Here is a 57,671-nt window from a genome sequence, read left to right on the forward strand (position 1 = left end):
GGCGGCGTGTTCTCCGCCGTAATACTCACACCGTCCTTGGCATTGTCCTTCGTCAGCTCCAACGGACCGAAGACCGCCGGGTCCAACAACGGGTAACCGTTGGGAGCCTTCGTCTCCTGCCAGTAGTAGACACCCATGTCCAGAGAGCCAACCTTCAAACGGCCCTCACCATCGGTGACACCAGCCTCGCCGACCTTCGTGTCAGGCTTCTCGCCATCCAACTGAAGACCATCAGTGCCGTTCGACTCACGCCACAGCTGGAAAGCAGCACCCTCCAGCGGCTTACCCGTCTCCGAGTCAACCTTGACGACCTCAACAGCACCGCCCTCGGGCTCGCCGTTCCACGGGTCGTCGTCCTTGACGCTCTTGTGGCTGAACTCGCCCTCACCGTTGACGGTGGACTGGTCAGTGTGGAGCTCACCGACCTTCAGGTCGTACAGCGTCGCGGTGCACTTGTAGCTACCGCCGACCTCGAAGTACTGCTCCGGCTTCGACTTCGGGTCCTCCGGGTTCTCCGGCCACGAGGCCTCCCAGATCACCCGCTTACCCTCCGGGTCCGTGCTCTTGGTCCCGTCAGGCCACTCACAGGTCAAGTCCTTGACCTTGGCATCACCCTTAGTCACGAGGTCACCGACCTCGATCTTGTACAACCGCTCAGAGCCGTTGTTGGTGACATCCATGTTGAGGATCTTCTCCCGGGTGTCCGGAAGAACGACCTTCTCCTCTTCGGTGTCCGCGTCGGAGTTGGTCTCCTCGTCCTTCTTCTCGATGTCGATGTCCGGCCGCCGGTTCGGCGCCGTAACCGTCGCACCGGCCTCAGAGTTCTCCTCCGTCAGCTCCAACGGACCGAAGACCGCCGGATCCGGCAGAGCGTACTCCTTACCGTCCTTGTCGACCGGAGCCTTCGTCTCCTGCCAGTAGTAGACACCCAACTCCAGGTCACCAGTACGGCAAACACCCTTACCGTCCGTGACACACGGCCCGCCGACCTTCGTGTCAGGCTTCTCGCCATCCAACTGAAGACCATCAGTGCCGTTCGACTCACGCCACAGCTGGAACTCCGCACCCTGCAGAGGCTCCTGCGTCTTGGCATCAACCTTGACGACCTCAACAGCACCAAGAGCGGGCTGGTGGTAGCCGAAGTCGTAGGTGTGGTTGTCCTGACCGGCGTCACCCGTGGTGATGGTGTGCTCGGGGAACTTCCCACCCGCGGGGACCTTGCCGTCGCTGTCGATGAAGTCGTTGTCGCCAGCGTCGTTCTGGGTGACGACCCACTGGTAGAGCGGGCCGCCCTGCTCGTAGTCCGCCGGGTTGTCGATCTTGATGGTGTACTCGGTCCTGAACTTCAGACCACCGGGCACGTTCGAGTTGTCGAAGTAGTACTCGCCACGAGCGGTCGTCTTGGTGGTGGCCACCCGCTTGCCCGCCGCGTCGTACAGATTGACCGTCGCACCGTTGACGGGCTTCTCACCCGGGTCCTGGATGCCGTCCTTGTCGACGTCGTACCAGACGCGGTTGCCGATCTGGATCGGCGCCTCGTCACACATCACTTCGAGGTCGGCCATGGAGCCGCCCTTACCGAAGGTGTCCGTCAGCGTCTTACCGCCGTCCGCGGCACCGGTGAAGCGGTTGATGAAGCCGGTACCGCTCTTGTAGGTCTCACCGGACGGGTCGACGATCGAGGTCGCGATGTTCTCCTCGACCTTCGATAGCGCGATGCCCGCGAAGGCGGCCTCCGGGTGCCAGACGGTCCGCGCGTCGCCGGCGTAGTACTCCTTGATGCCAGCGACGGAGGAGTTGTTCTTGCAACCGCCGTTGGCATCCATCAGGAAGCCACCGGTACTGCCCTTGCAGGCCCGGTTGATGTCGCCACCCGGCATGGCGCGTACCAGGCGGGTTTCCCCAGGCACTGCCGTGACCTGGTGGCCCGACTGGTCGGTCCAACGGTCACGGAAGCCGAGAACCAGGTCCCCGTTGGTCTCCACGACGATGTCGGCGAGCACTGGCTGCGGGTAGCCGTAGCGGATGCCACTGGCCTTCGAGCACGTCTTGCCGTCCTGGGTGTCGCGCCAACCGTCCGCCCACGGGTACCAGCCCGCGCCCTTGTTACAGGTGGCGAGGGTGTCGGTGACCTCGCGGGCGAAGTCCAGCCTCTCGTCCATGACGATGGCGGTGAACTCTCCCGCCTCCGGGTCAAACGTCTGCACGACGGCCCGCAGGTCTTCCTTCTTCTGCGTCGACTCCGCCGAACAGACACCGCCCACGTAGACCACGCCGTCCTGGACGCCGAGGCCGAAGGGCCGCCAGTCGTCGGATGACGAGCAGTCGGGGTCGGGGATGGTGTAGGACGCCTTCGGTTCACTCGCGGTCTTCTGCGTGGCGTCGTAGCGGTAGAGCTTCTTGTCGTTCAGGTTGACGACATAGAGGTCCTTGCCGTCCTCGGACACGTCCACATCGCCCAGCGCCTCCTTGGTGACCGTCGGGCTGAAACCGACGTCCATCTCGGAGGTCATGTTGTGTGCGGTCGTGCCAGCGTTGGGGACCGTGGTGAAGAGAGTGGTCTCCCCGGTCGCCTTGTCGGTCAGGTAGATCCCGCCCTGACCGGCCGGGCCATAGGCGGAACCACGCCGGGCCATCGCACCCGAGAAGATCCACTTTTGCTGCTTGCTGTAGGCGATGCCGTACAGAGCACCCGTGGTCGCCTTGTCCGACAGGTCGGTTACGCCGTTGCTCCGCTGAGTCCAGTTGCCGCGGGCGTTGTAGGGGAAGCTGACCAGAGTCCGGGTGTCGTTGTCCGCAGGACCACCTGCGTGGTCCTTACGGATGCAGGCGGTCACCAGATCGGCGTTCTTCTGGCAGTAGTCGACCGGGTTCCAGAAGGCCGTGGTCAGCTCGACGTCATTCCCGCCGGACACGACGACGAACTCTTCGGTGCTGGTGAGCGTGTCGGGCGAGCCGCTCAGCATGCCCTCATGCGAGGCGAAGGCCGAGTACAGCACGTTCGGCTTCGGGTTGATGACCTGCACGCGGTACTTGCCGCCCACTAGCGGGGTGCCCGACGGGTCGAAGGTAACGGTCCCGTCAGCTCCCGTCCGGCCGGTGATGGTGCGTCCGCCGTCGTCGGTCAGCGTGACCTCGACATCCTGCATTCCGGGTTCGAGGACCCGGTCCCACGTGCCGTTGGCATTGACCTCGCGCACCACACGGACTTTGACGGTGCCGTCGCCGGCTTCTGCTCGGGCCGCGGCGGGAGCCGCGGCCATCGCGATGCCGGACGTCAGCATCGGCAGGACGACGCCGAGGGCGGAAAGCCTTCGCATCAGGGGTCTGCCTCGGCTTGGGGAACTGAGAGGAGAAGGTCGGGGAAGCAACAGGAATCCTCCTGAATCTCACGTGTGTGGGATGAACCCCGCCTGCCACGTTCGGGCGGGCTAGTTCCGTTCGTAGTGCCACAAACACATTCCCGCCACGTGGTGATTGACCTGGTTAGGCCATGATCATGAACCCAACCACCTGAACGGGTGCTTCACTGACTTCTCGCCCGTCTCTTCTGTCCGTGCTTTTCGTTTGATGACGGAACAGCAAGTTGGCCAATGGGAGGAGCTTCGCTTCTCAGCGAATGTCCATTGCCGCCACACCGCACGCTTTCCCCTTGGGGCACTTCCTGTTCACCTTTCGAGAACTCCGCCGTGACCTGCCGGCCACGGCCTTCCACAACGTCAAGCGACGGCGAGCGGGCCTCCGCCTGGCCGTGCTGGTGACACGGATCCCATGGAGGAGGCGTCCCGTCATGCACACTGCGCGCCCGGCAGAAATCGGCTGCCATCGCGGGTGTCCAAACATTTGAAAGAGGCCCCAGTCGCATCCGTGCTCAAATCGTTACCATCTGAGCCCACCTTGAGCGTGCATAGTCAAACCCAAATGCCGGGTGCACGACAAAGGCCCACCGGAACGCCACCCTCGAAACAATCGCGTTGAATCAAACTTCAACGAAACCCCGCACCGACGATGGATCATCGTTACTCAATTGAAATGTCTATGGGCCTCGCCAGCGGAATGTTTCACGTAGTCAGTCCGCTGGCATATGCACTGCCGCCAATAGGGCGAGGTCGTCCGAAGCTTCTCCTCCTGTGTACCGCGTGACCTCGGTAACCAGGGTGTCCAGCAAGAAGCCGGGCTCTGATTTCAGTTGAGTCCACTTACTCAAGGACCGGGCGACGGGGAAGAAGCACCCGCTCGCATCCCGTGCCTCGGTGAGGCCGTCAGTGAAGAGCAACAAGGTCGCTCCCACTGGAAAGTGGTGCTCCTGGACCATGGCGCAACCAGTACGGTCGGGGCGGAGTTGCAGATCTTCCATGCCCAGCGGCAGTGCCGGCGCCACTGGCTCCAACTCCTCCAGCCTGTCCCCCGGCCCCACCAGGAAAGGTCCCGGATGGCCGCGGCTCACCATCCGCAACAGACCGGGACCTGGAATCTCGACGAACACCGCGGTGGCGAAAACCTCGTCCGCCTCTGCGGCCGGCCGCCGCGCCGTCTCGCGGCGGAGCGCCTGATCCAGCCGATCGGCCACCGCCGGCAGGCTGTCCTCGTGTTCTGCCGCCTCGCGAAAGGCACCCAGCAACACGGTCACCGCGGCCACGGCCTCCATTCCCTTTCCCCGCACGTCACCGAGGAGCAGTCGAACCCCGTGGGGCGTCTCCTGGATCGCGTAGAAGTCCCCACCGATCCGGGTGTCGGCCTGTGCCGCTTGGTACCGTGCCGCCACCGCCAGTGGGCCGAGTCGGGCAGGGGGCACAGGCAGAACGGCCAACTGCACTGCTTCGGCGACGGACCGGATCGATGCCAGACGCTCGTCACTGCGCCGCACGACCCTGTTGAAGAAGACCGCCAGCACGGCCACGGTTGCCACGGTGATCGCCTGAGTGACGGCCTCCATGGGGTGCAGGCCACCCGACAGCCGCATGAGCAGTACCAGCAAGCCGGTCGCCGCCGCACCGACGGCCACCGTGGCCCTGGCCGACAGGACCGGCGCCGCCACCATGGGCGCCGCAGCGAAGAAGGCGGAGATGATGTAGTCCGGCGGCGTGAGCCATTCGGTGACGGCGCCCAGCACGAGAACCGCCAAGGGTAACCATCGCACCAGAGCCCGGACCCCACTTGCCGTTACGCGTCCCTGTTCGTCTCCGTGCACGCCCTCACTCTCGACCAGCAGCACCGCCCGACCTGCCCACGGCGCTCCCGAAGGGGAGAGTACTTCCCCTCATTGGCCCAAATGAACGGCCTGATGGTACGTCAAAGAACCTCTGTTCAGGCCCACTCCCGTGAGTAGTCAGCAGTGACGTAGTGTCACTTTCCGGGCGGACTGGCTGCGGGAGAACTCGACGATGCCTGGACCGTCACCTGCCCGTCCCGCCTGGGCCCGCACCCGTTGGCCCTGCGACAAGAGTGCCGCGCGGCTAAGGGCTGTCCCGTTATCCCCGGTGGATCAGCGCACGGCGTCAGATGCGGTGCATCGCAAGGCGGAGGGTTGTCTTAAGGGTGCTCCCGCGATCCAGCCGACGGGAGGGTGCCGGGAGGGGCGATCACGGTAGGTTCCCGGCGGATGACGCGGGGACGGTGGCCCGCGCCACGGGCCACCGTCCCTGTGTCATGGCCCCGGCCGTGTGGAGTTGGGCTCGGCTGGAGCCGCCCTGCGATCAGGTGCTGGCCCTCCTCCTCCCCGTGGGCTTCGACCTGCGCAGCGAGCGCAGGACGAGGACACCGCCGCCCAGGGCCACCGCAACGGCTCCCCCGAGGACCACCAACGCCGTGGTGCGGTCGGACTCCGACGGCGTGCCGACCCGCTGTGCACCGGGGGCCGGCAAGCTGAGGGCCCGGCAGACGGGCGGTGTGACGGCAGGCTTGGCGCCGTCAACGACCTGGAACTGGTAGGAGTTGGTCTGGGTGTCCCCGTCCGCGGCGGTGACGGTGTACGTGACCGTGGTGATGCCCGGGACCAACGGAGGGACGGCGACGCAGGCGAGGGAGTCATCGGCCATCACCGGCTGACCGACGGCCATCGCGGCGCCGCCGGGTCCGGTCAGACCGATCTCCGCCGTGGTGCCGGCCTTGAGTTGGTCGAAGGTCAGCGCGATGACGTCGAGGCCGGGCCCGACTTTCGCGCCAGGACCCGGTGAGGCGTCCTCCAACGCGGTGTGGGCGTACGCGGGAGTGCTGCCGAGGAGGAGCAATACGCACAGGCACCCCGGCAGAGCCGCCGGCGCCCTCAGAAGTCGAAGTCCGCGCATGCTATCCGGTTGTCCATTGCCTCGCGCGGGTGCACGACAAGGGCGACGGCGTCCGCGCCCGTCTTACGCGTGTTGTTCACCGTCGTCATGCCTTTGCCATCCGGGTCGGCGGTGAACATCAGGTGCACCTCGTTGGGTGGCATGGTCGCGCCGCCCTTCTCGAATTGGAAGTGCGGGCCGCCGTTGCCGTCCGCACAGTGCTTGGCGTGCAGGTGCGCCATGTAAGTGGCGCCCGGCTTCAAGCCGGTCAGGGACACCGTGACGGTGCTGCCCTTCGGGCCCTGGGCGAGCCAGGCCGTGCCCTTGACATCGTCCATGCCCGGCGGCCTGGTTTCCAGCAACTCCAACTGGCCCTTGACCACTTCGGCACCGGGAACCTTGTCGGCGGGGACAGCTGAGGGGTCACCCATCGCCATGCCGCCCATCTTGTCCGTAGCCATGGAGTGCGACGGGGACGCGGACTTGTCCGCCGCGGCGTCTTCGGAGGGGTTGTCCCCGCAGGCTGACAGAAGGGCGGCCGAGGCCACCAGGGTCATGCAGACAACCGCCAGCCTGCCGCGTGAACTGCGCGCGGCAGGGGGGCGGCCACACCTATCGGATGTCACCGGCTGCACCGCCGGAGGGGTGTCATATGCCATGCGCTCGGACTTGCGGTGGTTCATAGAGGGAACTCCTGATTGCTGACGCGGGCCAACGCCCGACGTGGTGCATGCGCGCACCAAACTCGGCTGCATCACCGACGGTGGGCGGAACGGACCTGGAAAGACGTGACCGACGCCCTACGGGTACGCAGGTCGTCCACCTGCACCCCGGCCAAGGCGGCTACCAGGAGGACCTGTCTCAGGTCCCAGTGGCAGCACCCGGTGACGCGGGGGAGGGAAAAGTGACTTTCGCTCCCTCCTGCGGCGGTCCCCTTCGTACGACGGCGTGCCGCAGCGAGGCGGAGATGGGCTGCGGGAACACGCGCCCGGCAACGAGGGTGCGGCACGTGCGTGGCTCTTGCCCGGGGCTCGTGCGGAGCACTACCCGCCACACCCGACACAGCGGCGCGAACAGTAGGGCGGCCAGCGCTCGGACGGTTCGGTGCACCGCTACCTCACCACGCCACAACCACAGCCCGCACACGACCGCCGCCAGTAGGTGTGCCAGAAGCATCCCGGTGGAGTTGCCGTGCGCCAGGGCGAACAGGGGTGAGGAGTCGTGCAGTGCGCCGGCCGGGTCGAGATGCCCGGCGACGTGGTGAACATGCGCGCCCGCGCCGGATCCCGCCGGGGCTTCAACCCCTGGCGCGGCTCCCCCTGACGGTCGGATCGGCGGGTGCGCGAGGCTGAACAGCAGGTGAAGCAGACCCTGCGCGGCGACCGTGGCACCCACGACGGTGACGGGGCCGCGTTCTCGGCCGGTGAGCCACCATGAGCCTGCGGCGGTCGCGGTGAGAGCGAAGCCCACTGCCCACCACGGCACCGGATCATCGGAAGTCAGGGCGTGGCCCAACGCAGTCGTCATCACGCAGACGGCTGAGACAACCACCGCACGGGCAGGGCGCAGGACGTCGGCGGTGTTCTCCACGACGCCCTCCATGCGGAGGTTCACGGACATCAGGGCTTCCTCAGGGCTGACCGGCTTCCTTCTCTCACGGCTCGGCGGGGCCGGACGTTCACCGATCGTCCGGCGCGGTGGAATCGCAACCGATCGTATCCGGGCGCGTCTTGCGCTCTCCAGGGCTGTTGTTGGCTTCGGGCGTCCGTTGCTCGGCTCGCCGCACGAAGGAGCCCCAAGTGGACAGCTGTGGCATCGGGTTGCCTCCCTCCGGCGGTCCACCCGTGTGGCGTCGGCGAACGACGGGCGGGGCACGAGCCCGGCAGGCTTTCGTAGTGCACTGTGTGACCGTACCCGGGCGGGGTGGGGCGTGGGGATGATTGCTCACGGCTTCCCCGGTTCGGATGCCGTGACGGAAAGGGGGTGACTCGGCCGCCTGGTCACTCCCGACCTGCTGGTCACACCAAGAGCCGGGAGCCTTCGGCCTCGTGTCCCACTGGGCATCGGGTGTCGCCAGCGCCGTTGATGCCTGATCGCCCGGGCCGCCCTGATCCGCTTGACCACGGCGGGCCGCCCCGATCATCCGGACGCACTGCGGAACAGCCGGTGATCAGCGGGGCAACCCCTGTGATTCATCCAACCGCCACCGGGCCAACCTCGGCACAACACCGGAGCGCATCGCTGGCGGCCTACCTTCCGTGACGCCCTCGTTCCGCAAGCGAAAGGTTTCGCATGCCCAGTCGGAAGGTCACCACGGTGGCCCTCGTCGGCGTTCTCGCCTCAGCCACCGTGGCCACCATGGCGCTGACCGCCCTCGCCCCCACCGCCTCCGCGGCCGGCACCACGTTCACCGCAGCGGCGGACACCTATGTCGACTCAAACCACAGCACCACGAACTACGGCACCTCGCAGCAACTCGGAGTCGACCACAGCCCGGTCAAGGAGATGCTGCTGAGGTTCGACGTGACGGGTCTCACCCAGCCGGTGACCCGCGCGACCCTGCGGGTCCACGTCGACGACGTGTCCGGTGCGCAGAGCAGCAGCGGCGGCACCTTCAAGGCCATGTCCAACACCACGTGGTCCGAGACCGCCGTCACGTACGGCAACAGGCCCGCCATCGACGGCGCCACCCTGGGCTCCCTCGGCTCGGTCTCCCGCAACACCTGGTACGAAGTCGATGTGACCTCGTTTGTCACCGGCAATGGAACCTTCGGTATCGGCGTCACCTCCTCCAGCAGCAACGGAGCCGACTACGACTCGCGGGAAACCGGTTCCACCGCTCCGCAGTTGGTGCTGGAGACCGGCGGTGGCCCCACCCCCACCCCCTCGGGTTCCACCAACCCGCCGTCGGGCGATCCGGTGCTGGTCGGCGCAGGTGACATAGCCAATTCAGGCTCCGGCGACAGCGCGACCGCCAGTCTGCTCGACAACATCCCGGGTACGGTGTTCACCACCGGTGACAACGCCTACCCGGACGGCACCGCCTCCGACTTCGCCACCTACTACGAGCCGACCTGGGGCCGCCACAAGGCCCGCACCAGGCCGGCGCCGGGGAACCACGACTACCACACCTCGGGTGCCTCCGCGTACTACAGCTACTTCGGGGCGAACGCCGGGCCGGCAGGCAGGGGGTACTACTCCTATGACCTAGGCAACTGGCACGTCGTCTCGCTGAACTCGGAGATCAGCATGTCCGCTGGCTCCGCCCAGGAACAGTGGCTGCGCGCTGACCTCGCGGGGAGCAACAAGCCCTGCACCGTGGCCTACTGGCACAAGCCCCGCTGGACCTCGAGTTCGGGCCACGGCCCGAGCACCTCGACCGGCCCCCTGGTCCAGGCACTGTACGACTACGACGCCGAGCTCATCCTCACCGGTCACAACCACCAGTACGAGCGCTTCGCCCCGCAGAACCCGAGTGGCCAGCTCGACAACGCGCGCGGCATACGGCAGTTCGTCGCTGGAATGGGGGGCGCCAGCTTCTACGGCTTCGGCACCATCCAGCCCAACAGTGAGGCGCGCAACAGCAACACCTTCGGTGTGCTGAAGCTGACTCTGCACGAGGCCAGCTACGACTGGGAGTTCGTGCCACAGGCGGGCAAGACGTACAACGACAGCGGCACCGGCACCTGTCACTGACCCTCCTGACCACACCAGGCGCCGCTCCCGTCACCCGTTCTACGGCGGGGCGGCGTCCTCCCTCTGCATCGCCCGGAGGTCGTACTCCCGTGTATCTCTCCACGATCGGCCGCAAGGCGCTGCCGACCGACCCTCCAGGGACCCCACTGCGGGGCCGGTGGTCCATGGTCGGTGGCAACGTCTTCGCGCTCGGCTCCGTCAGTCTGATCACCGACGTCTCGGCGGAGATGGTCACCGCCGTGCTGCCGCTGTATCTCGTCCTCGGGCTGCATCTCAGCCCGGCCGCGTACGGCGTCCTGGACGGGCTCAACACCGGCGCCACGGCCCTGCTCAGGCTCGTCGGAGGCTACGTCAGCGATCGGGTCAGCCGGCGCAAGGCGGTGGCCGGAGCCGGTTACGGCCTCTCGGCCCTGGCGAAGATCGCTCTCGTGGCCGCAGGGAGTTCAACTGGGTCCATCGGTTTGGTACTTGCCGCCGACCGGGCGGGCAAGGGGCTGCGTACCGCTCCCCGCGACGCCCTCATCACTCTCTCCGTCCCCGCGCACGCGCTCGGCAGGGCCTTCGGGGTGCACCGCGCCATGGACGCCGTCGGCGCCTTCGTCGGTCCTCTGGTGGCTCTCGCGGTACTCGCGGCGGCCGGGCAGTCCTTCGACGCCGTGTTCGTCACCAGCTTCTGCGTGGCGACCCTGGGCGTCCTCGTCCTCTTCCTCTTCGTTCGCGACCGGAGGCAGACCCCAGCGCCGTCCGGCAGCGTCTCGCCACGTGCGGTCGGACGCCTGTTGCGGACCCGAGCGGTACGGCGGCTGGTGTACGCAGCCTGTCTCCTTGGGCTGGCCACCATCGGCGACGGCTTCGTGTACCTACTGCTCCAGCGGCGGCAGTCGCTGTCCATCGGTTGGTTCCCCCTGTTGGCCGTCGGAACCAGCCTCTCCTATCTGCTCCTCGCGGCCCCGCTGGGGGCGCTGGCCGACCGGATCGGTCGGCTGCCGGTGATGTTGGGCGGCTACGGCGTACTCGCCTTGGTCTACCTGCTGTTGCACGGCCCGCTGGGCGGGCCTGCCCTCCTCGTCACGGTCCTCGCGCTGCACGGTCTCTTCTACGCAGCCACGGACGGCGTGCTGATGGCCTTCGCGGGACCTGTACTGCCCGAACGCCTGCGAACCACCGGCATCGCGCTGATCCAGAGCGGCCAGGCCCTGGCCTACTTCGGCTCCTCCGTGCTGTTCGGGCTGGCCTGGCAGCTGTGGGGGGACGCAGCAGCCAGTCGGGGCGCGGCAGTCGGGGTGGTACTCGCCGGCACGGCCACGGCCGTACTGCTCGCCCCCAGGTGGCTCGCACCGCCCGAACAGGGCACGGCGAACGGCCTGGTCGAGGACCCGCCCGAACACCCGCCCCGCGGTCCGTGCACAGCGCGGACCCCGGACGAAAGGACCGGTACTCTCTCTTGAACGGCCCGACCCGACGTGTCAAGATCCTCATCACCGTGATCGCCACCGTCCTGCTCACGGCTCTGGCGACCACCGCCGTCGTTCGCGCCCGGCAGAGCCCTACGGCCGCCTCCCCCGGCGGCAGCCCCGCTGCGGCCACCACCGAACCGGGTGCCCCTGGCCGTCCTGGGGCCCGACTACAGGTGCTCAGCAACGGGTTGCTGTCCATGGTGTCCCTGGCTGACCCCAGCGGCCCGCGCACCGTCACGACGCAGCACTGCGAGCGTGCCTACACCGCCGGTGGGACCACCGCCTGCCTGACCCCGGTGGGCGCACTCAGCGGACCGAGACTGCTGGTGCTCGACGAGGACCAACGCACTCGGCGCAGCGTCGCCCTGACCGGGCTACCCAACCGGACCAGGGTATCCGCGGACGGGCGCCTGGTCGCCTGGACCGTGTTCGTGGGCGGAGACTCGTACGCGGGCGGGGGGTTTTCGACCCGGAGCGGGATCCTCGACACACGGAGTGGTGAACTCATCAGTTCTCTGGAAGAGTTCAAGGTCCTGCGGCAGGGGCGTCACTATCGGGCCGCTGACATCAACATCTGGGGCATCACATTCGGCTCCGACGACAACCGCTTCTACGCCACGGTCTCCAGTAGGGGCGTCCGCTCCCTGGTGGAGGGCGACCTCGCCGCACGGACCCTGCGCACCCTGGCCGACAACGTGGAGTGCCCCTCACTGTCGCCGGACGGATCCAAGATCGCCTTCAAGCAGGCCGTCGAAGCCGACCCCGCCAAGGGCTGGCGCCTGACCGTACTCGACCTCGCCACCCTGCGTCGAACGGAGTCCGCCGAAACACGGACGGTGGACGACCAGGCCGCCTGGTTGGACGACAGCACCCTCATGTACGCCCTACAGCGCGCAGACGGAACGAACGACGTGTGGAGCGTGCCTGCGAACGGCACCGGCAAGCCCAAGATCCTCGTTCCCGGTGCCAACTCACCCGCCCTGCTGCCACGGTGACCAGCGCGCCAGCGGCTGTCCCCGCGCACGGTTAGCCCGGCGCGAAGGGCAAAGCGTGCGGGGCCTCAGCGCGCCGGCCCGGCCTCATGGCGGCCGGCCGGTCGGGTGTGCACGTAGAGCTCGCGGCGGTCCCCGATTTGATGGTGCTGCGGTAGCGGGAGTTCGTAGCGCACCGGTTTTTGATGGTCCGCCAGTTGGCGGCTCGGGTTGTAGACCCGGTTGAACTTCCACAGCATGCGGGCGAAGTTGGTCTGCCCGTGGGCGAGGTTGGTGCCCAACACGCGAAGGGCGCCCATCGCGGTCCCCAGTCCCAGATGCTTGCGGTTGATGACCTCCTGGGTCCGTACCAGTTCGCGGTAGAAGACATCCAAGGGCAAGTGGGTCGGCACGACGGCATGTTGGATGTCGAACAGCCGGTAGTCGCGGGTGGTGAGCCGGCGGGACTCGGTGTGCCAGATCTCCGTTCCCGGATATGGCGTCATCACGGTCAGGTGCACGATCTCCGGAACGGCGAGGGCGAAGTCCCTTACCACGCGGAAGCGTTCCTCGTCCCAGGCCGGGTCCACGATGAGATTGATCGCCACGTTGATGCCGAGCCGGCGCGCCGCCTCCAGGGCACGGAAGTTCTCGTCCGGACTCACCCGCTTGCGGTACAGGTCGAGCCCTTCGGCGTCGATGGCCTCCATTCCGAGGAACATGTAGCGCAGGCCGAGGCGGGCCCAACGTTGGAACACCTCCTCGTTGCGCAACAGGACGTCGCTGCGCGTCTCCAGGTAGTAGCGCTTGCGGATCTTGCGGCGTTCCAACTCGGCTGCGATGGAGTGCCCGTGCTCGGGGCGGATGAAGGCGACGTCGTCGACGATGAAGACGTTCGGCTCCCGGATGGAAGCCATCTCCGCGCCCGCCGCTTCCGGGGACGCCTTGCGATAGCTGCGTCCGTAGAAGGTCCATGCGGAGCAGAAGGAGCAGTCCCACGGGCAGCCCCGGGTGAACTCGATCGAGGCACACGGATCGAGTTCACCGATGAAGTACTTGCGGCGGTGGCGCATCAGGTCGCGGGCCGGCACGGGGCCGTCGATGCTGTGCAGCATGCCCGGTTGGGGTCCACGACCGGTCGCCGTGACGATGCCCGGTACGCAGTCCACCCCGCCGTCGCGCACTGCCTCCAGCAGGGCAACGACGGCCGGCTCGCCCTCGCCCCGTACCACGGCGTCCACCGCCCCTTCGGACTGTTCGATCACGTCTTCCGCCACGAAGGACACGCTGTGCCCTCCGAAGAAGACGAAACAGTCCGGGCGGATGTGCTTGGCCGCACGGGCGAGCCCGAGGGCTTCCGGGATGTTGGCGAGGTAGTTCAGGGACACCCCGAGGGCGTCGGGCCGGAAGGAGGCGAACTCGCGGGCCAGCTCTCTCGTCCCCGTCACCTGGAGGTCCACGATCCGCACGTCGTGGCCCGCGTCGCGCGCTGCTCCGGCCACCCGCTCCAGGCCGAGCGGCTCCAGCCGCAGGAAGATCTCCGAGTACATCAGGGCGCTGGGGTGGACGAGTAGCAAACGCATGATCACCTCGGGGGCTGGAACCGGAACGGGGCGTGGGAGGTCGGGCCTCGGGGCCCGCTGCCGCCGGGCGGGGCGGGCGCGCACGTCAGGGGACGGCTGAGCTCGCAAGGCCTACTCGGTTCCCGGTCATCACAGCCCCCGCCTCCTCAGTCGCCCGCGGGCGCATCCGAGGAGTGCGGGCCGACGACCTGGTCGGAACACGGGTTCTCGTCCCCGCCGCCAGTGGATCCGTCCAACACAGGGGCGCTGCCCGCAGGGCGCAGTGGGACGCCGTTGGCGCGCAGCACCTCACGGACGTCCAGGATCAGTGGGAAGACCTCCCGGTTGCGGTCCTCACCCTGTTCCTCCCAGGCGCGTTGCTCGGCTTCGACTGCCCTGCGGTCCTCCGCGAACACCCGCTCGGTGAATCGCCGGACGAAGGGCCAGGCCAAGGACATGACGCCCGGGACCGAAGGTTTCTCGATCATGAGCAGGCCATACGCGTGGCAGGTCCGCTGTTCGTAGTCCTCGGGCACGTAGGTGGCCCAGAGGCTGAAGGCGGGCCGGTCGGCGTGCTCCGGAACCAGGTCGAGCGTCTGATACGGGTACTCGGTGCGGATGGTCATCACATCGCGGGAGTCGCCGCCGCGGATGCCCTCGGCAGCCAGTAGACCAGCGCCGTGGTTCCGCTTGCCTCCGGCGTGGCTGAACAGGTACTTCGCCTCCACCCACCGCGCACCACTTCGGTACTGCAGCAACTCGGGATGAAGCCTGCCGACCACACCGCGGTGGAGGAACTGATGGTTCATGTCGAGCAGGTTCTCGTGCATGAACGAGTAGTGGCAGCGCACCGTCCGGGAGTAGGTCATGGTCCGGTGCCTGGGTGAGCCGTAGGCCGGCAGGTCCGGCAGCGCGGTGCCCGCCGCCCTCTGCGGATCGCCGGGGAAGACGAACACGAGGCCGTACTGCTCGCGGACGGGGTAGGAGCGCACGCCGCGCGGCGGCCGACCGTCGCCTTTGGACAGGTACGGGATCTGTGAGATGCGACCGTCACCCCGGTAGGCCCAGGCGTGGTAGCAACAGCGGAGCGTATCGCCCTCCACCACACCCATGCTCAGCGGTACCTGCCGGTGGGCGCAGCGGTCCTCCAGGGCGTGAACGGTGCCGCTCGTCCCGCGGTACAGCGCGATACGCTCCCCGGCGAACGCGGTTGGCACCACCCGCCCGGCACGCAGTCGTCTGGACAGGGCGACCGGGTACCAGAAGTCCGGGTTCGCTCCGACGCGCCGAAGATCGGTGGGGCCGCGACCTGTCACCTCTGGCCCTGGTGGCCGGCTGCTCCCGGCCCGGGCAGCGAGGAACGCGGCTCCTTCGGAGTCGGTCTCGGCCATGTCTCTCCCTTCGCAGATGGCGAAAGCCAGCGCGATCGGTCGGGACGTCACGCCTGGCGGCGTCGAGAGCGCCGATGCGGCGGACGTCGCCCTCGTTCATCCTGGCGCCCGGGGGTCGACCGCGCCCCGCCCAACGAGTCCGGATGGGTTATATCTCCTGTGACGATGCAGGTCAGCCTGGGTGTCCCCGCTCGTCAGGAATGCGCCCTCGGCTCACCGCGCGAAGAGGTCTGGGGCAGGAGGGCGGCTTCTTAGACGGACCCAGCCGATGGGGCCAGTGGTTCAGGCGCCGTGCCACGACCGACGACGGCTGGTGCCCTCAGCCTCGACGCGGGCGCCGCTGTCGATCCCCCACAGCTCCCGCACCGCCGGAGGCTGCGGGAGCTGGCTCACTCGCCCGAGGCGTCGGAGGTGGCGCCCATCGGGCGTCCGGCCCAGGCCAGCGCCTCGTCGAGCCCGTCGTAGTCGAAGGGCCGCACTTCGGCGCGCACGAAATGGTTGGCCAACCGAGGAGCCAGCGAGGCGAGCCTACTGTCCGCCGCCAGGGCGATCCTCTTGACCTTGCGATGGTGGTCACGCACGAACCTCAGGTGGCGCAGCAGCCCGTCGACGTTCTCCCAACCGGGAAACTCCTTCGCGTGGACCACGATGCCGACGAGTTCCTCATGGGTCGCCAGCCAGTTGTCCACGGTCAGTGTCAGAGCCTCGAAGTCCTGCGCGCGCAGGGGTTGATCGAGTTCGACCACGAGCACCCCGGTCTCGGCCACCAAGCGGTGGGACACCCCGGGCCCCTCCGGCAGCGAGACCAGCCAGCGCAGTGCCTCCTCGCGCTCACCGCCCCCGAAGACACGGACCGGGCAGGACATCAGGAAGCCCATGAGCCGGCTTGACTCCCGGATCCAGCCGATGTCGCTGACGATCGCACAGCCTTCGAGCAGACGCACGGAGCCGATCCCGACCTTGAAGTCCTCCCAGCCCGCGCTCGGAGTGAACGACTTGAAGTCGGAGCCGAACTCGTACAGGAACCGGATGCGGCTGCCCTCTTCCCGGGCCTTGTCCAGGAGGGGTTCGATCACCGTCTCGTAGTCCCTCTTCGTCACGGTCCCCACCGCCCGCACCGCGTCCACCCCGGCCGGTGCCTCCTCGATCCTCTCCAACATGTCGCTCCCTCTCAGCGCGTGCCCGCGCGCGCAACGGACGGGGCTGGTGCAGCCCCCTCGAAGGATCTCTCTTCGTCCATTCTCCCCACCCGACCACGCCGGGTGCACGTGGATCACCGTCGGCTCGCGGCCGGGCCCTGCGACACCGGGTGGGCCCCTGATCCGTACCCGGTCGAGGAAGCGCGGTGTGGTGGCCCGTGCACAGGTGCCTTGGCCGTAGTCGTGGCCCGGTGCTGTGGCTGCGCCTGCCTCATGCGTCGGGCTGGGTGCCCCGGCGGACGATCACCACGGGACACGGTGCGTGCAGCGCGCACTGCTGGCTCACGGAGCCCAGTAGGAGTCGGGTGAACCCGCCACGGCCCCGGTTGCCCACCACCAGCAGTTCGGCGCCCCGAGCAGCCTCGACCAGTATCTCGGAGGCGTTTCCGCGCACCACCCGCTCGTCGAGCGACACGTCTGCGCGCAGCTGCCCAAGTACGGTCCGGGCCTCCTCGCCGAGGTGCTTCTTCGCCTGTGCGGCATCGAAATCGGCGTCGACGGCGGGCGCCGACCAGCCCACCGCTCCCGGCACGTCGTACGCGGCGACGGCATCGACCCTGCCACCGATCCGTAGGGCATGTCGCACGGCCCACCGCAGGGCCTCGTAGGACGCCTCCGATCCGTCGATGCCGACAACCACACGGGGACCTTGATCTGTGGTTTCCATGACTGACTCGCTCCCTTCCCCGGGCGGATTGGTCTTCTACCCGCGCAGGGAGGGACGCATCCCTCACCCGGCGGGCGACCGTCACGCTGCCCCGGGTCTCCACCGCGCTCGTCCCGTCATCCTCGCTCCCTCCGGCTGAACGGGTGAGCCTTCGGCGAGGCAACCCCCGGGGATGCGGACACTGCACCCGCACCCCATAGCGTGGCCGGCGTCCGGGGCTCCTGGCCGTCCTGTCCGGACCCGGCACCAGCAGCCACGAAGGGGGTGAAGCAATGGCGCGCCTCCCCGGCATCCCTGGCCTGACACCAGGCAGCGGCGCCCGGTCCCGTGGCGGGGCCGGACGGCTCATCCGGGCTCTTCTCGCCCTGCCCCTGATGGCCACGCTGCTCTCCGGCTGCGGCTCGGACGGCTCCGGAGCGACGATGTTGAACTGGTACAACTTTCCTGACGATTCAGGGGCGTTGGCCACCGCGGCCAGTAGCTGTTCCCAGCAATCCGGTGGCCGCTACCAGATCAAGTACAACAAGCTCCCCCGCACCGCCGACGGACAACGCCAGCAACTCGTCCGGCGCTTGGCCGCTGAGGACGACACGGTGGACATCATGGGCCTGGACGTCACCTGGCCCGCCGAGTTCGCTGAAGCCAAGTGGATCCTCCCGTGGACGGGGGACGCCCTGGCGGAGGCCACCCGGGACACCCTGGAGGTCCCGCTACGAACGGCGCTCTGGAAGGGACGCCTGTACGCCGTCCCTTACAACACGAACACCCAACTGCTCTGGTACCGCAAGGACCTGGTCCCCACGCCACCCAGGACCTGGGCCGAAATGATCAGGATGGCCGAGGATCTGGCGGAGCGGGGAGAACCGCACTACGTGGAGATCCAGGGTGCTCGCTACGAAGGGCTCACGGTCTGGTTCAACACGCTCGTGGAGAGCGCCGGGGGCTCCATCCTCAACGCCACGGCGACAGCGCCGTCCTTGGGCCCACCCGCCGTACGGGCAGCCTCGATCATGAAGGGTGTGGCCACGTCAGCCGCCGCGGACCCGTCCCTTTCCAACCAGATGGAGGACCAGAACCGGCTGGCGATGGAGTCCGGCAGTGCCGCCTTCGAGCTCAACTACCCCTTTGTGTATCCCTCGATGCGGGCCAACAACCCGACCCTCTTCAAGCAGTTCCGGTGGGCGCCGTACCCGGGGGTCGAACAGGGCCGGCCGGCCAAGCCCACCATCGGCGGTATCGACCTGGCCATCGGCGCCTACTCCCGCCACCCCGAGCTCTCCTTCGAGGCTGCCCTTTGCCTACGGAACCGACAGAACCAGCTGACCGCCGCGCTCCAGGGCGGCCTACCGCCCACGCTGCGCTCCCTGTACTCGGACCCTGCCCTGGTGAAGGACTACCCCTTCGCCGCCACGGTCCTGTCCGCCCTGGAGAACGCGAGCATCCGGCCCAAGACGCCCGCCTACCAGAACGTGTCGATCGCCATCTCCGACACCCTTTCGCCGCCGAACGGGATCGAGCCCAGCCGGGACGTGCGGACGATCGGTGACCATATCGAGGACGCCCTCAACTCCAAGGGGCTGATCCCGTGACCCAGCCCACTCCGGCCGCCCAGCGGGGTGCGCGGCCCGCCAAGGAGGACCGCGCCCGGTCCGAAGGCGCCCGGCAGGAGCGCCGGTTGGGCTGGCGGCTGTGCGCGCCGGCCGTGACCGTGATGCTCGCCGTCACCGCCTACCCCATCGTGTACGCCCTCTACCTCTCGCTCCAGCGCTATGACCTGCGGTTCCCGCAGCAGGCCCGGTTCGTGGGGCTGAGCAACTACAGCGCCGTGTTGTCCTCCGAGTTCTGGTGGGAGGCCCTGTGGGTGACGGTGTTCATCACCGTGGTCTCGGTCGTCGTGGAACTCGTGCTCGGCTTCGCCCTGGCACTGGTGATGCACCGCACGATCTTCGGCCGCGGCACGGTCCGGACCGCCATCTTGATTCCGTACGGCATCGTCACCGTGGTCGCGGCCTATTCGTGGCAGTACGCCTGGACCCCCGGTACCGGCTACCTCGCCGACCTCCTACCTTCTGGTGAAGCCCCCCTGACCGAGCAGTGGCCGGCCATCGGACTGATCATCTTGGCCGAAGTGTGGAAGACCACGCCCTTCATGGCCCTGCTGTTACTCGCCGGCCTCGCCCTGGTGCCGGAAGAGACCCTGCGTGCGGCCCAGGTGGACGGAGCCGGAGCGTGGCAGCGCTTCTTCCTGGTGACCGTGCCCCTGATGAAGCCGGCCATTTTGGTCGCCCTGCTCTTCCGCACCCTGGACGCTTTCCGGATCTTCGACAACATCTACATCCTGACGGCCGGTGCACATGGCACTGGCTCGGTGTCCATCCTGGGCTACGACAACCTGTTCACCGCGCTCAACCTCGGCATCGGTTCGGCCATCTCCGTGCTGATCTTCCTGTGCGTGGCGCTGATCGCCTTCGTCTTCATCAAACTGTTCGGGGCAGCTGCCCCCGGCTCTCAGGAAGGGGGGCGCTGATGTCCGCCACTGCAAGGCGACGCATGTCGGGGTGGGCCGTGGCCAACACCATCGTGATCGCCTATGCCCTGTTCCCGGTCTGGTGGATCATCGCCCTGTCCTTCAAGGACCCCAGTACGCTCACCGACGGCAGCTTCATCCCGACCAAGTGGACCTGGGAGAACTACCGAGGGATCTTCGAAACCTCGGAGTTCACCCGAGCTCTGGTCAACTCCATCGGCATCGCACTGATCTCCACGGTGATCGCCGTGACGCTGGGCACGATGGCTGCCTACGCCGTCGCCCGGCTGCGCTTCCCCGGCAAGGGACTGTTGATCGGCATGTCGCTGCTCATCGCCATGTTTCCACCGATCTCCCTGGTCTCGCCCCTGTTCAACATCGAGCGGATCATCGGAATCTTCGACACCTGGCCCGGCTTGATCATCCCGTACATGACGTTCTCGCTGCCTCTGGCCATCTACACCCTGTCAGCCTTCTTCCGTGAGATCCCCTGGGACTTGGAGAAGGCGGCCAAGGTGGACGGCGCCACCCCCGCGCAGGCGTTCCGGCTGGTCATCGCTCCGCTCGCAGCGCCAGGAGTGTTCACCACCGCGATCTTGGTGTTCATCTTCTGTTGGAACGACTTCCTCTTCGCGATCTCGCTGACCTCGACCACGGCGGCGCGGACCGTTCCCGCCGCGATCGCCTTCTTCACCGGCAGCAGCCAGTTCGCCCAGCCCACCGGCTCGATCGCCGCCGCCGCGGTGGTGATCACCATTCCCATCATCGTCTTCGTGCTGCTCTTCCAGCGGCGCATCGTGGCCGGGCTCACCTCCGGCGCCGTCAAGGGCTGACCGGCGGCAGCCGTTCGTCAGGACAAGAAGGACCGACCGTGGCAGAGATCGTTCTCGAAGGCATCACCAAGCGCTACCCCGATGGTGCGGTGGCGGTGAAGGACGTCAACATCACTGTCGAGGATGGTGAGTTCGTCATCCTCGTCGGGCCCTCCGGCTGCGGCAAGTCCACCACCCTCAACATGATCGCCGGGCTTGAGGACATCACCGAGGGCACCCTCTACATCGACGGACAGGTGGTCAACGACCGGGCGCCCAAGGACCGTGACATCGCCATGGTCTTCCAGAGTTACGCCCTCTATCCGCACATGAGCGTGCGCGACAACATGGGGTTTGCGCTCAGGCTCGCCAAACAGGACAAGGCGTCCATCCGCGAGAAGGTGGAAGAGGCCGCCCGTATCCTCGACCTGACGGAGCACCTGGAGCGCAAGCCCGCCAACCTCTCCGGCGGACAGCGCCAGCGCGTGGCGATGGGGCGTGCCATCGTCCGCGACCCGAAGGCGTTCTTGATGGACGAGCCACTGTCCAACCTCGATGCCAAGCTCCGCGTCCAGATGCGTACCCAGATCTCCCGCCTGCAACAGCGCCTGGGCAGCACCACGGTCTATGTGACCCACGACCAGACGGAAGCGATGACCCTGGGCGACCGGGTCGTGGTGATGCGCGGTGGAGTGGTGCAGCAGATCGGCACTCCGCAGCACCTCTACGAGCAGCCCGACAACCTCTTCGTCGCCGGATTCATCGGCTCACCCGCGATGAACTTCCTGCACGCCACGGTGACGGACGGCCGCCTGCACACCTCGGTGGGCGACCTCGCTCTCAGCGACCGGTTGCGCCATGCCCTGGAACTGCACGACGCGCCCAGGGACCTGATCGTGGGCCTGCGCCCGGAGGCCTTCGAAGACGCCTCCCTGGTCGAGGCTGCCCGGGTCGGGTCAGGTACCACCTTCAGCGTCGGCATCGACGTGGTGGAGTCCTTGGGCTCCGACGTCTACGCCTATTTCACGGAGGACGAGTGGCAGCCCACCGCCACGTCCGAACTCGCCGAACTCGCCGCCGACTCGGGTATGACCGACACCGGCGCCGGCGGCCACCAGATCGTCACTCGCCTCAACGCCGCCACCCAGGTACGCGAGGGCGGTACGGCGCAACTTTGGGTGGATACCTCGAAGATGCACGTCTTTGATCCGAATACCGGTACCAACTTGACGCTGTCCACTTGACCAGCCGGCTGACCGGCCAGGCTCCGGTAGCCACCGACCGGGCACGACGTCAGAGGGAATCCTCGGCGAAGACGGATTCGGCGGCGCGGTGCTCGGCGGCGGCCGGGTCAAGTTCGTCCACCTCCATCAGGCCCTGATCGACCTCCAGGCGCCGCTCCCACTCGGCCGCCATGGTGCGCAGCCGCTCCGGGTCTCGGTGGCGCAGCTTCTCGCGGCTGGCCGCCGACAGCGCGTTCAGGAACCGGTCCACGTGGTCCTTGGTCATCCGTTGCCCCTCGCCGTACCGGCAGGTCCCTCCTGCCGAGGACCAGAGTGCGGGCTGCACGGCCGGTTGTCGCGGCACAACACGCCGCCCGCAGGTGCCCGAGGCGGGCCTGGACACCGATGGGGGCCCTCACAGGCTCCCGGCGGTCATGGCCGGCTGCCTCGGGCACGGAGGGAAGTCAGGAAGTTCTGTTGGTCCGCCAGGAATCCGTCGGCGAACAGGGCCCGCGGAGCGCACAGGGCGGTGAGGGTGAGGCGCAGCGCCGAGGCTTCGACATCATGTCTGACCAGCCCGTGAGCGGCATCGGGGTAATGGGCCACCCGCAGCGCCGGCCCGGGTAGCAGGCGCCGGTAGGTGGACTCGGTGTCGGCGACGTCCACGTTGACGTCGTGTCCGGCCAGCACGAGCAGTACCGGCAGACCGCGCAGCGCCACGAGGTCGGCACGGGAGTCGGCGGCGTGGTTCTTGAGGACGAACCGCCAGCGCGCGGCCGACATGCCCCGCGGGTCACCGACGTCGTTCACGTACTGCTCGTAGGTCGCGCCTCGCCCGAGGAGTTCCAGGCCTCTTTCGCGGCGCCGTAGCGCGTCGGCGACTTCGGCGCCCGTGGCTCCGTCACGGCGCAGCTCGGCGAGCAGGTTGTAGCGGCCCTGCTGGTGCCAGTTGACCGCGGGAGAGACTGCGATCACGAACCTCACCGCGGGGTCCCTCGCCACGATCTTGGGAAGCACCCAGCCCGCCTGGCTCGCGCCCCACAGGCCGATCCGGTGGCCGTCGATCTCGGCCCTCTTCCTGGCCCAGGCGATGGCGTCGGCAGCTTCGGCGGCCCGGTCATCCATCGTCTGGTCCAGCCAGTCACCGCGCGAACCGTCCACGCCAGGCTTGTTCCAGGACAAGGAGGCGTACCCGGCCCTTGCCAGCGACTCCCAGATGGGGCGGTAGAAGGTGTCGTGGGTGGCGTTGACCGGCCCATCCCCGTGCACGAACACCACCAGGGGGAAAGGCCCCTGCCCCTGCTCCGGCAGAGCGAGGACCCCGTCCAGGGTCCGTCCGCCCTGGCGCACCGTCACCGCCTTTTCACGCAGGTCGTAGGTGTGCTGCCAGGTCACGAGCGCGCCACCGGCAGCGGCCAGGAGCAGCAGGGCGGCCAGGGTGACGAGCACCGCCCGCACCGCCCGGCGGCTCTTCGCCCATACGAGTTTCATCCGACCCCCAGGAAACTATCGAAACAGAAACGCCCGTTTCAGATTCGACCGTACTATGTTCATCTATGGACCGTGAGGAGGAGTCGTGAACACCGCAGTCACCATTCGACACGGGGTGCCCTGGGGCACCGAACAGCAGGTCGCCGCGCTCTACTGGGAGGCCTTCGGCCGCAAACTCGGGGCCGCCCTGGGCCCGCCCGAGCGAGGCCGCGCCTTCCTCGCTCGCCACCTCCACCACGACCGCGCGGCGGTCGCCATCGCGGGGGACGGCGTGGTGGGCGTGGCCGGATACCAGCTCGATGGACACGGGCTGATCGGCGGGGGCGTGCGCGACGTCCTCGCCAGCTATGGAACAGTCCGCGGCCTCCCTCGGCTCGCCCTGCTGGCGCTGCTCGAACGCACACCCGCACCGGGGGAACTCGTCATGGACGGCATCGCCGTCGACCCCTGCCACCGGAGCACGGGAATCGGCAGCCGACTCCTGACGGAGATGAGGGAGATCGCCTCACGGCACGGGTGCTCGCGGATCCGCCTGGACGTCATCGACACCAACCCCCGCGCCCGCGCCCTGTACGAGCGGCACGGATTCGCCGCCGTACACACCGAACGCACCCCGTACCTCAGGACCCTCATGGGCTTCAGCGCGGTGACGACGATGTTCCGCACCCTCCCCGCACCCCGCCTCGACGCCGAGGAGCAACCACGTTGACCGACGACCGGACGGCGGAGTCCGTCGCCCCCGAGATCGCAACCCGCACCCTGGTGCACGGCCTGGTCCGTGAGGACGGCAGCGTGGACGCCGGCGAACTGTACGCGGTCGCCGAAGCCCTCGCAATGACCGATCAACAGGTCCGACTCTGCGTCAAACGGCTCGTCAGCGAGGGCCGTTTCACCCAGCACGGCCGGGGACGCAAGGCCCGGCTCCAGGCCACGGCGGACGCCACCGGCGCCATCGCGCCGGACGTGGAGTACGTACGCCACGCCTACCGCCAGGACCAGGGGCTCGCCCCCTGGGACGGGACCTGGCACCTCTTCGCCTTCGCCATCCCTGAATCCGCCAGGCCCGCACGCGACGCCCTGCGTGACTCCCTCCTCCACCTGGGTGCGGCCCCTGTCCACGGCGGGCTCTACGTCAGCGCGAACGCCATCGGCGACCTCGTCGAGGCCCACGCCCGAGAACTCGGCGTGCTCTCCCTCCTGACCCGTCTTTCCAGCCAGGACCTGCGCATCGGTGAGGAGTCCCGACCGAGCTGCCTGGCCGCACGCCTGTGGCCGCTACCCGAGATCGCCGGCCGTCACGAGGCGCTCGCCGCCCTCGCCACGGCCCGCCTGGCGACGCTCACGGGACCGGCTCGACCGACCGGGATCGAGCGCCTGACCTGTGCCATCGAGCTGGCCGCGGCTTTCACCACAGCCATGCGCCCTGACCCGCTCCTGCCCCCCGAACTCCTGCCGCAGCCCTGGCCCGGCACCCGCGCCCGTGCGCTGGCGGTGCGGTGCTGGGAGGCACTGGACAGTGGAGGCGGAGGCAGCCAGGAGCAAGAGGCCCGGGCCCACGGGCCCGAGGGCCTGCGGCTGTTTGGCCTCTACCGGAACATCGGCGCCACCACCTGAGTCTCCCGATGGCTCCGCGCGCATCGTCGACGTGGACCGTAAGGGGGCGGACGGGCCCTGCCGATATGCCGTCCAGGGCCAGCAACACGACGGGGAGCCGCGTCTTCGACCGCCACAGGCACGCCGATCCTCGATGGGCGATTTCCGCTGCGTAGATGCGGTCCCGGCCGGCGATGGGCCGTCAGGGTAGGGGCGGTCTGGAGTGTCCCGAGTAGGCGGCTGACAACGACGGCCGGCAGCCCTCAGGCAAGTTCGATCAGGGCCGGGTTGCGGGCCATCCGTGATCGGACACCGAGCGGCCGGAGGCGACCGGGACGCAACTGGCCACCGCCACCACGGCCTTGCGGTAGTGATCGGTCCACTCCAACAGCCGAAGCCCCTGCTCCCCCGCCTTCACCCGGGCCTCCCTGCGCACCCACAGGCGCAGCATCGCCACCTCGGGGTCCGCCTGGGCTGCGGCCAGCCGCAGTTCGGATTCCGGAAGAACCCTGTGAAGCGCGGACCAGGGAGCGGGCCGGCGCGTCAAGAGCTCCACGTCGACGCCGACCGCGCCCGGCCCGACGGCCGCCGCCACCAGACCCTCGGCGTGGCTCAGGCTGACCCCCAGTCCGGGGTGGTCGGGCAGGTACGGACGGCCGTGACCTCGCTGCCCGCACTCGGTGCAGAACTGGGCGGGAACCGAGCCCCGCAGGGGCAGCCCCGTCGCGCGGGCGATGCACTGGCGCAGCAGCAGACGCGACGCCAGCACGTCATCTCGGCGCCCGGGCAGCCGGATCTTGGACAGCCTTTCCCGCTCCCAGGGTTCGAGCAGGCCCTCGTGGAGCTCCGGCAGGGCCAGGACCTCCTTCGTGGTGGCCACCGAAGCCACCACGACGGGGTCCTTCGAATCCGAGGGCAAGGCAGTGCTCACGTGCTGGCTGTCATCCGGATGCCGCCTCCAGGCTAGCCGTCCCCGGACTCAGGAACCGCCGCTCCACACGGCCGAGCGTGCGGAAGTCGTCGATCGTCACTTCCTGTAGGTCGATGTCGCTGCCGCAGACGTCCTCCAGGAGGTCGATGAACTCCAGGAAGTCCATCGAGTCGATCAGCCGGGCCTCGATGAGGTCCTCTTCGAGGTCGATCGGGCCGTCGAGTCCGGGGTTCTTCTCGTGGAGCCACTCAATGAGGCGTTCCATGGGGCGAAGTCGTTCCTTACTGTGACGGGGCTGTCGCGGAGCGGACTTGAGTCGGGGGGCAGCTCAGCTCTGAGCCGCTCGGAGTCTTTCCAGGGCCAATTCGGGGGTGCCGTGGGCCAGGGTCATCGCGTGGACCCAGCGTTCGACCCCGAAGGCGACGCAGGAGCTGTAGACGGGACCATGCGCGCCCGCGCGGATGTCCAGACGCTCACCGAAGAAGTTGCGGTGCCGGTTGACGGAAGCGATGGCGGTCCCGTCAGGGGCGCTGAACTCGTACTTGACCGGGTCCAGGGCCATCAGCCTGGCACGGGATCCGCCCTTGTCGTAGAACGGGTCGTCGGCTGCGGCCCGGGTCAGCGACAGGCCAAGCCCTTCCGCCAACTCCGTTATGAAGTCGGCCCCTTGGTCCAGGTGTTCAACGGCACCTTGTTTGGTGCCAAGGTAGAGGACCTCGCGCATGTGGAAGCCCAACAGGCGGCGCAGGCCCTCGTAGTGGGTCTCGTTGCGGAAGCAGCGGCCGGTGGCGGAGAGGCGGAGTCCGCCCTCGCCGACATCCTGGCCTTCCAAGGAGAGCAGTAGCCCGTAGCAGGTGGCCGAGGGCAGCACGTGTCCGGTGGGCTGCAGCGTCAGGCCGCCGGGCGAGGCGCCGGCCGCCAAACCGTCGAAGGCGGTGGGAGCGAATCGCCCGGCGGGGATGCCGAGGTGGGGAAAGTTCCGGAAGTAGTCGAGCCGTGCCAGTCCGTCCACCGACAGCAGCGGCGGACCCACCACTTCGGGAGCGGACAGGCGGTACGCCAGCGTGGTGAGCAAGCTGTCGAGGCCGTGCAGCAGCGCGGTGCGTACCGGGTCCAGCGCGATCAGGCCCGCACCGGGGTCCTTCAGGGCACCGTTCGGCAGGGCCGTGGTGCTGGGTGTGCTCATGGAAACCGCTCCCTCTCGGCGTGGCGATCGGTCGACGGCGACGGCTGACGGGCGAGCCGATGCACCGCACCGGGTTCGCGACCTTGCGAACGACGCTGCGCGTCAATGCCGTTGACCGCAGAGCAGCACTGATGCCCGGTTGGCGTTCCGTCAGGGACCGGACGTAGCTGCACATTGGGGACCCTAAGCCAGCTTCTCGATTGTTGTCTAGACCAAAACGATCGGTGCGGTCGGGCGCCCCGGCCGACGGTTTCAGCCCCTTGGGGGCACCCCCGCAGCCCCACGGCGCCCTCCCGCAACCGCCTCATCCCGCCACGACACCGGCACCCGCAATCGGATCGACGGGGGGCGACCCCGCGCCTCACGCCAGCTCACCACCGCCGGGGACGGATCTGCGTCGCGGCGGGGCGGGACCCGGCCGCCGCACATCCACATGTCGACACGGCACTTGACACCCGCCATGGTCTGGACCAATTCTGCTGGGGCGTGGCCAGTGCCTGACCAACACTGGTCACCCCTTCGTGCCGCCGGCGCGCTCGCCGACCCGGACCAGGGGCAAGGCAGCATGTCGTTCACCGGTCTAGGAGAGTCGCTTGCCGCCGCCCCCACCTCTGCCCGGCCCGCCGTTAGAGCGCCCACCACCAGCCGCCACCACGGCTCCCCTCCAGGGGTGTCCCGTCCCCCTTTCCGCCCGCGCGGCCCCCGGGCTCCGTCATGCCGCGCTCCCGCCACGCCGTCGAACCGTGTTCCACGAACCCGAACCTGGAGGGACTCCATGAAGGCCTCCGCTCCCCAACACCGCGCTCGCCGCCCCCATCTACACCGAGCGGTGGGCCAGTTGCCGTACTTCAGCGCCGACGGCGAGTCCTACCTGGCGCAGACCACCTTGCGGGAACTAAAGAAGTCCCAACCCCTGCGCGTGCTGTCCGAAGAGGACTTCACCCACTGGCAGACCTACGGCTACGTCATCGTGCGGGAAGCGATCCCGGCACGGGACGCGCGACGCCTCCTGGACTTCGCCTGGAACTTCCAAGGTCTCGACCCGGCACGGCCGGAGAGCTGGTACGAAGACCGCCCCTTCCGCTCGGAGTTGGACCAGCAACTCCACATCTACGGCTTCGTCGAGGCCTACCACCACCAACTGCTCTGGGACAGTCGCCAGGCGCAGCGGGTCTACGACGCCTTCGTCGACGTCTGGGACTGCGAAGAGCTGTGGGTCACCCTCGACCGGCTCAATCTCAACCCGCCCAACGTGGGCAACCGTGACCGCTCCTTGATCGAGCCCACCGAACGGGGTTTTGACATCGAGCTGCACTGGGACATCGACACCACCCTCGGCGTACCGCCGCAGCGGGTCCAGGCAATCATCGCCCTCAACGACACCAGCCCGGAGACAGGCGGGTTCCAGTGCTGCCCTGAACTCTTCCGGGGCTTCGAGGAGTGGAAGGTGCACGAGCCCGCAGACCGGGACCCCTTGAGGCCGTCCGTGGACCGTTCGCAGTTCCCCGTCGTGCGACCCGAGCTGCACCCGGGCGACCTGTTGATATGGAACGGCCTCCTCGCCCACGGTGTGGCACGCAACTCCTCCAAGGACGGCGTACGGGCGGTCCAGTACCTGTCGATGATGCCGGCACTGGAGGGGCACGACAGGCTCAGGCAGTCCCGCGTCGAATCCTGGCGGCACCTGCGCACTCCGCGCTGGAATCGCACGCTGGTCGGCGACCCTGTGCTGCACGAGTCCAAGCGATACCCCACGGCCGAACTCAGCGAACTCGGGCGCCGGTTGCTGGGGCTGGCCTCCTGGACGGACCAGAAAACTCCCGGGTCCACCGGCGCGGGGGGCACCTCCGTTGGTCAGAGCGGAGAACACTCGTGCGCCGCATCTGCCTGACCCTGCCCACCAATCGAGCCTGTAGCGACACCATCGCAGCCCTCGGGGAGGAGGCCGCCTACGGCGCCCGCCACTTCGACGCCGAGGTGCACCTGCTGATCCTGGACTCCTCGGACGCCGAGGTGTTCGCCGCCCACCAGGTTGCCGTGAACGCCCTGCCGCCGGTGCCCGAAGTGATCGTCCACCACCTCGACGAGCGGGCACAACAGGACTTCCTGACCGAAGTGATCGATCGCTCCGGCACCGCGGCGTCGCAGAGGTTGCTGACCTTGATGCTGCCGCCGCACGTGTCCTACGGCGCCTGTACCAACCGTGCCTTCCTCTTCGCGGAGGCCCTGGGATGCACCTCGGTGCACCGCCGGGACTCCGACAGCCGCTACCAGTTCCTGCACGGTGAACCGGTCTTCCCCCTCCACCACGAGCTCGGCGCCCTGGGCCGCCCGGCGACCGAGGTGGCCGATGGAGTGTCACGGAGCCGGCTCGACCCCGCGTACGCCAAGTGGCCGGTGGCGCTGGTCGGCGGCTCCTTCGTCGGTGAGATGTCCGTGGACGTCGCGGAGATCCGTGACCTCGATCCCGACATCTACCAGGAGGTCGTCGGCCTCGCGGTCCCCGCCGGCTACCCGGAGATCTGGCGCAAGAACCTGATCCAGGAGTCCTTCCGTGGCGCCGGTAGCGCCCCCTTCACGGGTGATCGCACCACGCTCAGCCGCGTCAACCCCATGCGTGTGGACATGTGCAACATCAGCTTCGACCGGGAGGTGTACGGGCGGGTTCCGCTGCCGCCCGCCACCGACACCATCGGCAGCGACTACTTCCTGATCCACCTCGTCCACGACGCCCAGTTGCCGGGCGTCGTGCACAACCGTCACATCGTCAACTACTACACGGGCGAACGCCGCACCGAGGCCGGCTTCCTTGCCTACCAGCTGCGGTTTGCGAAGTTTCTGCTGTCCGCCCCCTACTTCCACTGGATCCACACCCGGCTGACGGCGGCCAGCCCGGCCATCACCGACGACGAGGGCCGCATCCGCCCGTCGGCCATCGCCGACCTGGTACGAGACAGCACGCGCCTGGACCGGGGAGCGAACGCGGAACGGCTCGACGTGCTCCAACACTGCTACCGCAAACTGGGCGGCCGGTACGGGGCGGCGGCGGACGCCCTCGGGGTCCGCCGCGGTGAACTGCTCGATCAAGCCGTACGGGACATGGAGGACTTCGCCCATTTGGTCGACGTCTGGGAAGTCCTGAGCCGGAACAGTCGGGACCTGGGGCTGCCGTGGAAACCATGACCACCCGCACCATCACCGTCGCCTACGCCGGCGGCGCCGCGCGCCGGGGCCCCGTCACGATGGGGCAGGCCAACATGATCCGCTGCATCCTGCGGGACGACCCCACGCACATCAACAACCACGCCGTGTGGCCGGTCCCCGCGGGTACCGGACTCGACGCGGCGATCGAGGCCCTTCACACGCTGGTGGTGCGCCACGAAGCCCTGCGCACCACCTTCCCCACTCCGTCGGACACCGCCCCGCGCGAGCAAGTTGCCTCAGCTGAAGGCGAGTTCACCGTCACCGTACTCGACCACGAACTCCTCCCCCAGGAGGTTGCCGACTACGCCGAGGCAATAGCCCGCCAGGCCCGCGCCGGCCGCTTCCGTCTCGACCGGGAGTTCCCCCTGCGGATCTCCTTCGTCTGCCTGGGCGGTACACCGGTGTTCGTAGCCATGGCCTCCAGCCATGCCGTGACGGACGGCAGTGCCCTCACCGTCCTGAGGGAGGAATGGCTCAGCCTGCTGGCCGGCGAGACGCTCCCGCCCCTGACCGCCCTCACACCGCTGGACCTGGCTGCCGAAGAAGCAACACCGGCCGGTGTGCGCAGGGCCAAGGCCGCCGTGGCTCACTGGGAACGGATCATCCGCACCGGTCCTCAGGCGATGTTCGCGGAGCCGCGCGCCACCGGCACCGACTCCCGGCAACCCCAGCTGACGCTCCGCTCGCAACGGGGCTCCCGAGCCCTGACCCTCGTGGCCCAGCGCACGGGAGCCCTCCCGAACACGGTGCTGCTGACGGCCTGGTGCGCGCTCCTGGCCCACCGAGCGGGCCAGAGCAGCTGCGTCCTCGCCGTGCCCACCTCCAACCGGTTCCTGCCCCAGCTAGCCCGTTCGGTGAACACCGTCTCCCAAGACGCGTTGCTCTGTCTCGACGTTGGCGTGCCGTCCTTCGACGCGCTCCTGAGCAAAGCATGGGGAGCCGCTCTCAACGCCTACCGTCACAGCAGGTTCGACGCCCTCGCCCTGTGGGAGATGATCGGTCGGGTCACCTTCGAACGCGGTAGCCACTTCGCTCGCGACGTCGTCTTCAACGACGTGAGCACACTGCCGGCATCCCTGACCACCACGGCCGCGCCACCGGGAGCCGCGGCTGCGGAACTGGACCTGTCCTGGGGACCGGAACAGGTGCTGCCCACCCGTGTTCTCGTCTTCGTCTACCAGACGGATCCGCAACTCCACCTCGGGATGTGGGCCGACCCCGCACTGTTCAGCCGGCAGGAGGCGGAAGACCTCCTCACCGGTCTGGTGAGGCTCCTGGAGGCAGCCGGCGCGGACGACGTGCCGTCCACCTCGCTCACGGAGGTGAGCGGGATCCGACCAGTCGAACGCGGCCCCTACTGGCAGCAGGTGGACGGCTGCTGGACCTCACCCCCCGCAGTGGCCGCGGTCCTGCGCCGGGTCCTGGGAGGGCTTCCCGTCCATGTCACCACGGAAGGTCCGGCCACCGGCGGGCCATCCGGTACGGGCCTCACGGCGTTCATCGCCACCGGCGACCGTCGGCTGACCCCGGCGGGGGCGCATGCCGCACTGATGGAAGCACTTCCCGGCCAGCCCGGGCTCCTCGCGCCCCGCTGGTACGTGATGGTCCAGGAACCGCCGGCGCAGACCCGGCGGAGCGACGCCTGGTTCGGGCAGCACATACTCATGGAAGGGACCGGCCGGGACCGGCAGATGTGACATGACGACCAATGAGGTTTCCGTCCCGGCGGGGCACGACACGCTTCCCAGCCCGTGGCGGTCGAGACGCTTCCGCCTGTTCTTCACCGCGCGCAGCACCTCGCTGTTGGCTGACGGCATGCTGATGGTCTCGCTCACCACCGCGGTGCTGGGGGCGGGCTATGGGGCCAGTGGTGTCGGGTACGCCCTGGCCGCCTGGATGGCGCCGATCGCCCTGCTGGTGCTCTTCGGCGGGGTCCTGGCCGACCGGTTCACCCCCCAGGTGATGATGGTCGGCGCCGACCTGGTGCGCATGGTGGCCATGCTCGCGCTTGCGGCACTGTTGGTGGGCACCGAAGTGCGCCTGTGGCAGGTCATGGCGCTGATGGCGCTGAGCGGCGCCGCGACGGCCATGTTCCAACCCGGTCTGGCGAGCCTGGTCCCGCAGGTCGCCCAGGACATCCAGCGTGCCAACGCCCTGCTGCGGATTTCCGAGGCGATGAGTGCCCTGATCGGCCCCGGGCTGGCCGGTCTGCTGGTGGCCTACTGGGACGTCGCGGGGTCCTTCCTGGTGATCGCGGCGGCCTACGCGCTCAGTGCGCTGGGGCTGGCGCCCCTGCGCGGACTCAGCACCCGGCGGGACGACAGTGACGAACCGATGTGGCGCAGGCTGGCCACGGGGTGGCACGAGTTCCGTTCCCGTTCCTGGCTGTGGGGCGTCATCGCGGTCTGGGCCGTGTTCGGTCTGTTCGTGTTCGGGCCGGCCCTGCCCCTGGGCGCAGCGCTGATCACCGAACAGCACGGAGCCAGTGGGTACGGCTGGATCGCCTCCGCAGACGGAGCCGGCACCATCGTCGGCGGGCTGCTCGGCATGCGGGTCAGACCCCGTCGCCCACTCGTCGCGGGTGCCTGCGCCATGTTCTTCTTCGCCCTCAACCCGCTGGCGCCCGCGCTCGGTTGGTCTTTCGTGGCCACGGCCGCCACCGGTGTCCTGGCTGGTTGCGGGTTCGCCTTCTGGGGGGTGATGTGGGCGACCAGCGTGCAGTCCCACATCCCGCTGGCGGTCCTGAGCCGGGTCTCCGCCTACGACGTGGCCGGTTCCATCATGGTCATTCCGCTGGGACGGGCGTTGGCGGGCCCTGCCGCCGAGGCCGTCGGAGCCGACCGGGTCCTGCTCCTGTCCTCCGCCATGGCCGTGGTCTGCCTGGTCGTCATGCTCTGTGTGCCTGCCATCCGTGGGCTCGGCCGAACACCCAAGGACGCCGTGGTGGCGGAGGAGGTCAGGCCTGCCGTGAGCGAAACAGGTCGCGCATGAGCGCGACCTCTGCTCCGTCGCACGACGTCGGTGAACGGGTCTTCCGGGTCACTGGTGTGCGGGTAGCTGCTGTGGCCCACGGTGTCCAGGGCCCGGTCGTCCGCGCGGAGCAGGGCCGTGCTCCGCGCGGTGACTCCGGCGTCCAAGGCGGCGACGGCCTCAGCGGCATCCGCGAGACCGTGCCAGTGCTCGCGGGTCAACGCGCGGCTGCCGATCGCGGTCGGCCCGGAGGGCGTGCAGTTCACTGAGGTGGCTCAGGCGCCATGCCAGGGTGGTGAAGGGAGGCGGAACCGGATGCGGGGCGGGGGCAGAGTCGCGCCCCCACCCCCCGGCGCCGACCAGGACCGTCGCCAACGGCCCCGGGCGGTCCTTGAGTTCTAGTGGTCGTCGGAGCGACCAGCACTCGGGCACCGGCCCCCAGAGGTGGATCGCGGGCCCTCAGCCCGTGCTGGTGTCCGTGCCGCCACCGTCGGCCCGCTCGCCCGGCAGGGCACGCGGCGCTACCGCGTCCACCTGGGCCGCGTCGGCCAGGGCCTCGGCGGCTGCCTCGGCGGCCTGAGCGGTGTCGTCCGCGGCCTGGGCGGCCTTCTCGTCCGAGGACTTCTCGCGGGTGGCCGGCGACTGCGGCAGTACCTCGCTGAAGGCGCGGGACACCCCTTGCATCGCGGAGGTGACCTCGCTGGGGATCACCCAGAAGGTGCTGCCCGGGCCCTGGGCCAGCTGCGGCAGCGCCTGGAGGTACTGGTAGGCGAGCAGCTTGGGGTCGGGGTCGTTGCGGTGGACGGCTTGGAACACCTCGTCGATGGCCCGGGACTGCCCCTCGGCCTTGAGGATCTCGGCCGTGCGGTTGCCCTCGGCCCGCAGGACGGCCGACTGCTTGTCGCCCTCGGCGGTGAGTATCTGCGCCTGGCGCTGTCCTTCGGCTCCGAGGATCGCGGCCCGCTTGTCCCGTTCGGCCCGCATCTGCTTCTCCATGGCGTCCTTGATGGACTGCGGGGGGTCGATGGCCTTGATCTCCACGCGGTTGACCCGCAGCCCCCATTTGCCGGTGGCTTCGTCGAGCACGCCGCGGAGCTGGCTGTTGATGGTGTCCCGCGAGGTGAGGGTCATCTCCAGGTCCATCGAGCCCACGACGTTGCGCAAGGTGGTGACGGTGAGCTGCTCGACCGCCTGGAGGTAGTTGGCGATCTCGTAAGCAGCCGCTCGCGGGTCCGTCACCTGGAAGTACACCACGGTGTCGATCTCGACGACCAGGTTGTCCTCGGTGATGACTGGTTGCGGCCTAAAGGAGACCACCTGCTCGCGCAGGTCGATCACCGGGTACACCCGGTCGACGTACGGAATGACGACGTTGAGCCCGGGCGTCAGCGTGCGGTGGTACCGGCCCAGCCTCTCTACGTTACGGGCACGGGACTGGGGCACTATGCGCACCGCCCGTACCACGGTGAAGACGGCGAAGAGCGCGATGATCACCCCAGCGACGAGGAACGCCGAAGCTTCCATGGTTCACTTCCGTGGGTAGACGAGTGCGGTGGCTCCGTTGATCTCGATGACATCGACCGTCGCCCCGGCCGGGATCACCAGCGTCTCGTCGTAGGCGCGGGCGGTCCATTCCTCACCACCGATGCGTACCCTGCCGTCCACGCCGGAGACTTCCGAGACCACCCGGGCGGTCTCGCCGATCAGCGCGTCCACGCCGAATCGCTGGGCCTGGGGCTGGGAGAACCGGCGCACCACGACAGGACGTACGAAAAGGACGCTGAGCGCGGCGACTACGGTGAAGATCACGAGTTGCAGGGGCAGCGGCACTCCGAGGGCGGCGGATCCGGCCGTGACCAGGGCGGCGCACGCCAGCAGGCCCAGTGCGGCGGTGAGCGTGAAGAGTTCCGCCACGGCCAGCACCGCGGCGGTGATCAGCCAGATCAGCCAGAGATCCATGGCGGCCTCCTGGTACGCGAGCGGGTGCCTGCCTCGGTGGAGGTCCGCCATCAGCCGTCACGCTGGGACGGTCCACCGGCAGGGGTGGGCCGGGAGCTCGCCCCGGACTTGGCGCCCTGTCCATGTGCGTCCACACCGAGCGCGTGCTCCCTCGCTCTTTTAACGGTCTACCCGCACAGAAAGTGCCGAACCAGCCGATATGACACAAAACGGAATGCCGGTCCGATCCGGAAGTCCACCAGGAGGCGGGGAAGGCCCCCGGCCGGGGCGAATCGGCTCCGCCGGGCTCGGCGGGGGCTCAGAGAAGGCCCGCCCGCAGGAGCGAAGTGCCACCGCGCCCCGAGCGGTGGCACCCGCCGGTCCGCTCGGGCGCGGACTATTTCACCGAGCCGGCCATGACTCCTTGGACGAAGTGCCGCTGGAACACCAGGAACACCACTACCGGCACCACCAGGGAGAGGAACGCACCCGGCGCCAACACGTCGATGTTGCTACCGAACTGGCGTACCTGGGACTGAAGTTCCACGGTCAGTGGCTGGGCGGAGGAATCAGCGAAAAGCAGGGCCACCAGCATGTCGTTCCACACCCACAGGAACTGGAAGATGGCCAGGCTCGCGATCGCCGGGCGCCCGATCGGGAGGATGACCTGCACGAAGATCCGCCACTCACTGCCACCGTCCATCCGAGCCGCCTCCAGCATTTCAGCCGGCATCTCGGCGAAGTAGTTGCGCAGCAGGAAGATGGCGAAGGGCAGTCCGTACGCGACGTGGAACAGCACCACGCCCGCAATGGTGCCGAACAGCCCCAGCTGACCGAAGAGTTTGGCCACCGGGAGCAGTCCGACCTGTACCGGTACGACCAGCAGGGCGACCACCAGGAGGAAGAGCCAGTCCCGGCCGGGGAACTCCAGCCAGGCGAAGGCGTATCCGGCCAGTGCGGCAATGACCACCACCAGGGCTGTGGCCGGCACCGATATCAGCACGGTGTTCCAGAAGGCCTGCGTCATACCGGCGTTGCCCAGCAGCGTGACGTAGTTGTCCACAGACAGTTGGCCGGGGTCGGTCAGCACGGTCCACCACCCGCTCGAAGCGCTGGCTTCGGCCGACCGGAGCGAGGAGAGCAGCAGACCCGCCACCGGTGTGATCCAGATCAGGCCCACCAGCAACAGGAACGCCTGCACGAGACGGTTGCCGAGCCAGCGTCGCAGATGACGACCGCGATGAGCGGGGTGCGCCTGCGGTGTGGATGCCGCCAGGTCCTCGCGAGGGGTGGTCACGGTCGCGGTCATGACTGACTCCTGCGGAATCGGCGGATGTTGAAGACCATCGCGGGCACCACGAGCAGGAGGAGGAGCACTCCGAGCGCGCTTCCAAGTCCCTGGTCGTTGCCACCGCCGAAGGACACCAGCCACATTTGCGTGGCAAGGACGGTCGCGTCCTGCTGTACCGGGCCCGGCGCGATGATGTAGATCAGGTCGAAGACCTTCATCACGTTGATCACCAGGGTGACGAAGACGACCGTCAGGACCGGGGCGAGCAGGGGCACGGTGATCCGTCGGAAAACCTGCCATTCGTTCGCACCGTCGATCCGCGCGGCCTCCAGGGCGTCCCGGGGCAGCGCGGACAGGCCCGCACCGATCAGCACCATGGCGAAACCCGCCCAGATCCACAGGTAGGCCCCGATGATGGCCGGGGTCACCAGCGTCGGACCGAGCCAGGACACCCCGGTGAAGGGCGCCGCGAAGTTGTCGGCGGGCAGCCGTACGGTGTAACTCTGGCCTTTTTCAAGGCTTTTGAAGCGGTACAGCCCGTCCGGTCCGGTAGTGGTCGCGGCGACCACCCGGCCGTCCTGCACCACCTCCACGGTCAGACCCGGCAGGCCGCTCTCGGTAGCGTCAACGACGCCCGGGCGCCCGCCCCCGCCAGGTGAGAAGTCCAGGTAGACCACGCCGCGGAGTTCACCGGGGGCGGCACCGGCGGTGACGGCGGAGGCGGCCGGGCGGGCCTTGGCCGTCACGTCCGCGGGCTTGATGCCCACCAGGCCCAGCGGGAGCACCGTGTCGCCGGGGGTGAGCGGATCGACGGTCTCGTAACCGCCGTCGGGCGTGGCCCGGACGCCGCCGCTCGTCCTGGCCTGGGCGTCCGGGAAGGCGGAGCCCTCACGGAAGGCGTCGTGGATGCTGACGACCGCCGCGTTGAGCACTCCCCTGTCCGGGTCCGCGTCGTAGGCGAGGCGGAAGATGATGCCCGCGGCGAGAAAGGAAACGGCCATGGGGAGGAAGAGCAACAACTTGAACGCCGCAGCCCACCGGATCTTCTCCACGAGCACGGCGAGGATCAACCCCAGACCGGTCAGCAGGGTGGGTGCGACGATCACCCAGATCGTGCTGTTGCGGACGGCCCGCAAGGTGGCCGGGTCCTGGAACATCGCCACGTAGTTGTCCGGGCCGACGAACCGGCTGCCCGAGGCGTCGAAGAAGCTGCGGCCGATCGAGAACAGTACCGGGTACACCACCAGAGCCCCGAGCAGCAGCAGGGCGGGCAGGGCGAAGACGACGGCGATGACTCGCCGGCGCCGCCCGGCACTGCGACGCGCACGGGCGTCGCGGTGCCGGGCGGCTTCGGAGACCTGTGTCATGTCGGTCGGCCGCCTCAGCCCTGGTTCGCGGTGCCGTAGGCCTTGGCCGCGGCCGTCTCCAGGGCGGCGGCGGTGGCGTCGGGGTTCGAGGGGTCACGCAGGAAGTCCTGGAGGACCTTCCACTCGCCCGCTCCCTTGGTGCCGCCGAACGCCGCCGGGGCTTGGTCCGACATGTCGAAGCGGACCGAGTCCCCGGCCTCGACCAGGGACTTGGCGGTCGCCCTGAGCGTGTCGTCTCCGTACGCGGCGAGGTCGAGCGCCTTGTTGGGCGAGAGGAAACCACCTTCGGCCGCCCATACCTCAGCCGCCTGCGGGGTGGCGAGGAATTCAAGGAGCGCCATGGCGGCCTTCTGGTTCTTGCCTTCCTTCAGGACGACGGCCGCGTCGCCTCCACTGACCACCGGGGCCGCGCCGCCGTCCACCGCCGGGAACGGGAAGAACATCGCTTCCTCACCGATCTTGCGGTTGAACTCCCCCTGGGCCACGCCGGCGACGAAGTCACCCTCGTACACCAGCCCCGCCTCGCCCTTGGGACCGAAGACCTTCTCGACCGATCCGGGGAAGTCGGTGGCCAGGGCGCCGTTGCGGCCGCCGGCCAGCAGTCTGTCCTCGGAGAAGAGCGCGCCGAGGGTCTTCAGGCAGTTCACCACGCTCGGGTCGGTCCATTTGATCTCGTGCCGGGCGAGTTGGTCGTACTTCTGGGGTCCGGCCTGGGAGAGGTAGACGTTCTCGAACCAGTCCGTGAGCGTCCAGCCGTCCTCACCCGCCACCGCGAAGGCACTCAGCCCCGAGTCCGCGACGGTGCCGGCGACGGCGAGCATCTCCTTGAAGGTCTTGGGCGGTTGCACGCCCGCCTGGTCGAGAGCGGCCGGCGAGTACCAGACGGTGGACTTGTTGGAGGCCTTGAAGTAGAGCCCGTACAAGGTGTCTTCGACGGATCCGTAGCTCTTCCACACCGGTGCGTAGTTGGACTGCACGGACTGCTGGACGGCCGGGGACAGCGGGGCCAGCCAATTCTGGCGGGCGAACTGTTGGAGAACACCCACCTGCGGGACCATCACCACGTCGGGGGCGTTGCCGCCCTCTATCTTGCTGCCGATGACCGTGGAGACGTTGTCCCCGGTGGAGACGAAGCGCGTCTGGGCGCCGGTCTTCGCGGAGAAGGCGTCCAGTACCTTCTGGAAGTTCTTCTGTTCGGCGCCAGACCAGACGCCGGCGACGGTGACGGTCTGCCCAGCCAGGGCGCCGCCCTCCTCGGCGGGACCCGCCGGCTCACCGCTACAGGAGGTGGCCCCCAGAGCCAGGGCGAGCGTGAGTGCCGAGCAGCATGCGGTCGTGGTACGTCGTCTGTTCAAGGCCGTGCCTTTCAGGGAGAGGTGAGTCATCACTGCGAGGAGATGGGGCGGGCGTGGGGGTTGGTGGCGGAAGCGACGACCCACCAGGCGGCCGTCGAGCCGGGCAGGGTGCCGGCCGGGCAGGTCCCGCTGGACAGCAGCGGAGCGCCGGCTGCCGGGGCGGGCACCGGTTCGGTGCCGAAGTTGACCGCACAGATCAGACCGTCACCGCGCTCGAAGGCCAGGACCTGGGGCGGCGACTCCAACCAGCGCAGAGCGCCCTCGCCCAGTTGGGGCAGACCGCGCCGCAGTTGGAGCCCCTCGCGGTAGAGGTGCCAGAACGAACGGGGATCGGCCAGCGCCCGATCGGTGGCGTGCTCGGCGAACCATCCGGGCTGCGGGAGCCAGGGCTTCACCTGAGTCCCGGCACTGAACCCGAACGGTGAGGCGTGGCCGGACCAGGGCAACGGGACCCGGCAGCCGTCGCGCACCCGGGCACGGCTTCCGGTGCGCCGGAAGATCGGATCGGTGAGGACCTCGTCTGGTAGGTCCACTACCTCCGGAAGCCCGAGCTCCTCGCCCTGGTAGACGTACGCGGCGCCGGGTAGGGCCAGCATGAGGAGGGCGGCGGCGCGGGCGCGGGCGGCGCCGAGCCCGCTGCCCTTGGGGTCGGACTCCCCGTAGCGGGTGACGGTGCGGACCTGGTCGTGGTTGTTGAGGACCCAGGTGACGCTGGACCCGGTGCCGGCGATGTCCCGCAGCGCATCGGTGATCACCGTCCGGAAGGCCGAGGCGTCCCAGGCCGCGCCCAGCAGGTCGAAGAAGAAGGCCTGGTGGAGCTCGTCGGGGCGTACGTACAGGGCGTGTTCGCGCGCCGTGGGTACGGACACCTCGCCGACCAGGAGCCGCTCACGGCCGTCGAGGGCGGTGTACTCCTCGCACACCTCCCGCCAGCGCCGCCAGACCTGGTGCACTTCGGGTTGGTTCCAGGCCAGTGGGTTGACCGAGTCCCGGGTTCGGGCGTCGGCCTCGGGGTCTGGGGAGTCGGGCAGTTCCGGGTGTTTGAAGAGCCCGGCGGCCACATCGATGCGGAATCCGTCCACGCCCCGGTCCAACCAGCACCGCAGGACCTGGTCGAAGAGGGCCCCGACCGCCGGGTTGCGCCAGTTCAGGTCCGGCTGCTCGGGGGTGAACATGTGGAGGTACCACTCGCCGGGTGTGCCGTCGGCTTCGGTCACCCGGCTCCATGCCGGCCCGCCGAACATCGCGTGCCAGTTGTTCGGCGGGAGGTCTCCGCCCGGGCCTCGACCGGGAACGAAGTGGAAACGGGAACGAGCTTCGCTGCCGGGCCCGGCAGCGAGCGCCTGCTGGAACCAGGGGTGCTCGCTGGAGCAGTGGTTGGGGACGATGTCGAGCAGCACCTTGATGTCCAGCCGGTGTGCGTCGCCCACCAGCAGCGCGAACTCGCCGAGGTCACCGTAGACCGGATCGACCCCGGTGTAGTCGGCGACGTCATAGCCGTGGTCGTGCTGCGGGGAGGGGTAGAACGGGCTCAGCCAGATGCCGTCCACGCCCAGCTTCTTGAGGTAGGGCAGACCGGAACGGACCCCTGCGAGGTCACCGATCCCGTCACCGGTGCTGTCGAGGAAGCTCCGGACGTACACCTGGTAGATCACCGCGTCGCGCCACCAGGGGAGCGTGAGTCGCTGGGAGGGGCCGTTGCTGGCCGGGGCTGTGAGCATCACCCGTGGACCTGTTTCTACGTGAAGAGTGCGCGCTGTTCGAAAGCCAGCGGTTATGCATGCATGTTAGGTAGCACCCTTCAGGCCCTGTCAACGTCGATGTAATAAACACTGACTAGTTACCCCACTATGTGGTGATTTGCTCCGCAGATAATTTCCATGAGGAGACAAGTAAGGTACTTAACGGTTAACTAAAAGAGCCCGCCGAAGCGGGCTCGTGGTCAAGAACGCCTGCCGGCGCGGTCCTACGGGCTCAGCCTGTGCGCGCCACCGCGTCCAACTCGCGCCCCAACCTGCGCACCGTGGCAGCCGGGGTCTGCCGCTGCGCCAGCGCATCGTGCATCGCAGCCTGAATGACCAGGCTGACCTGCTCGTACCGACGGCTCTTGGGACGCGGCCGGGAGGCCAGCACGCTCTCGCGCAGCGCCGGCAGATAGGGGTACCGGGCCACCAACGCGGAGTCCTCGTACAGGTCCGCCCGCACCGGCGGCAGCGCCCCCTGCGTCAACACCCGGCGCTGAGCCCCCTCGCTCGTGAGGTAGGCGATGAGGTCGGCGGCAGTCTGCGGATGACGTGCCCGGCTACTCACGGCCAGGTTCGAGCCGCCGAGCACACTCGTCCCAGCTCCCGTCGCCCCCGGCAGCGGGACCGCCTCGAACCGGCCGGCGACCTTGGACGCACTGCTTGAGGCGCCGGCCCAGGCGTAGGGCCAGTTCCGCAGGAACAGCAAGCGCCCGTCCTGGAAGGCCTGCCGGGACTCCTCCTCCGTGTACGACAGCGCCTCCCGCGGGATCCACCCCCGGCGCACCCCACCGGCGAGGAAGTCCACTCCGGCGCGAGCGGCGGCCGAATCCACGGCCACCCGTCCCGACTCCTCCCGCAGCACGGACCCGCCCGCCGAGTAGATGGCCTCCGTGGCGTTGACGGTGAGCCCCTCGTACGGCAGGAACTGCCCGGCGTAACCCGCCAGCCCTGCGGCCGGGGCGAGGGTCCTCGCCTGCCGCTCCAGCTCGGCCCAGGTGCGAGGCGGGGATTCACCAGCGGCGTCCAGGACGTCCTTGCGGTAGAAGAGCATCCCAGCGTTGGTGACGTACGGCACCGCGTAGAGACCCCCGCGGTAGGTGGCCGTTTCCACCACCGGCGGGAGGAAGGCTTCCAGCTCGAAGCGGCGCCGTTCCAACGGGGTGATCCACCCGGCCGCGGCGAACTCGGAAGTCCAGGCCACGTCGATGTTCAAGACGTCGAAACGCCCCTGCCCGGAGCGTAGGTCGGTGATCATCTGGGCCCGGGTCTCGTCGGCCGAGTCGGGCAGTTCCACCAGCCTGACCCGCTCGTCGGGCCGCCCGCGGTTCCACCCGTCCAGCAACGGGCCGAGGTATCCCGTCAGGTCACCGGCGGTGGCGAGGGTGACCGGCCCACGCCCGGCCCCCCTCGTCGACTGGCCGGTGGCGCTCGAAGCCACCGTCACCATCAGCAGCAGGGTGAGCACCAAGAGCCCCCTACCCGCGGCACTCGTCCACCGCATAGGTTCCTCCCTGTGCCACCACCACCCGACGCCTTCGTCAGGTCAGCCGCATGTATACCCGTTAGGTAGTGGGCGATACTAGGGCGCAGAGCACATCGATCCCGGATCGCGACGTTAAGGAGAGCACCAGAGTGCGCATGCAACTCCTCGCTCTCCTCGCCGACGGACCCGCTCACGGTTACGAACTCAAGCAGGACCTTGAGCAACTCCTGGGGTCCGCGTACCCTCAACCCAACGTCGGCCAGATCTACGTCACCCTGGGCCGGCTGGAGAAGTCCGGGCTCATCGAGGGCGAGGAAGTCACCCAGTCGAGCCGCCCCAACAAGAAGATCTACAACCTGACCGCCGCGGGGCGCGAGGCCTTGCGCACCTGGTTCGAGGAGACCGCGGACGAGCCGCGGGTACGGGACGACTTCTTCATGAAGCTCGCCCTCGCCCCACGCACCGGGATCGCCGACCAGATCGGGCTCATCAACAAACAGCGACGCGAGTACCTCAGGACCATGCGTACCCTCTCCAAGCTCGCCGCCAGCGAGAACCGGGAGAACCGCACTGCCCTCCTCCTCATCGAGGGCGCCATGCTCCATCTCCAGGCGGACCTGGACTGGCTGGAGCGCTGCCAAGAAGAGCTCGAAGGTGCGGAGGAACCGCGATGAGCCACACCGCCGCACCCGCACTGCTGCACGCCCGGAACCTGACCAAGACCCACCACGGCGAAGGCGGCCCCGTGCACGCCGTCCGCGGCGTCGACCTGCTGGTACGACGGGGCGAGTTCGTCGCCGTCACCGGACCGTCCGGGGCGGGCAAGTCCACCCTGCTGCACCTCCTGGGAGGCCTGCAGCGCCCCGACGACGGTGCTGTCCTCCTCAACGGCGAGTCCACCGAGGGCTACAGCGAAGCACGCTGGACCATCGAGCGGCGGCGGCACATCGGCATCGTGTTCCAGTTCTTCAACCTGGTCTCCAACCTGAGCGTGTCGGACAACGTGGAGCTGCCCGCCCTGCTCGCCGGAACCCCCGCCAAACGGGCCCGCATCGCACGCGAGCAGCTCCTCGCCGAACTCGGCCTGACCAACAAGGCGCGAAGCATGCCCGCCGAACTCTCCGGTGGTGAGCAGCAGCGAGTCGCCCTGGCGCGCGCCCTGGTCAACCGGCCGAGCCTGCTCCTCGCGGACGAACCGGCCGGCAGCCTCGACAGCAAGGGGACCCGCGAGCTCATGCGGCTGCTCACCCGCTTCCACCAAGAAGGACAGAGCATCGTTCTGGTCACCCACGACGCCCGCCTGGCCAGCTCCGCCGACCGAGTGATCAGCTTCTTCGACGGGCGCATCACCGACGACACCGACCTCGCCCAGGACACCCCCCTGGCCCCGGGTGGTCCCGGCCGTGTCGTAGAGCTCCAGGACTGACCTCGTGCGGGCCACGCTGCGCTGGGCGCACGCCGACCTCAAAACCCACCGTGGCGAAGCGCTGTTCCTGATCGCGGCCACCGCGGGCGTCGTCGCTTCCCTGCTGCTTGCCACCGCACTACTCGGCTACGCGGCCAACCCCTGGCAACGGGTCTTCAACCGCTCACACGGAGCCCACGTCTGGCTCCACACCAGCCGCGCCGCCGAACCGGACCGGCTGGCCGGGATCGACGCGATCGACGCCATCGCCGGGCCCTACGACACGGTGGCCACGACCCTCGCCTCCCGCGGCGCCCGTGCCGCCGTGGAACTGCGCGCCAGCACGCAGCGGCGCCCTGCCGTCGGACGCCCGGTCCTCGTCTCGGGGCGCTGGCTAGACCCGTCGGTGCCCCGCGGCGTCGTCCTCGACGACGCCCTGGCCGCGGCCCTGGTCGCCGAGCCCGGGGACACCCTCGACCTACCCGGCGACAGCGACCGCGCGCTGAGCGTGCTCGGCATCGCCAAGACCGCGGAAGCCCCGTATCGGCCGGGTGAGCGCCCCGGCACCGTCTGGGCCCCGCCACAAACCGTCCACGACACCCCGGGACGGACCGGCCGGGTCACCGGGCTCCGGCTCGCCGACCCGCAGGACACCGAGTACGCGGTGCAACGCGCGGTCACGGTGCTGGGCGCGGGCGCCGTCACCGAGGTCACTCACTGGCAGCAGGCCCGTACCGAAGCACAGGGCGACAACCGTCTCCTCGGGCAGGTACTGGTCCTGTTCGGCCTGGGCGCGCTGGCGGCGGCCTCGCTGGCGGTCTTCGGCGCCATCAGCAGCCGCGTCCGCGGCCACCTGCCCGACATATCCGTCCTGAAGGCCATCGGTTTCACCCCGGGCCAGGTCGTGCGGCTCTTCCTCGCGCAACACCTGGCCTACGCGGTCCTCGGCGCGGCACTGGCCCTGGTCCTCACCGAGGAGCTCGGCAGCGCGATCCCCGGGCCGCTCGGCGACGCCGTCGAAGTCTGGCGGGGACTGCCCGGCCACACCGCGGCCCTGCTCGCAATACCGGCTTCCGTCGTCCTCCTCATCGGCACGGCCACCGCACTCGCCGCCTGGCGAGCCGGGCGCGTGCCGCCCGTACCCGCCGGATCAGCCGTCCTCCCGCCCGGCCGCGGCCTGTCCGCACCGGTCCGCCGTGCGCTGACGGTCCCAGGCGCGCCACCCGCCCTGGTACTCGGCTGGCACCGCGCCTTCAGCCGCACGCGCCACAAGGTTGCCACCCTCGCCCGGCTCACCCTCCCCCTGCTGCTCATCAGCGTGGCCCTCGGTGCTTGGGCGACCATCGAACGCTTTGACTCCCGCCCCCAACAGGTGGGGCTGTCCGCAGCGCTCACGGCCCGCCCCGCGGAAGGCGTCGGCGACCGGGAAGCGCGCTCGCTGCTCCAGACAAGCCCCGACGTACTCGCCGTGCACCGCGGTCTGGAGGTGGCCGCGCTGGTGCCCGGCCAGACCGGCACCATCACCCTGCGCGGCCTCGGGAGCCGTCAGGACCCCTACCCGTACTCCGTGGTGGAGGGACGGCCTGCCTCCGGGACGGACGAGGCGGTGGCCGGACAGGGACTCCTCGACCTGCTCCGGGTCGGGGTCGGCGACTGGGTCAGGCTCACCGTCGGCGGTCACCCACAGGTCCTGCACATCGTCGGCCGCAACCTGGAGCCGGAGAGCGGTGGCCGGACCATCTCCACCTCGCTGGACACCCTCCGGGAGAACGACCCCTCGCTCCAGCCGAGCCTCTACCACCTGCGGCTACGCCCGGGATCCGATGCCCACTCGGTCCGTGCGGAACTACTCGTGGCCGCTGAGGGGCGGCTCGACATCCACGAGGTCGCCGACTCCGGCGACCGGCTGGCCGCACTGCGGGCCGTGGTGGCCGGACTGATCGTGGTGCTCGCGCTCATCGGTTTGACCGAGGTGTCGACGGCGATCGGCACGATCGTCCGCGAGGGGGAACGCGACCTACTGCCGCTCAAGGCGATGGGACTCTCCCCCCGGCAGACCACCGCACTGACCGTCACCGCCGTCGGATGCACCGTCTTGACCGCCGCGCTCGCCGCGATCGCACTCGGCGTCCCGTTGGCCCACTGGGTGATCGACTACGAGGGCCGGGCCAGCGGTGTGGGCGCGGGCATCGCGACCGGACCCGACAGCCTGCATCTGTTCCTCCTCGGTGGTGGCGCAGTACTGGGCGCCATGGCCCTCGCGGCCCTGCCGGCCGCCCGAGCCGAGCACCGCTGCCTGACCCACCACCTGGGCTCGGGGACCTGACACGATCCACGACCGAGCGACGGTCGTGGGCCGCGCGCTGCGCATGAGCGGCCCACAACCTCCTTGTCCGCGCGGTCAGGGTGCCATCTCGTAGGTGCCGCAGAGGGCCTGGACCCGCTCCCAGACCCGGGCCGAGCGGGCACCGTCGACCAGCGGGCGACGGACCGCGCCGAGCGCCCAGCTCTGCTGCTGCTCGGTGGCGGAGTCCTTGCCGTGCAGCTCGACGGCATGGGCCGAGAAGTCGCGCACCAACACGGCGAAGAGTTCGTCGATCAGGTCCTCGTCGAGGCCGGTCAGGTGGGCCTGCTCCAGGATCAGCTGGCCGTGGACGACGAGCGCGAACAGTTGGCCGACGGCGAGGAGCAGGTCGAGGTCGCGGCTCTGCTCCTCATCGGGAGCTGAGGTGGCCACGAACTCACACAGAGCGTCTGCCTGTTCGCGGAAGCGGGCGACATTCGGCACGGTCGCGTACTCGTCGTAGGCGGCACGCCAGTCGTGGAAGCGCACCGAGCCCAGGCCCCGAGCCGGCCCTTGACGGAACAGGAAGTCGTCGTCGGCCGCGTCGCGGCGGGTCGGCACCGGGGGGAAGTCGACCGGCGCCAGGAGGTGGTTGCGCATGAACTTCAAGATGAGCGCGAGGTTGACGTGGACCGTGCCCTCCAGCTTGGGCAGTCCCCGGATCTCGACGGCGGCTTGGGCGAAGTAGGTGTCCTTCTCGAAGCCCTTGGCCGCGATGACGTCCCACAACAGATCGATGACCTTCTCGCCTTCCGTGGTCACCTTCATCTTCGTCATGGGATTGAACAGCAGGTAGCGGCGGTCCTCGGGTCCGGCGCAGCGGAAGTAGTCGACGGCGCGGTCACTGAACAGCTTCATGCCGACGAGGCGGACGTAGGCGTCGGACAACTCCCGTCGCACATGGGGGAAGGCGGTGACGGGGCGGCCGTAGAGGACGCGGTTGTGGGCATGGGTGACGGCCTCGTACATCGCATGCTCGCAGATGCCGATGGAGGCGGTGCAGAGGTTGAACTTACCGACGTTGACGGTGTTGAGGGCCGCGTCGAAGGCGGCCCGGCCGGTATGCAGTACGTCATCGGCGGCCACCGGGTAGCTCTCCAGTCGGAACTCGCTGACGTACTTGGAGGAGTCCACGACGTTCTGGATCAGGTGGTACGCCGCGTGCTGGCTGTCGGCGGCGAAGAAGACGTAGCCTTCGGGGCCTTCGACATCGCTGCGGCGGCCGAACACCGAGACGAAGCGAGCGGCGTTGCCGTTGCCGATGTAGTACTTGGAGCCGCTCGCCCTGAACCCGCCGTCACCGTCGGGCTCCAGCAACATGTCGGTGGAGTAGATGTCGGCGCCATGGGACTTCTCCGACAGCCCGAAGGCGAACACCTCACCCTGCGCGAGGAGTTCGGCGGCGCGGGTACGGGCATCGGCGTTCTCGCTCTGCCAGATCGGGCCAAGCCCGAGAATGGTCACCTGCCACGCGTACCAGTAGTCGAGGCCGTAGAACCCGAAGATCTCGTTGAGCGCGGCGATCCGGGCGGTGTCCCAGCGGCGGTCCGGTTCCTCCGTCACGGCGGCCGGAGTGAGGAAGGTGGCGAACAGGTCCTCCTTGGCGGCGAACGCGAGGAAGTCACCCAGCCAGGCGCGGGTGCGGTAGTCCTCGATCAGCCTGCGCTTGCCGCGCTCTTCGAACCAGTCGACGGTGGCCCTCAGCAGCCTGCGGGTCTCGGCGTCGAAATGCGCCGGGTCATAGGTGTGCGGGTTGAACAACAGGGTGTCGGTCAAGGGGGTTCACCTTCCGGGATCGGGTCGGGGTCGCGGCAGTGGCTCTGGTCAGGCAGGGAGGAGCGGCGAGGCTCAGTCGGGCGGTAGCCCCGGGGCGAGCCGGTGCAAGGTGGTAAGGACGTCATCCAGCCAGGCGATCGTCATGCGCTCGTAGGCGATACCGCCACGCAGCACGACGTGTTTGCGGTTTCGGACCCACGTCCAGCGGAGCACGGGCTTCGTTCCCGGTGAAGTCGCGCTGTTGGCCCGCGAGGTAGTGCGACGAGCGGCCGGTGTGCTCCTGACGGTGCCGTTCGACCTCGTGGATCAGGTCCGCCCGGTCATCGAAGGCCGCGCCGCGGATCGTGACGGCGAGGTCGTGGCGCGGGCTTTCCGGTTCGATCGGCTCGTGCAGCCATCGGGAGAGGGACGCGCGGCCGGAACCGGCGACGGAGTATTCCTTCTTGTATGGTCGGCCGGGTTGCGGCACCTCCCACAGGAGGAGAAGGCCCTCGCCCTCCATGCGTTTGAGGACCCGGTAGATCTGCTGGTGCGTGGCGGTCCAGAAGTACCCGATGGACCGCTCGAACCGCCGTGCCAACTCATACCCGGACCCTGGCTTCTCCAGCAGGGAAACGAGGATCGCGTGTTCGAGCGCCATGCCTCGATCCTCATATGCAACTCGTTGCATAAACAAGCCGCACCACCAGGATGAGACGCGATTCACCCCCGCCGCGGAGCGATCAGGCGCAGGCTGGGCAGAGCCCGCGATAGGTGACTTCGGCCGCGGAGACCACGAAGCCGAAACGCCCCTCCACGGGCAGGCCCCCCAAGGGATCTTCGGTCGGATGGACATCGCGGATGAGACCGCAACCGCAGCAGACCAGGTGGTGGTGGGGGCGGTGCGCATTGGGGTCGTAGCGCTTGGCCCGGCCGACCGTACAGACCTCCACGACCTCGCCGAGGGAGACCAGTTCCCCGAGTGCGTTGTAGACCGTCGCCCGGGAGATCTCCGGAAGTCGCTGCACCGCGAGGGCGTGCACCTCGTCTGCCGTCAGGTGCACGTGGTCGCCGTCCAGGACCTCCGCAACGACCCGCCGCTGGGAGGTCATCCGCCAGCCGCGTCCGCGTAGTCGCTCCAGCAGGTCACTCATCTGGGTCACCTCTTCAGATTCGGCAGGACCCCCGAAGTCCACCGGCGAAGAACCAGGATCCGATCGGACAGGGCTTGGCGTTCTTCTTGACTTGGATTTTGTCCATCGTAGGATCGGTTTCATAGATAGCCAAGTGACAGGAAGACTCCAGTACGGCAGGAGACCGAGACGTGAGGGACCAGCCAGGAGGGAGTTACCCGGTCGGCCATCGGGTTACCGGCCGCCCCCAAGGCCCCGACGTCCCGTCGGCGGAGCCGGCTCTCGTCCCCGAGCAGCCCAACCCCCCACTCGTTCCTCCCCCGGTCTCAGCACAACCATGACCCGTCCGGTCCGGAAGGATTCCCATGTCTGAGAACCATGATGCAGTCGTCGTAGACGCGAAGGCGGAGAGCGGAGGTGGCTGTCCGGTCCCGCACGGGCGCGCTCCACATCCGACACAGGGCGGCGGAAACCGCCAGTGGTGGCCGGAGCGGCTCAACCTGCGGATCCTCGCCAAGGACCCCGCCGTGGCCAACCCCCTCGGCGAGGAGTTCGACTACGCCGCGGCCTTCTCCACCCTGGACCTCCCCACGGTGAAGGAGGACATCGCCCAAGCCCTGACGACCTCGCAGGACTGGTGGCCGGCCGACTTCGGCCACTACGGTCCGTTCATCATCCGCATGGCCTGGCACAGCGCGGGCACCTACCGGATCAGCGACGGTCGCGGCGGAGCCGGGGCAGGTCAGCAGCGCTTCGCCCCGCTCAACAGCTGGCCGGACAATGCGAACCTCGACAAGGCGCGCCGCCTGCTGTGGCCGGTCAAGAAGAAGTACGGCCAGAACCTCTCCTGGGCCGACCTGATGATCCTCGCCGGCAACGTCGCCCTGGAGACCATGGGCTTCGAGACCTTCGGCTTCGGCGGCGGGCGCGCGGACGTCTGGGAACCCGACGAGGACGTCTACTGGGGCCCCGAGACCACCTGGCTCGGCGACGAGCGCTACACCGGCGACCGGGAGTTGGAGAACCCCCTCGGTGCGGTGCAGATGGGCCTCATCTACGTCAACCCCGAAGGACCGAACGGCACCCCGGACCCGCATGCAGCGGCCCGGGACATCCGCGAGACGTTCCGCCGGATGGCGATGAACGACGAGGAGACCGTCGCCCTGATCGCGGGCGGCCACACCTTCGGCAAGACCCACGGCGCAGGTCCCGCGGACAGCGTCGGCCCCGACCCGGAGGCCGCCACGCTCGCGGAGCAGGGGCTGGGTTGGAAGAACACCTATCGCACCGGCAAGGGGGGTGACACGATCACCAGCGGCCTGGAGGGAATCTGGACGAACACCCCGGTGACCTGGGACAACAGCTTCCTTGAGATCCTGTTCGGCTACGAGTGGGAACTGTTCAAGAGCCCGGCCGGAGCACACCAGTGGCGGCCGAAGGACGGCGCGGGAGCCGGCACCGTACCCGATGCCCACGACTCCTCCAAGAGCCATGCCCCGACGATGCTCACCACTGACCTCGCCCTGAGGGTCGACCCTGCCTACGAGGAGATCTCGCGGCGGTTCCTGGCGAACCCGTCCGAGTTCGCCGACGCGTTCGCGCGCGCCTGGTTCAAGCTGACCCACCGCGACATGGGCCCGGTCGTGCGCTACCTCGGCCCCGAGGTGCCGTCCGAGACCCTGCTCTGGCAGGACCCGCTGCCCCCGGTGGCGGCGGAGCTCGTAACCGCCGAGGACGTCCGCGCACTCAAGGAGCAGGTCCTCGCCTCGGGCCTGTCGGTGTCCGACCTCGTGTTCACCGCCTGGGCCTCCGCCTCCTCCTTCCGCGGCAGCGACAAACGCGGTGGGGCCAACGGCGCGCGCATCCGCCTGCAGCCACAGAGCGGCTGGGAGGCCAACGACCCCGATCGGCTGGCCTCGGTCCTGCGCGTCCTGGAGGGCGTGCAGACGTCGTTCAACGCCGCGCAGGGCGGCGGCAGGCAGATCTCCCTCGCGGACCTGATCGTGCTCGCCGGGGCGGCGGCAGTGGAGAGCGCCGCCAAGGCGGCGGGCTTCGACGTCGAAGTCCCCTTCGCTCCGGGACGCGTGGACGCCTCGCAGGAGCAGACGGACACGGAGTCCTTCGCGGCCCTGGAGCCGACCGCCGACGGGTTCCGCAACTACCTCGGGAAGGGCAACCGGCTCCCGGCGGAGTACCTGTTGGTGGACCGTGCGAACCTGTTGACTCTGAGCGCACCCGAGATGACCGTCCTGGTCGGCGGCCTTCGGGTGTTGGACGCGAACCACCAGGGCTCGGCCCATGGAGTCCTCACCACTGCCCCGGGGACGTTGACCAACGACTTCTTCGTCAACCTGCTGGACCTGGGCACCACATGGCAGGCGACGTCCGAGGACCAGAGCACCTTCGAGGGGCGGGACGCCACCACGGGCGAGGTCAAGTGGACCGGAACCCGATCCGACCTCGTCTTCGGTTCGAACTCGGAGCTGCGCGCGCTCGCCGAGGTCTATGCGAGCGACGACGCGAAGGAGAAGTTCGTGAAGGACTTCGTCCGGGCGTGGGACAAGGTCATGAACCTCGACCGGTTCGACCTCGTCTGAGCAACGGGCCCAGGCCGGCTGGCATGCTCCGGCCTGGGCGCCGCCCGGCGGGGCCCGCGCTCGGTCGATCGTGGATGCGGCGGCGGACTCGCCCACCGGGACCGCCGCCGCCCGCCCGCGGGCAGGCATCAGGAAGCGCTGATCTCGTTCACCTTGCCGAAGGGGACGTGCACACTGGGCGCGTTGCGAGCGGTCCCCACCAGATGGCCGATCTGGTCGTCGAAGAAGATGTGCGGCCTGAGGACGCCGATGATCTCGCCCTTGTCGATGCCTCCGAGGAAGAAGGCGTCGTTCACCGTCACGCCCCAGTCCTTGAGACTGCGCACCGCTCGCTCATGGGCGGGTGCGTTCCGGGCCGTCACCAGGGAAACGCGCACCCGGATCCGGTAGTCCGGGTCCTGTCGCTGTCGTTCCTCCTCGCGCTGTTGGACCCTGTTGACGCCGGCCAGGAAGTCACGCAACGGCCCCGGGGCGTGCGGTGTGGCCGCGTTCGTGCTCTCGTGGGTGCGGAAGGTGGCCAGGCCGTCGCTCTGGTAGATCCGTTCGGCGCTGTCATCGGCGAGGACCCCGTCGAAGTCGAAAGCGATCCTGAGCTCCTGGTCCTCGGTGTCGTCCGCCGACGGCGACCCCAGTACGTAGCCGGCCGGCAGGCCCGAGTCGACGGCGTCGCGGACGTCGCTCTCGTTCGCGGACAGGAACAAGGACATGTTGAGCACCGGCACGTAGTGGTGGGGTGAGCGGCCCTGCGTGAAGATGGCACGGGTGATCGGCAGGTCGTGGGTTTGGATGGACCGCATCACCCGCAGCCCGGTGTCCGGGTCGTTGCGTGAGAGGACTATCACTTCGACCAGCGGGTCCTCGGTCGGGTTCAGGGAGTTGAGCGACAGCAACCTGCGGATGAACGGGTAAGCCACGCCGGGTTCCAAGGTGTGCCCCATGTGCTCTTCCTGGTAGGCGCGGTAGCTCGCCTCCCCCTCCTCACGGAAGACCGCATCGGCCTCCGTCAGGTCGAACAGGGCGCTGGAGGCGACGCCGACGACGAGGCGGTCGGCAAGGTCGTACGGGGGCACGACATCTCCCTCTTCCCGATCGAACAGATGGCCCCATTGTCCAGTGCCGCGGCGTAGCCCCGGTGGCCTCGAACGAGCGAGTTCAGCCCTTGATGGAGTGACCGGCGCCCGCGCGCCGTCCGTGGTCGTTCGCGAAGGCCTCCAGCGTGAGCCGTGTGGGGCCACCGGTGTGCAGGAAGCGTTCGTCCAGAATGTCGGCGAGGTCGTCGAGGGCGGTGTGCAGCACCGCGGCGGCGTTGCGGACCTCCTGTGACTGGGCGAGGGCGCCTCGTTCTGCGAGGTCTTGTGCGTACTGGAGGTGACCGGCCAGCGAGGTCCGGTCATCGCCGTCGTAGAAGTAGTAGGACTCCGCGTACTGGAGGAAGTCGACCGTGACCACCGCGAGGAGTGCCGCCACTTCCCCCAGAAGGTCTACGCCGGCCGCAGCGTCGGCGGGCGCCGCGTCCCCACGGGCGCGGGAGAGCTGACACAGCCGCAAGGCGAGCGCCCTGCGGCGCGCCAGCGCCGGGTAGATGCCCAGTGTCCAGGCGACCATCGCGGTCAGCAGCGCGAACCCGACGAGCCCTTCCAGAGGAGCCAGGACGCGCAGCCAGCCCTCGGTGGGCGCGATGTCCCCCAGGCCCAGCGTGGAGACGGTGACCAGGGAGATGTAGACGGCGTCCAGCGGGCCGGCGTGCTCGGCGGGCCGCAGCCCGTTGGCGTACCCGAACCCGTCGGGCAGCTGTGGCCAGTAGATCAGCGCCCAGCCTGCCACCACCGTCAGGGCCCACAGCGCGCCGACGGTCACCATGGCGAGCGGACCGGCCAGGCCGGAGGCCCGGTGTCGCGAGCCGGATGCGAAGGACACCCGCCAGAACGCACTCATCACCAGCCGGCTCAGACCGCCGTGGCGCGTCGGGTGCCACAGGGTGTGGAAGACATCGCGCAGGATCAGCAGCACCATCGCCGCGCCCGCGACCGTCACCAGCCATTGCATCGCCCGTTCCCTCCGATCGGCTTCGCTCAGACTCCCGTAGGGGCGCCGCCGGCCCGCGCAGCCCGCGCCGCGCAGCACCGCTGAAGTACCCGACCTCCAGTGCGACGTGCGGAGTGTGGTCGCCAGAGGGCCCGCAGGAGGCCGGCGGCGCGTCGTGGCCGGATCGAGCGGTGTGCGGCGCCCCCTTGACCGGGTGCACCGGCCGCCTGCCTGAGACAATTCAGAAGAAAGGCAGTGGGACCGAATGAAACAGTGCAGAGGTGCGTATGTCCGAGGTGTCGGCTCCCGCAGTCGAATCGCCGATCAGGGTCTTCCTCCTCGATGACCACGAGGTGGTCCGCCGCGGCCTGACGGACCTCCTCGACGCCGAACCTGACATCGAGGTGGTCGGTGAGGCGGCGACGGCGCAGCAGGCGCTCGCCCGTGGGCCTGCGCTGCGGCCCCAGGTGGCCGTGCTCGACGTCCGACTGCCCGACGGCGACGGTATCACCGTCTGTCGCGAGCTGCGCTCCTCGATGCCCGACCTCGCCTGCTTGATGCTGACGTCCTTCGATGACGAGGAGGCGCTTCTCGATGCGATCATGGCCGGGGCGGCCGGGTACGTCCTCAAGGAGATCAAGGGGACGGATCTGGTCTCGGCCGTGCGGACGGTGGCCACCGGACGGTCCATGTTGGACCCCGCCACCACGGCGCGACTCATCCACTCCCTGCGCGAACCGCAGCCGCTCGCGCCACCGCGGGACGCCCGGCTATCGGTGCTGACCGAACGCGAGCGCGCGGTTTTGGTCCTCATCGGTGAGGGCCTCACCAACCGGCAGATCGCCGAACGTCTCTACTTGTCCGAAAAGACGGTGAAGAACCATATTTCACGGCTGTTGGGCAAGCTCGGAGTGCAGCGTCGCGTCCAGGCAGCCGTCATCGCCGCCGAGGTGCAGGAGCCGGATCGAGAAGGGCACGGCATTTGAGGCCGGGGCGGTGGACCGTGGCTCACGGGGTGGCGGACAGCGGTACGCGCCACCGCAGGCAGGTGCCTGACCTCGTCCGTCCCGGCTGCGAGAGGGTGAGGGTGCCACCGAGCCGTTCGGCCCGCTCGGCGAGATTGCGCAGTCCACTGCGCCGCGGGCCCGGCGGCATCCCCACCCCGTCATCGCTCACCGTGACCACCACCTCCGCTTCAGTTGCCTCCACGGACACCTCGGCCTTCGATGCCCGTGCATGGCAAGCGACGTTGACCAGTGCTTCCCCGATCACGGCGAGCACGTCGTCGGCGACCGAGGAGGGCACCTCGGTGTCGATCAGGCCCTCCATGCGCAGGGCCGGGGAGAACCCGAGCGTCTGGGCGGCTTCGTCGATGGCCCGTACGACGAGCAGCCGCAGTTTCGGTGGTGCACCACGTGGTCCATGGGCGCGCAGACCGAAGATGGTGGAACGGATGATCTTGATGGTGGTGTCCAGGTCGTCGATCGCCCGGGCGAGCCTTTCGGACGCCGCCGGATGCTCGACCAGGCGCTGCGCACTCTGCAAGGTCATCCCGGTGGCGAACAACCGTTGGATCGCCAGGTCGTGCAGGTCCCGGGCGATCCGGTCGTGGTCCTCCAGGAGGGTCAACTGCTCTGCCTCGCGACGGCGTTCGGCGAGTTCAGCGCGAGCGCTGCCTGACGGGCGAACTCGGCGAGCGCCGCCCTCTCCACGGCGGTGAAGGGCTGCCGCCCCGCACGGCGGGCCAGGACCAGGACCCCGCTGCGCTTCTGCTCGGTGTCCACGGTGAGGATCACGGCCGGGCCGAACCCCGCCCACCGCTCCGCGCGCGCCGGAGCGCGCGGGTCCTGCGCGATGTCGGGCACCACGAGGGGTCCGTGCACGGCGAGGGCGTCTTCGATGAGAGTCCCTCCGGTGTTGGCCGGGGGCGCGCTCTCATGGGATTGGGCGCCCTCGCCGGCGGCCAGTGAGTCCCGCACCGCGGCGCCGTCCCCCAGGAGGTGGAACACCGCGAGCTCGGCCGCCGCGAGCTCGCGGGCCCGCTCCAGCATCCCTTTCAGTACGACCCGCTCGTCGGACCCGGAGAGCAGCGCGCTGGTGAAGTCGGAGCTGGCCGCCTGCCAGCGCTCGCGCAGCCGCACCTCTTCGAAGAGGCGGGCGTTCTCGATGGCGATGCCGGCCGCGACGGCCAGCGTGGACAGCACCGCTTCGTCCTGCGCGTCGAACTCCCCGCCGCCGCGCTTCTGCGTCAGGTAGAGGTTGCCGAACACCTCCTCGCGCACCCGGATCGGGACACCGAGGAAGGAGTGCATCGGTGGATGGTGGGCGGGAAAACCGAAGGCGGCGGGGTGGTCGGCGATCTCGGACAGCCGCAACGGCTGCGGGTCCTGGATCAGCAGGCCGAGGATGCCGTGTCCGGAGGGGAGTTGACCGATCTGGGCGCGGGCTTCGTCGCTGACACCCACGGGCAGGAAGGCAGCGAGCCTGTGGTCCTCCCCGATCACTCCGAGGGCCCCGTACTCGGCGTCCACGAGCGCGACGGCTGCTTCTACGATGCCGTGCAGCACCTGCGACAGATCAAGCTCCCGGCCGACCGCCATCACGGCCTTCAGCAGCCCGTTCAGATGGTCCCTGGTGCCGCGCACCTCATCGACGCGGATCTGGAGCTCGTCGAGCAGCTCGTCCAACCGCAGCCGGGGAACCGCATGGTCCTCGGCGTCGCGGCCCTCGCCGACCATGCGGGCCTCCGGCGTGTCGTCACGGGATCCGATGCTTCGTAAGGGTTCCCACGGTAGTCGGACGGCTCCCACCGGTCATTTCGAACCGGCCCAGGCCCCCGAGGACCGCCCTTAGGGGCCCAGGGCCTGAGCCACCGCGCCTGGTCGCGCGGCGCTGGTGGGCCGACGCGGCTGCGTCAGACGCAGCCCGTCCCGGGGCCGCACCGGCCGGAGGCCGCCCCGGGCGCTCCTTACGGACGGTGGCCGCAGGCTTGAGAGCCTTCGCTCAGCCGACCCCCTCGGCCTCGTGGGCGGGGTGGGCGATGAGCTGGACCGGGCACTGCGCGTGGTGCAGGCAGCTGTGCGCGGCCCGCCCCAGGGCGGCGCCGATCATGCCGGTCGAGTGTCGGCCCCCCATCACCAGGAGGTCCGCGTGACCGCTCGCCTCGACCAGCGTGCCGGCCACGGAGGTGCTCTTCTCAGCGTCCGCGTGCACGGTCAGTCCTGGGAACTCCTCGCGGATCCGGTCGGCCAGCGCGGTCACCTGTTGGAGGTGCTCACCGGCGATCTCCGTGACGTCGTCGAGCATGGTCACCACGTTCCCGACGGACTGCAGGACGCTCCACACGTGGAGCAGCCGCAAGCTGGCCCGGCGCAGCTCGGCCTCGCGGGCCGCGTACCGGGCACAGTCCAGGTCCGCCCCGTCTCGGACGGCGGCCAGGACGACACCCCTCTCCTCCTCGCCCACCTCGCCCCGGACCACGATGACGGGGGTCCGCGCGCCTCCGGCCACCTCCAACACGACCGATCCCAGCAGCAGGACCTTGAACCCGCCCAGGCCCCGACTGCCGACGACGATGGTGCTCGACGAGGCGGCGGCCCGATGCAGGCTGACGGCCGGCGCACCCGAGCTGAACTCGGTGCTGACCTTGACCGCGGGGTACCGCTCGGTGATCGCCGCGGCGGTGTTCTGGAGCAGTTGGTCGCCTGCGCTGCGGATACGGTCGATGCTGTCGGCCGCCAGGTAGTGCGCGGCCCAACCGTCCGTTTCCCCGGCGTGGAGGAGGTGCAGGGAGCGCTCCCGGCGGGCGGCCTCCGCCCCGGCCCACAGCGCCGCCCGTCGTGCCGGCTCGGAGCCGTCGATACCGACGACGAGAGGACCGAGTTCCACGCGGCCGACAGTGCCTTCCATGATTCCTCCTCGCCCAGGTCCGCTGAGGGTCTCCTTCCACCCTGACACCAGTCGAGGTGGTCGTGCAGGCCCACCCTGGGTCCGCGAAGGGGCCGAAGGGCCCTGTCGCGAGCCCGTCCGGATGGGCCCTTTGAGGGTTTCTGGCCCGGGCCGGGTCGGTTAGTCGTCCCCGAGGTCG

45 protein-coding genes and 2 pseudogenes (1 of these 47 running past the window's edge) are annotated in these 57,671 nt (G+C 68.9%); 18 read left to right on the top strand and 29 right to left on the bottom strand.

Annotated features, from left to right (window positions below; translation table 11 throughout):
• The 5 genes from ACFYMC_RS08885 to ACFYMC_RS08905 all read right to left on the bottom strand — a co-directional run.
• Positions 1–3,320, bottom strand: a 3,320-nt coding sequence (locus ACFYMC_RS08885; RefSeq protein WP_388520998.1) for a SpaA isopeptide-forming pilin-related protein, incomplete at its 3' end; no start/stop codon positions are given.
• Positions 3,321–4,069: 749 nt separating this feature from the next.
• Entirely contained in the window at positions 4,070–5,125 is a 1,056-nt protein-coding gene (locus ACFYMC_RS08890) for a PP2C family protein-serine/threonine phosphatase (protein WP_388521001.1), read from the bottom strand.
• Between the two features lie 571 nt (positions 5,126–5,696).
• Complete coding sequence (locus ACFYMC_RS08895) at positions 5,697–6,287, bottom strand: copper resistance protein CopC (RefSeq protein ID WP_388521004.1); 591 nt, start codon at positions 6,285–6,287, stop codon at positions 5,697–5,699.
• On the bottom strand, positions 6,266–6,823 hold the full coding sequence (locus ACFYMC_RS08900) for a superoxide dismutase family protein (RefSeq protein WP_388521007.1): 558 nt from the start codon (positions 6,821–6,823) through the stop codon (positions 6,266–6,268). The genes ACFYMC_RS08895 and ACFYMC_RS08900 overlap by 22 nt, the downstream gene beginning before the upstream one ends.
• A 304-nt stretch (positions 6,824–7,127) precedes the next feature.
• Positions 7,128–7,886: a hypothetical protein gene (locus ACFYMC_RS08905; protein ID WP_388521010.1), complete on the bottom strand. Its 759-nt coding sequence runs from the start codon at positions 7,884–7,886 to the stop codon at positions 7,128–7,130.
• Positions 7,887–8,558: 672 nt separating this feature from the next.
• On the opposite strand from ACFYMC_RS08905, the gene ACFYMC_RS08910 reads away from it, so the two are divergent.
• From ACFYMC_RS08910 to ACFYMC_RS08920, 3 genes are all read left to right on the top strand, one after another.
• Positions 8,559–9,962 carry a DNRLRE domain-containing protein gene (locus ACFYMC_RS08910; protein WP_388521013.1) on the top strand — a complete coding sequence of 468 codons (1,404 nt, stop codon included), beginning with the start codon at positions 8,559–8,561 and terminating at the stop codon, positions 9,960–9,962.
• Positions 9,963–10,051: 89 nt separating this feature from the next.
• Complete coding sequence (locus ACFYMC_RS08915) at positions 10,052–11,410, top strand: MFS transporter (protein WP_388521016.1); 1,359 nt, start codon at positions 10,052–10,054, stop codon at positions 11,408–11,410.
• Positions 11,407–12,414 carry a TolB family protein gene (locus tag ACFYMC_RS08920; protein WP_388521019.1) on the top strand — a complete coding sequence of 336 codons (1,008 nt, stop codon included), beginning with the start codon at positions 11,407–11,409 and terminating at the stop codon, positions 12,412–12,414. The genes ACFYMC_RS08915 and ACFYMC_RS08920 overlap by 4 nt, the downstream gene beginning before the upstream one ends.
• A 65-nt stretch (positions 12,415–12,479) precedes the next feature.
• Here the strand turns inward: ACFYMC_RS08920 and hpnR are convergent, their stop codons facing one another.
• The 4 genes from hpnR to ACFYMC_RS08940 all read right to left on the bottom strand — a co-directional run bounded on the left by hpnR (position 12,480) and on the right by ACFYMC_RS08940 (position 17,209).
• Positions 12,480–13,973 (bottom strand): hopanoid C-3 methylase HpnR, encoded by a 1,494-nt coding sequence (gene hpnR, locus ACFYMC_RS08925; protein WP_388521022.1) that lies wholly within the window; start codon positions 13,971–13,973, stop codon positions 12,480–12,482.
• Positions 13,974–14,119: 146 nt separating this feature from the next.
• Positions 14,120–15,343: a Rieske 2Fe-2S domain-containing protein gene (locus ACFYMC_RS08930; protein ID WP_388521025.1), complete on the bottom strand. Its 1,224-nt coding sequence runs from the start codon at positions 15,341–15,343 to the stop codon at positions 14,120–14,122.
• A gap of 389 nt (positions 15,344–15,732) precedes the next feature.
• Entirely contained in the window at positions 15,733–16,503 is a 771-nt protein-coding gene (locus ACFYMC_RS08935; protein ID WP_388521027.1) for an STAS/SEC14 domain-containing protein, read from the bottom strand.
• A gap of 250 nt (positions 16,504–16,753) precedes the next feature.
• Complete coding sequence (locus ACFYMC_RS08940; protein ID WP_388521029.1) at positions 16,754–17,209, bottom strand: universal stress protein; 456 nt, start codon at positions 17,207–17,209, stop codon at positions 16,754–16,756.
• A gap of 272 nt (positions 17,210–17,481) precedes the next feature.
• Between ACFYMC_RS08940 and ACFYMC_RS08945 the strand changes: the two genes are divergently transcribed.
• The 4 genes from ACFYMC_RS08945 to ACFYMC_RS08960 are packed head-to-tail and all read left to right on the top strand — an operon-like array spanning position 17,482 to position 21,792.
• A complete protein-coding gene (locus tag ACFYMC_RS08945) occupies positions 17,482–18,798 on the top strand; it encodes an ABC transporter substrate-binding protein (RefSeq protein WP_388521032.1) in 1,317 nt (438 codons plus the stop codon).
• On the top strand, positions 18,795–19,736 hold the full coding sequence (locus ACFYMC_RS08950) for a carbohydrate ABC transporter permease (protein WP_388521035.1): 942 nt from the start codon (positions 18,795–18,797) through the stop codon (positions 19,734–19,736). The genes ACFYMC_RS08945 and ACFYMC_RS08950 overlap by 4 nt, the downstream gene beginning before the upstream one ends.
• A gap of 23 nt (positions 19,737–19,759) precedes the next feature.
• Entirely contained in the window at positions 19,760–20,569 is an 810-nt protein-coding gene (locus tag ACFYMC_RS08955) for a carbohydrate ABC transporter permease (protein ID WP_388521386.1), read from the top strand.
• Positions 20,570–20,607: 38 nt separating this feature from the next.
• Positions 20,608–21,792 (top strand): ABC transporter ATP-binding protein, encoded by a 1,185-nt coding sequence (locus tag ACFYMC_RS08960; RefSeq protein WP_388521038.1) that lies wholly within the window; start codon positions 20,608–20,610, stop codon positions 21,790–21,792.
• 49 nt (positions 21,793–21,841) lie between these two features.
• Here ACFYMC_RS08960 and ACFYMC_RS08965 read toward each other — a convergent pair whose 3' ends face one another.
• Together ACFYMC_RS08965 and ACFYMC_RS08970 are read right to left on the bottom strand one after the other, a co-directional pair.
• Positions 21,842–22,057: a hypothetical protein gene (locus tag ACFYMC_RS08965; RefSeq protein ID WP_388521041.1), complete on the bottom strand. Its 216-nt coding sequence runs from the start codon at positions 22,055–22,057 to the stop codon at positions 21,842–21,844.
• Positions 22,058–22,203: 146 nt separating this feature from the next.
• Positions 22,204–23,262 carry an alpha/beta hydrolase family protein gene (locus tag ACFYMC_RS08970; RefSeq protein ID WP_388521044.1) on the bottom strand — a complete coding sequence of 353 codons (1,059 nt, stop codon included), beginning with the start codon at positions 23,260–23,262 and terminating at the stop codon, positions 22,204–22,206.
• An 85-nt stretch (positions 23,263–23,347) separates the two neighbouring features.
• Here ACFYMC_RS08970 and ACFYMC_RS08975 point away from each other — a divergent pair, with 85 nt between their 5' ends.
• Positions 23,348–23,971, top strand: a complete 624-nt coding sequence (locus ACFYMC_RS08975) for a GNAT family N-acetyltransferase (protein WP_388521047.1) — start codon at positions 23,348–23,350, stop codon at positions 23,969–23,971.
• Entirely contained in the window at positions 23,968–24,876 is a 909-nt protein-coding gene (locus tag ACFYMC_RS08980) for a PaaX family transcriptional regulator C-terminal domain-containing protein (RefSeq protein ID WP_388521051.1), read from the top strand. Before ACFYMC_RS08975 ends, ACFYMC_RS08980 begins: the two co-directional genes overlap by 4 nt.
• A 256-nt stretch (positions 24,877–25,132) precedes the next feature.
• On the opposite strand, the gene ACFYMC_RS08985 is transcribed toward ACFYMC_RS08980, so the two are convergent.
• From ACFYMC_RS08985 to ACFYMC_RS08995, 3 genes are all read right to left on the bottom strand, one after another.
• Complete coding sequence (locus tag ACFYMC_RS08985; RefSeq protein ID WP_388521054.1) at positions 25,133–25,786, bottom strand: 4'-phosphopantetheinyl transferase family protein; 654 nt, start codon at positions 25,784–25,786, stop codon at positions 25,133–25,135.
• Between the two features lie 10 nt (positions 25,787–25,796).
• Positions 25,797–26,051, bottom strand: a complete 255-nt coding sequence (locus ACFYMC_RS08990) for an acyl carrier protein (RefSeq protein WP_388521057.1) — start codon at positions 26,049–26,051, stop codon at positions 25,797–25,799.
• Between the two features lie 63 nt (positions 26,052–26,114).
• The gene (locus ACFYMC_RS08995) at positions 26,115–26,972 is read right to left on the bottom strand and encodes a hypothetical protein (protein WP_388521059.1); all 858 of its coding nucleotides are present in this window, start codon (positions 26,970–26,972) and stop codon (positions 26,115–26,117) included.
• Positions 26,973–27,747: 775 nt separating this feature from the next.
• Here ACFYMC_RS08995 and ACFYMC_RS09000 point away from each other — a divergent pair.
• The 4 genes from ACFYMC_RS09000 to ACFYMC_RS09015 are packed head-to-tail and all read left to right on the top strand — an operon-like array spanning position 27,748 to position 33,167.
• Positions 27,748–28,863, top strand: a complete 1,116-nt coding sequence (locus tag ACFYMC_RS09000) for a phytanoyl-CoA dioxygenase family protein (RefSeq protein WP_388521062.1) — start codon at positions 27,748–27,750, stop codon at positions 28,861–28,863.
• Positions 28,845–30,155: a DUF6271 family protein gene (locus tag ACFYMC_RS09005; RefSeq protein WP_388521065.1), complete on the top strand. Its 1,311-nt coding sequence runs from the start codon at positions 28,845–28,847 to the stop codon at positions 30,153–30,155. The genes ACFYMC_RS09000 and ACFYMC_RS09005 overlap by 19 nt, the downstream gene beginning before the upstream one ends.
• Complete coding sequence (locus ACFYMC_RS09010; protein WP_388521068.1) at positions 30,152–31,873, top strand: condensation domain-containing protein; 1,722 nt, start codon at positions 30,152–30,154, stop codon at positions 31,871–31,873. Before ACFYMC_RS09005 ends, ACFYMC_RS09010 begins: the two co-directional genes overlap by 4 nt.
• Position 31,874: 1 nt before the next feature.
• The gene (locus ACFYMC_RS09015) at positions 31,875–33,167 is read left to right on the top strand and encodes an MFS transporter (RefSeq protein ID WP_388521071.1); all 1,293 of its coding nucleotides are present in this window, start codon (positions 31,875–31,877) and stop codon (positions 33,165–33,167) included.
• A gap of 438 nt (positions 33,168–33,605) precedes the next feature.
• Here the strand turns inward: ACFYMC_RS09015 and ACFYMC_RS09020 are convergent, their stop codons facing one another.
• The 7 genes from ACFYMC_RS09020 to ACFYMC_RS09050 form a co-directional block, all read right to left on the bottom strand.
• Positions 33,606–34,670: an SPFH domain-containing protein gene (locus ACFYMC_RS09020; RefSeq protein WP_388521074.1), complete on the bottom strand. Its 1,065-nt coding sequence runs from the start codon at positions 34,668–34,670 to the stop codon at positions 33,606–33,608.
• Between the two features lie 3 nt (positions 34,671–34,673).
• On the bottom strand, positions 34,674–35,105 hold the full coding sequence (locus ACFYMC_RS09025; RefSeq protein WP_388521077.1) for an NfeD family protein: 432 nt from the start codon (positions 35,103–35,105) through the stop codon (positions 34,674–34,676).
• A gap of 376 nt (positions 35,106–35,481) precedes the next feature.
• Entirely contained in the window at positions 35,482–36,393 is a 912-nt protein-coding gene (locus ACFYMC_RS09030) for a carbohydrate ABC transporter permease (RefSeq protein ID WP_388521079.1), read from the bottom strand.
• On the bottom strand, positions 36,390–37,742 hold the full coding sequence (locus tag ACFYMC_RS09035; protein WP_388521082.1) for an ABC transporter permease subunit: 1,353 nt from the start codon (positions 37,740–37,742) through the stop codon (positions 36,390–36,392). Before ACFYMC_RS09035 ends, ACFYMC_RS09030 begins: the two co-directional genes overlap by 4 nt.
• Before the next feature lie 14 nt (positions 37,743–37,756).
• Positions 37,757–39,127, bottom strand: a complete 1,371-nt coding sequence (locus ACFYMC_RS09040; protein WP_388521085.1) for an ABC transporter substrate-binding protein — start codon at positions 39,125–39,127, stop codon at positions 37,757–37,759.
• Positions 39,127–40,818, bottom strand: a complete 1,692-nt coding sequence (locus ACFYMC_RS09045; protein WP_388521088.1) for a glycoside hydrolase family 13 protein — start codon at positions 40,816–40,818, stop codon at positions 39,127–39,129. Before ACFYMC_RS09045 ends, ACFYMC_RS09040 begins: the two co-directional genes overlap by 1 nt.
• A 253-nt stretch (positions 40,819–41,071) precedes the next feature.
• Positions 41,072–42,343 (bottom strand): ABC transporter substrate-binding protein, encoded by a 1,272-nt coding sequence (locus ACFYMC_RS09050; RefSeq protein WP_388521091.1) that lies wholly within the window; start codon positions 42,341–42,343, stop codon positions 41,072–41,074.
• 131 nt (positions 42,344–42,474) lie between these two features.
• On the opposite strand from ACFYMC_RS09050, the gene ACFYMC_RS09055 reads away from it, so the two are divergent.
• Genes ACFYMC_RS09055 through ACFYMC_RS09065 form a run of 3 tightly spaced genes read left to right on the top strand, consistent with a single transcriptional unit; the run spans position 42,475 to position 46,056 of the window.
• Complete coding sequence (locus ACFYMC_RS09055) at positions 42,475–42,999, top strand: PadR family transcriptional regulator (RefSeq protein WP_388521094.1); 525 nt, start codon at positions 42,475–42,477, stop codon at positions 42,997–42,999.
• Positions 42,996–43,751 (top strand): ABC transporter ATP-binding protein, encoded by a 756-nt coding sequence (locus ACFYMC_RS09060; RefSeq protein ID WP_388521097.1) that lies wholly within the window; start codon positions 42,996–42,998, stop codon positions 43,749–43,751. Before ACFYMC_RS09055 ends, ACFYMC_RS09060 begins: the two co-directional genes overlap by 4 nt.
• A 4-nt stretch (positions 43,752–43,755) precedes the next feature.
• Positions 43,756–46,056 carry an FtsX-like permease family protein gene (locus ACFYMC_RS09065; protein WP_388521100.1) on the top strand — a complete coding sequence of 767 codons (2,301 nt, stop codon included), beginning with the start codon at positions 43,756–43,758 and terminating at the stop codon, positions 46,054–46,056.
• Positions 46,057–46,131: 75 nt separating this feature from the next.
• Here ACFYMC_RS09065 and ACFYMC_RS09070 read toward each other — a convergent pair whose 3' ends face one another.
• The 3 genes and pseudogenes from ACFYMC_RS09070 to ACFYMC_RS09080 all read right to left on the bottom strand — a co-directional run bounded on the left by ACFYMC_RS09070 (position 46,132) and on the right by ACFYMC_RS09080 (position 48,983).
• The gene (locus tag ACFYMC_RS09070; RefSeq protein WP_388521103.1) at positions 46,132–47,850 is read right to left on the bottom strand and encodes an acyl-CoA dehydrogenase family protein; all 1,719 of its coding nucleotides are present in this window, start codon (positions 47,848–47,850) and stop codon (positions 46,132–46,134) included.
• Between the two features lie 72 nt (positions 47,851–47,922).
• Positions 47,923–48,490, bottom strand: a pseudogene (locus ACFYMC_RS09075) (PadR family transcriptional regulator).
• Between the two features lie 82 nt (positions 48,491–48,572).
• Positions 48,573–48,983, bottom strand: coding sequence for a Fur family transcriptional regulator (locus ACFYMC_RS09080; RefSeq protein WP_388521106.1), 411 nt, complete (start codon positions 48,981–48,983; stop codon positions 48,573–48,575).
• A gap of 344 nt (positions 48,984–49,327) precedes the next feature.
• On the opposite strand from ACFYMC_RS09080, the gene katG reads away from it, so the two are divergent.
• Positions 49,328–51,559: a catalase/peroxidase HPI gene (gene katG / locus ACFYMC_RS09085; RefSeq protein WP_388521108.1), complete on the top strand. Its 2,232-nt coding sequence runs from the start codon at positions 49,328–49,330 to the stop codon at positions 51,557–51,559.
• Positions 51,560–51,687: 128 nt separating this feature from the next.
• Here the strand turns inward: katG and ACFYMC_RS09090 are convergent, their stop codons facing one another.
• Positions 51,688–52,629, bottom strand: a complete 942-nt coding sequence (locus tag ACFYMC_RS09090) for a 5'-nucleotidase (protein ID WP_388521111.1) — start codon at positions 52,627–52,629, stop codon at positions 51,688–51,690.
• A gap of 82 nt (positions 52,630–52,711) precedes the next feature.
• Positions 52,712–53,605 (bottom strand): potassium channel family protein, encoded by an 894-nt coding sequence (locus ACFYMC_RS09095; RefSeq protein ID WP_388521114.1) that lies wholly within the window; start codon positions 53,603–53,605, stop codon positions 52,712–52,714.
• Positions 53,606–53,871: 266 nt separating this feature from the next.
• On the opposite strand from ACFYMC_RS09095, the gene ACFYMC_RS09100 reads away from it, so the two are divergent.
• On the top strand, positions 53,872–54,570 hold the full coding sequence (locus tag ACFYMC_RS09100) for a response regulator (protein ID WP_388521389.1): 699 nt from the start codon (positions 53,872–53,874) through the stop codon (positions 54,568–54,570).
• Between the two features lie 22 nt (positions 54,571–54,592).
• Here the strand turns inward: ACFYMC_RS09100 and ACFYMC_RS09105 are convergent.
• From ACFYMC_RS09105 to ACFYMC_RS09115, 3 genes and pseudogenes are all read right to left on the bottom strand, one after another.
• Positions 54,593–56,322 (bottom strand): annotated as a pseudogene (locus tag ACFYMC_RS09105) (GAF domain-containing protein).
• 265 nt (positions 56,323–56,587) lie between these two features.
• Entirely contained in the window at positions 56,588–57,493 is a 906-nt protein-coding gene (locus ACFYMC_RS09110; protein ID WP_388521117.1) for a universal stress protein, read from the bottom strand.
• A gap of 159 nt (positions 57,494–57,652) precedes the next feature.
• Positions 57,653–57,671, bottom strand: partial view of a hypothetical protein gene (locus ACFYMC_RS09115; RefSeq protein ID WP_388521120.1) — the final stretch only. The gene runs 473 nt beyond the window's last position; 19 of the gene's 492 nt are visible here — the last part of the coding sequence; its start codon lies off the right edge, out of view; the stop codon is at positions 57,653–57,655.

Source organism: Streptomyces sp. NPDC006879, assembly GCF_042869595.1.
Lineage (GTDB): Bacteria > Actinomycetota > Actinomycetes > Streptomycetales > Streptomycetaceae > Streptomyces.

Excerpts from the sequence above, each read along its gene's own strand:
- ACFYMC_RS08895 (WP_388521004.1), bottom strand. The coding sequence starts at position 6,287 with ATGCGCGGACTTCGACTTCTGAGGGCGCCGGCGGCTCTGCCGGGGTGC.
- ACFYMC_RS08900 (WP_388521007.1), bottom strand. The coding sequence starts at position 6,823 with ATGACCCTGGTGGCCTCGGCCGCCCTTCTGTCAGCCTGCGGGGACAAC.
- ACFYMC_RS08905 (WP_388521010.1), bottom strand. The coding sequence starts at position 7,886 with ATGTCCGTGAACCTCCGCATGGAGGGCGTCGTGGAGAACACCGCCGAC.
- ACFYMC_RS08910 (WP_388521013.1), top strand. The coding sequence starts at position 8,559 with ATGCCCAGTCGGAAGGTCACCACGGTGGCCCTCGTCGGCGTTCTCGCC.
- hpnR (WP_388521022.1), bottom strand. The coding sequence starts at position 13,973 with ATGCGTTTGCTACTCGTCCACCCCAGCGCCCTGATGTACTCGGAGATC.
- ACFYMC_RS08930 (WP_388521025.1), bottom strand. The coding sequence starts at position 15,343 with ATGGCCGAGACCGACTCCGAAGGAGCCGCGTTCCTCGCTGCCCGGGCC.
- ACFYMC_RS08935 (WP_388521027.1), bottom strand. The coding sequence starts at position 16,503 with ATGTTGGAGAGGATCGAGGAGGCACCGGCCGGGGTGGACGCGGTGCGG.
- ACFYMC_RS08940 (WP_388521029.1), bottom strand. The coding sequence starts at position 17,209 with ATGGAAACCACAGATCAAGGTCCCCGTGTGGTTGTCGGCATCGACGGA.
- ACFYMC_RS08945 (WP_388521032.1), top strand. The coding sequence starts at position 17,482 with ATGGCGCGCCTCCCCGGCATCCCTGGCCTGACACCAGGCAGCGGCGCC.
- ACFYMC_RS08955 (WP_388521386.1), top strand. The coding sequence starts at position 19,760 with ATGTCGGGGTGGGCCGTGGCCAACACCATCGTGATCGCCTATGCCCTG.
- ACFYMC_RS08965 (WP_388521041.1), bottom strand. The coding sequence starts at position 22,057 with ATGACCAAGGACCACGTGGACCGGTTCCTGAACGCGCTGTCGGCGGCC.
- ACFYMC_RS08970 (WP_388521044.1), bottom strand. The coding sequence starts at position 23,262 with ATGAAACTCGTATGGGCGAAGAGCCGCCGGGCGGTGCGGGCGGTGCTC.
- ACFYMC_RS08990 (WP_388521057.1), bottom strand. The coding sequence starts at position 26,051 with ATGGAACGCCTCATTGAGTGGCTCCACGAGAAGAACCCCGGACTCGAC.
- ACFYMC_RS08995 (WP_388521059.1), bottom strand. The coding sequence starts at position 26,972 with ATGAGCACACCCAGCACCACGGCCCTGCCGAACGGTGCCCTGAAGGAC.
- ACFYMC_RS09000 (WP_388521062.1), top strand. The coding sequence starts at position 27,748 with ATGAAGGCCTCCGCTCCCCAACACCGCGCTCGCCGCCCCCATCTACAC.
- ACFYMC_RS09010 (WP_388521068.1), top strand. The coding sequence starts at position 30,152 with ATGACCACCCGCACCATCACCGTCGCCTACGCCGGCGGCGCCGCGCGC.
- ACFYMC_RS09015 (WP_388521071.1), top strand. The coding sequence starts at position 31,875 with ATGACGACCAATGAGGTTTCCGTCCCGGCGGGGCACGACACGCTTCCC.
- ACFYMC_RS09020 (WP_388521074.1), bottom strand. The coding sequence starts at position 34,670 with ATGGAAGCTTCGGCGTTCCTCGTCGCTGGGGTGATCATCGCGCTCTTC.
- ACFYMC_RS09025 (WP_388521077.1), bottom strand. The coding sequence starts at position 35,105 with ATGGATCTCTGGCTGATCTGGCTGATCACCGCCGCGGTGCTGGCCGTG.
- ACFYMC_RS09030 (WP_388521079.1), bottom strand. The coding sequence starts at position 36,393 with ATGACCGCGACCGTGACCACCCCTCGCGAGGACCTGGCGGCATCCACA.
- ACFYMC_RS09035 (WP_388521082.1), bottom strand. The coding sequence starts at position 37,742 with ATGACACAGGTCTCCGAAGCCGCCCGGCACCGCGACGCCCGTGCGCGT.
- ACFYMC_RS09040 (WP_388521085.1), bottom strand. The coding sequence starts at position 39,127 with ATGACTCACCTCTCCCTGAAAGGCACGGCCTTGAACAGACGACGTACC.
- ACFYMC_RS09045 (WP_388521088.1), bottom strand. The coding sequence starts at position 40,818 with ATGCTCACAGCCCCGGCCAGCAACGGCCCCTCCCAGCGACTCACGCTC.
- ACFYMC_RS09050 (WP_388521091.1), bottom strand. The coding sequence starts at position 42,343 with ATGCGGTGGACGAGTGCCGCGGGTAGGGGGCTCTTGGTGCTCACCCTG.
- ACFYMC_RS09060 (WP_388521097.1), top strand. The coding sequence starts at position 42,996 with ATGAGCCACACCGCCGCACCCGCACTGCTGCACGCCCGGAACCTGACC.
- ACFYMC_RS09080 (WP_388521106.1), bottom strand. The coding sequence starts at position 48,983 with ATGAGTGACCTGCTGGAGCGACTACGCGGACGCGGCTGGCGGATGACC.
- katG (WP_388521108.1), top strand. The coding sequence starts at position 49,328 with ATGTCTGAGAACCATGATGCAGTCGTCGTAGACGCGAAGGCGGAGAGC.
- ACFYMC_RS09095 (WP_388521114.1), bottom strand. The coding sequence starts at position 53,605 with ATGCAATGGCTGGTGACGGTCGCGGGCGCGGCGATGGTGCTGCTGATC.
- ACFYMC_RS09100 (WP_388521389.1), top strand. The coding sequence starts at position 53,872 with ATGTCCGAGGTGTCGGCTCCCGCAGTCGAATCGCCGATCAGGGTCTTC.
- ACFYMC_RS09110 (WP_388521117.1), bottom strand. The coding sequence starts at position 57,493 with ATGGAAGGCACTGTCGGCCGCGTGGAACTCGGTCCTCTCGTCGTCGGT.